Annotated in this window: 52 protein-coding genes (2 of these 52 cut by a window edge); 25 read left to right on the top strand and 27 right to left on the bottom strand. The window is 72.0% G+C overall.

Going from position 1 to position 56025, the window contains the following annotated elements; genetic code table 11:
• Positions 1–300, bottom strand: the beginning of a protein-coding gene (locus ASF49_RS01290; protein ID WP_056467901.1) for a helicase HerA-like domain-containing protein. Its footprint begins 1236 nt before the window's first position; the window shows 300 of its 1536 coding nt (coding positions 1–300); its start codon is at positions 298–300; its stop codon lies off the left edge, out of view.
• A gap of 191 nt (positions 301–491) precedes the next feature.
• Between ASF49_RS01290 and ASF49_RS01285 the strand changes: the two genes are divergently transcribed.
• Together ASF49_RS01285 and ASF49_RS01280 are read left to right on the top strand one after the other, a co-directional pair.
• Entirely contained in the window at positions 492–881 is a 390-nt protein-coding gene (locus ASF49_RS01285) for a DUF2267 domain-containing protein (protein WP_056466476.1), read from the top strand.
• 202 nt (positions 882–1083) lie between these two features.
• A complete protein-coding gene (locus ASF49_RS01280; RefSeq protein WP_056466473.1) occupies positions 1084–2130 on the top strand; it encodes a GNAT family N-acetyltransferase in 1047 nt (348 codons plus the stop codon).
• Positions 2131–2137: 7 nt separating this feature from the next.
• On the opposite strand, the gene ASF49_RS01275 is transcribed toward ASF49_RS01280, so the two are convergent.
• Genes ASF49_RS01275 through ASF49_RS01265 form a run of 3 tightly spaced genes read right to left on the bottom strand, consistent with a single transcriptional unit; the run spans position 2138 to position 4892 of the window.
• On the bottom strand, positions 2138–2998 hold the full coding sequence (locus ASF49_RS01275; RefSeq protein ID WP_056466470.1) for an SDR family oxidoreductase: 861 nt from the start codon (positions 2996–2998) through the stop codon (positions 2138–2140).
• Positions 2995–4140: a tRNA epoxyqueuosine(34) reductase QueG gene (gene queG / locus ASF49_RS01270; RefSeq protein ID WP_056467899.1), complete on the bottom strand. Its 1146-nt coding sequence runs from the start codon at positions 4138–4140 to the stop codon at positions 2995–2997. The genes ASF49_RS01275 and queG overlap by 4 nt, the downstream gene beginning before the upstream one ends.
• A 59-nt stretch (positions 4141–4199) precedes the next feature.
• Positions 4200–4892 (bottom strand): glutathione S-transferase family protein, encoded by a 693-nt coding sequence (locus ASF49_RS01265; protein WP_056466467.1) that lies wholly within the window; start codon positions 4890–4892, stop codon positions 4200–4202.
• Positions 4893–5144: 252 nt separating this feature from the next.
• Here ASF49_RS01265 and ASF49_RS01260 point away from each other — a divergent pair, with 252 nt between their 5' ends.
• The 5 genes from ASF49_RS01260 (at position 5145) to ASF49_RS01240 (ending at position 10215) form a co-directional block, all read left to right on the top strand.
• Positions 5145–5948 (top strand): undecaprenyl-diphosphate phosphatase, encoded by an 804-nt coding sequence (locus tag ASF49_RS01260; RefSeq protein ID WP_056467894.1) that lies wholly within the window; start codon positions 5145–5147, stop codon positions 5946–5948.
• A 168-nt stretch (positions 5949–6116) separates the two neighbouring features.
• Entirely contained in the window at positions 6117–7976 is a 1860-nt protein-coding gene (locus tag ASF49_RS01255) for a methylmalonyl-CoA mutase subunit beta (protein ID WP_056466464.1), read from the top strand.
• A gap of 66 nt (positions 7977–8042) precedes the next feature.
• Positions 8043–8429, top strand: coding sequence for a hypothetical protein (locus tag ASF49_RS01250; RefSeq protein WP_056466461.1), 387 nt, complete (start codon positions 8043–8045; stop codon positions 8427–8429).
• Positions 8430–8572: 143 nt separating this feature from the next.
• Positions 8573–9004, top strand: a complete 432-nt coding sequence (locus ASF49_RS01245) for a hypothetical protein (protein ID WP_056466458.1) — start codon at positions 8573–8575, stop codon at positions 9002–9004.
• Positions 9005–9159: 155 nt separating this feature from the next.
• Positions 9160–10215, top strand: coding sequence for a sensor domain-containing diguanylate cyclase (locus tag ASF49_RS01240; protein ID WP_243214341.1), 1056 nt, complete (start codon positions 9160–9162; stop codon positions 10213–10215).
• A 13-nt stretch (positions 10216–10228) separates the two neighbouring features.
• Here the strand turns inward: ASF49_RS01240 and ASF49_RS01235 are convergent, their stop codons facing one another.
• The 3 genes from ASF49_RS01235 to lepA all read right to left on the bottom strand — a co-directional run bounded on the left by ASF49_RS01235 (position 10229) and on the right by lepA (position 13793).
• A complete protein-coding gene (locus ASF49_RS01235) occupies positions 10229–10939 on the bottom strand; it encodes a L,D-transpeptidase (protein WP_056466454.1) in 711 nt (236 codons plus the stop codon).
• 177 nt (positions 10940–11116) lie between these two features.
• Positions 11117–11971, bottom strand: a complete 855-nt coding sequence (locus tag ASF49_RS01230) for a glycosyltransferase family 2 protein (RefSeq protein WP_082510720.1) — start codon at positions 11969–11971, stop codon at positions 11117–11119.
• A gap of 16 nt (positions 11972–11987) precedes the next feature.
• On the bottom strand, positions 11988–13793 hold the full coding sequence (gene lepA, locus ASF49_RS01225) for a translation elongation factor 4 (protein ID WP_056466452.1): 1806 nt from the start codon (positions 13791–13793) through the stop codon (positions 11988–11990).
• A 326-nt stretch (positions 13794–14119) separates the two neighbouring features.
• On the opposite strand from lepA, the gene ASF49_RS01220 reads away from it, so the two are divergent.
• From ASF49_RS01220 to ASF49_RS01210, 3 genes are all read left to right on the top strand, one after another.
• Positions 14120–14866 (top strand): response regulator transcription factor, encoded by a 747-nt coding sequence (locus ASF49_RS01220; RefSeq protein WP_056466450.1) that lies wholly within the window; start codon positions 14120–14122, stop codon positions 14864–14866.
• Positions 14863–16218, top strand: a complete 1356-nt coding sequence (locus ASF49_RS01215; protein ID WP_056466447.1) for an ATP-binding protein — start codon at positions 14863–14865, stop codon at positions 16216–16218. Before ASF49_RS01220 ends, ASF49_RS01215 begins: the two co-directional genes overlap by 4 nt.
• Positions 16219–16362: 144 nt before the next feature.
• Complete coding sequence (locus ASF49_RS01210) at positions 16363–16617, top strand: hypothetical protein (protein WP_056466445.1); 255 nt, start codon at positions 16363–16365, stop codon at positions 16615–16617.
• A 57-nt stretch (positions 16618–16674) separates the two neighbouring features.
• On the opposite strand, the gene ASF49_RS01205 is transcribed toward ASF49_RS01210, so the two are convergent.
• Positions 16675–17469 carry a HugZ family pyridoxamine 5'-phosphate oxidase gene (locus ASF49_RS01205; RefSeq protein ID WP_056467889.1) on the bottom strand — a complete coding sequence of 265 codons (795 nt, stop codon included), beginning with the start codon at positions 17467–17469 and terminating at the stop codon, positions 16675–16677.
• Between the two features lie 341 nt (positions 17470–17810).
• Here ASF49_RS01205 and ASF49_RS01200 point away from each other — a divergent pair, with 341 nt between their 5' ends.
• From ASF49_RS01200 to ASF49_RS01180, 5 genes are all read left to right on the top strand, one after another.
• Entirely contained in the window at positions 17811–18521 is a 711-nt protein-coding gene (locus tag ASF49_RS01200) for a response regulator transcription factor (protein WP_055947774.1), read from the top strand.
• Positions 18522–18581: 60 nt separating this feature from the next.
• On the top strand, positions 18582–20345 hold the full coding sequence (locus ASF49_RS01195; RefSeq protein WP_056466442.1) for a sensor histidine kinase: 1764 nt from the start codon (positions 18582–18584) through the stop codon (positions 20343–20345).
• A 19-nt stretch (positions 20346–20364) separates the two neighbouring features.
• Complete coding sequence (locus tag ASF49_RS01190) at positions 20365–20901, top strand: HPr kinase/phosphorylase (RefSeq protein ID WP_082510719.1); 537 nt, start codon at positions 20365–20367, stop codon at positions 20899–20901.
• 125 nt (positions 20902–21026) lie between these two features.
• Positions 21027–21428 (top strand): PTS sugar transporter subunit IIA, encoded by a 402-nt coding sequence (locus tag ASF49_RS01185; RefSeq protein ID WP_056466439.1) that lies wholly within the window; start codon positions 21027–21029, stop codon positions 21426–21428.
• 117 nt (positions 21429–21545) lie between these two features.
• On the top strand, positions 21546–21866 hold the full coding sequence (locus ASF49_RS01180) for an HPr family phosphocarrier protein (RefSeq protein WP_056466436.1): 321 nt from the start codon (positions 21546–21548) through the stop codon (positions 21864–21866).
• Positions 21867–21885: 19 nt separating this feature from the next.
• On the opposite strand, the gene ASF49_RS01175 is transcribed toward ASF49_RS01180, so the two are convergent.
• The 3 genes from ASF49_RS01175 to ASF49_RS01165 all read right to left on the bottom strand — a co-directional run bounded on the left by ASF49_RS01175 (position 21886) and on the right by ASF49_RS01165 (position 25887).
• Positions 21886–22782: a hypothetical protein gene (locus ASF49_RS01175; protein WP_056466433.1), complete on the bottom strand. Its 897-nt coding sequence runs from the start codon at positions 22780–22782 to the stop codon at positions 21886–21888.
• Positions 22783–22893: 111 nt separating this feature from the next.
• The gene (locus ASF49_RS01170) at positions 22894–24027 is read right to left on the bottom strand and encodes a CobW family GTP-binding protein (protein WP_056466431.1); all 1134 of its coding nucleotides are present in this window, start codon (positions 24025–24027) and stop codon (positions 22894–22896) included.
• A 333-nt stretch (positions 24028–24360) separates the two neighbouring features.
• Positions 24361–25887 carry a serine hydrolase gene (locus ASF49_RS01165; protein ID WP_056466428.1) on the bottom strand — a complete coding sequence of 509 codons (1527 nt, stop codon included), beginning with the start codon at positions 25885–25887 and terminating at the stop codon, positions 24361–24363.
• Positions 25888–26254: 367 nt separating this feature from the next.
• Between ASF49_RS01165 and queE the strand changes: the two genes are divergently transcribed.
• The 4 genes from queE (at position 26255) to ASF49_RS01145 (ending at position 28920) form a co-directional block, all read left to right on the top strand.
• On the top strand, positions 26255–26887 hold the full coding sequence (gene queE, locus ASF49_RS01160; RefSeq protein ID WP_056466425.1) for a 7-carboxy-7-deazaguanine synthase: 633 nt from the start codon (positions 26255–26257) through the stop codon (positions 26885–26887).
• Between the two features lie 44 nt (positions 26888–26931).
• Complete coding sequence (gene queD, locus ASF49_RS01155) at positions 26932–27297, top strand: 6-carboxytetrahydropterin synthase QueD (protein WP_056466423.1); 366 nt, start codon at positions 26932–26934, stop codon at positions 27295–27297.
• Positions 27294–28025: a 7-cyano-7-deazaguanine synthase QueC gene (gene queC / locus ASF49_RS01150; RefSeq protein WP_056466420.1), complete on the top strand. Its 732-nt coding sequence runs from the start codon at positions 27294–27296 to the stop codon at positions 28023–28025. Before queD ends, queC begins: the two co-directional genes overlap by 4 nt.
• Before the next feature lie 100 nt (positions 28026–28125).
• The gene (locus tag ASF49_RS01145) at positions 28126–28920 is read left to right on the top strand and encodes an SGNH/GDSL hydrolase family protein (protein WP_082510717.1); all 795 of its coding nucleotides are present in this window, start codon (positions 28126–28128) and stop codon (positions 28918–28920) included.
• A gap of 73 nt (positions 28921–28993) precedes the next feature.
• Here ASF49_RS01145 and ASF49_RS01140 read toward each other — a convergent pair whose 3' ends face one another.
• The 3 genes from ASF49_RS01140 to ASF49_RS01130 form a co-directional block, all read right to left on the bottom strand.
• Positions 28994–29593, bottom strand: coding sequence for a hypothetical protein (locus tag ASF49_RS01140; protein WP_056466417.1), 600 nt, complete (start codon positions 29591–29593; stop codon positions 28994–28996).
• Between the two features lie 32 nt (positions 29594–29625).
• Positions 29626–30798: a zinc-dependent alcohol dehydrogenase gene (locus ASF49_RS01135; RefSeq protein ID WP_056466413.1), complete on the bottom strand. Its 1173-nt coding sequence runs from the start codon at positions 30796–30798 to the stop codon at positions 29626–29628.
• A gap of 99 nt (positions 30799–30897) precedes the next feature.
• A complete protein-coding gene (locus ASF49_RS01130) occupies positions 30898–31809 on the bottom strand; it encodes a LysR family transcriptional regulator (RefSeq protein ID WP_056466410.1) in 912 nt (303 codons plus the stop codon).
• Between the two features lie 96 nt (positions 31810–31905).
• On the opposite strand from ASF49_RS01130, the gene ASF49_RS01125 reads away from it, so the two are divergent.
• Positions 31906–32352: a DMT family transporter gene (locus tag ASF49_RS01125; RefSeq protein ID WP_056466407.1), complete on the top strand. Its 447-nt coding sequence runs from the start codon at positions 31906–31908 to the stop codon at positions 32350–32352.
• A 9-nt stretch (positions 32353–32361) separates the two neighbouring features.
• Here the strand turns inward: ASF49_RS01125 and ASF49_RS01120 are convergent, their stop codons facing one another.
• Genes ASF49_RS01120 through ASF49_RS01110 form a run of 3 tightly spaced genes read right to left on the bottom strand, consistent with a single transcriptional unit; the run spans position 32362 to position 35623 of the window.
• A complete protein-coding gene (locus tag ASF49_RS01120; RefSeq protein ID WP_056466404.1) occupies positions 32362–32847 on the bottom strand; it encodes a secondary thiamine-phosphate synthase enzyme YjbQ in 486 nt (161 codons plus the stop codon).
• 11 nt (positions 32848–32858) lie between these two features.
• Entirely contained in the window at positions 32859–34583 is a 1725-nt protein-coding gene (locus tag ASF49_RS01115; RefSeq protein WP_056466402.1) for a cisplatin damage response ATP-dependent DNA ligase, read from the bottom strand.
• Positions 34580–35623 (bottom strand): ligase-associated DNA damage response exonuclease, encoded by a 1044-nt coding sequence (locus ASF49_RS01110; protein WP_056466399.1) that lies wholly within the window; start codon positions 35621–35623, stop codon positions 34580–34582. The genes ASF49_RS01115 and ASF49_RS01110 overlap by 4 nt, the downstream gene beginning before the upstream one ends.
• Positions 35624–35664: 41 nt before the next feature.
• Here ASF49_RS01110 and ASF49_RS01105 point away from each other — a divergent pair, with 41 nt between their 5' ends.
• Together ASF49_RS01105 and ASF49_RS01100 are read left to right on the top strand one after the other, a co-directional pair.
• Positions 35665–36627: a class I SAM-dependent DNA methyltransferase gene (locus tag ASF49_RS01105; RefSeq protein WP_056466396.1), complete on the top strand. Its 963-nt coding sequence runs from the start codon at positions 35665–35667 to the stop codon at positions 36625–36627.
• 167 nt (positions 36628–36794) lie between these two features.
• Positions 36795–37532, top strand: coding sequence for a YoaK family protein (locus tag ASF49_RS01100; protein WP_056466393.1), 738 nt, complete (start codon positions 36795–36797; stop codon positions 37530–37532).
• A 49-nt stretch (positions 37533–37581) separates the two neighbouring features.
• On the opposite strand, the gene arfB is transcribed toward ASF49_RS01100, so the two are convergent.
• Positions 37582–38001 (bottom strand): alternative ribosome rescue aminoacyl-tRNA hydrolase ArfB, encoded by a 420-nt coding sequence (gene arfB, locus ASF49_RS01095; protein WP_056466390.1) that lies wholly within the window; start codon positions 37999–38001, stop codon positions 37582–37584.
• A 28-nt stretch (positions 38002–38029) separates the two neighbouring features.
• Positions 38030–38314: a BolA family protein gene (locus tag ASF49_RS01090; RefSeq protein WP_056466387.1), complete on the bottom strand. Its 285-nt coding sequence runs from the start codon at positions 38312–38314 to the stop codon at positions 38030–38032.
• A 130-nt stretch (positions 38315–38444) separates the two neighbouring features.
• Here ASF49_RS01090 and ASF49_RS01085 point away from each other — a divergent pair, with 130 nt between their 5' ends.
• The 3 genes from ASF49_RS01085 (at position 38445) to cobT (ending at position 42249) form a co-directional block, all read left to right on the top strand.
• Positions 38445–39071: a J domain-containing protein gene (locus tag ASF49_RS01085; protein ID WP_056466384.1), complete on the top strand. Its 627-nt coding sequence runs from the start codon at positions 38445–38447 to the stop codon at positions 39069–39071.
• A 255-nt stretch (positions 39072–39326) separates the two neighbouring features.
• Positions 39327–40310, top strand: coding sequence for a cobaltochelatase subunit CobS (gene cobS, locus ASF49_RS01080; RefSeq protein ID WP_056466381.1), 984 nt, complete (start codon positions 39327–39329; stop codon positions 40308–40310).
• 37 nt (positions 40311–40347) lie between these two features.
• A complete protein-coding gene (gene cobT, locus ASF49_RS01075; RefSeq protein WP_056466378.1) occupies positions 40348–42249 on the top strand; it encodes a cobaltochelatase subunit CobT in 1902 nt (633 codons plus the stop codon).
• A gap of 40 nt (positions 42250–42289) precedes the next feature.
• Here the strand turns inward: cobT and addA are convergent, their stop codons facing one another.
• From addA to ahcY, 8 genes are all read right to left on the bottom strand, one after another.
• A complete protein-coding gene (addA, locus tag ASF49_RS01070) occupies positions 42290–45775 on the bottom strand; it encodes a double-strand break repair helicase AddA (RefSeq protein WP_056466377.1) in 3486 nt (1161 codons plus the stop codon).
• Positions 45772–48900: a double-strand break repair protein AddB gene (gene addB / locus ASF49_RS01065; RefSeq protein ID WP_056466374.1), complete on the bottom strand. Its 3129-nt coding sequence runs from the start codon at positions 48898–48900 to the stop codon at positions 45772–45774. The genes addA and addB overlap by 4 nt, the downstream gene beginning before the upstream one ends.
• A 32-nt stretch (positions 48901–48932) precedes the next feature.
• Positions 48933–49400: a PIN domain-containing protein gene (locus ASF49_RS01060; protein WP_056466371.1), complete on the bottom strand. Its 468-nt coding sequence runs from the start codon at positions 49398–49400 to the stop codon at positions 48933–48935.
• The gene (locus ASF49_RS01055; RefSeq protein ID WP_056466369.1) at positions 49397–49678 is read right to left on the bottom strand and encodes a hypothetical protein; all 282 of its coding nucleotides are present in this window, start codon (positions 49676–49678) and stop codon (positions 49397–49399) included. Before ASF49_RS01055 ends, ASF49_RS01060 begins: the two co-directional genes overlap by 4 nt.
• Positions 49679–49797: 119 nt before the next feature.
• Complete coding sequence (locus ASF49_RS01050; RefSeq protein WP_056466367.1) at positions 49798–50535, bottom strand: nucleotidyltransferase family protein; 738 nt, start codon at positions 50533–50535, stop codon at positions 49798–49800.
• 56 nt (positions 50536–50591) lie between these two features.
• On the bottom strand, positions 50592–52145 hold the full coding sequence (gene tsaE / locus ASF49_RS01045; RefSeq protein WP_082510804.1) for a tRNA (adenosine(37)-N6)-threonylcarbamoyltransferase complex ATPase subunit type 1 TsaE: 1554 nt from the start codon (positions 52143–52145) through the stop codon (positions 50592–50594).
• Between the two features lie 192 nt (positions 52146–52337).
• Positions 52338–54830 (bottom strand): sensor histidine kinase, encoded by a 2493-nt coding sequence (locus tag ASF49_RS01040; RefSeq protein WP_056467885.1) that lies wholly within the window; start codon positions 54828–54830, stop codon positions 52338–52340.
• A gap of 303 nt (positions 54831–55133) precedes the next feature.
• Positions 55134–56025, bottom strand: the 3' portion of a protein-coding gene (gene ahcY, locus ASF49_RS01035) for an adenosylhomocysteinase (RefSeq protein WP_056466360.1). Its footprint extends 509 nt past the window's final position; 892 of the gene's 1401 nt are visible here — the last part of the coding sequence; its start codon lies beyond the right edge, outside the window; it ends in the stop codon at positions 55134–55136.

The following is a 56025-nucleotide window of genomic DNA, read 5'->3' as shown; positions in this document are numbered from 1 at the left end:
CGGGAACCGGTCGGGCTCGTAGGGGATGCCCAGTTCCTCGGCGCGCTTGACGAAGACCGGCTTCGATTCGCCGGCCACCGCGAGGCCCGAGAGGTCGCCCTTGATGTCGGCAGCGAAGACGGGCACCCCGGCATTGGAGAAGCCCTCTGCCATCACCTGAAGGGTCACCGTCTTGCCGGTGCCGGTGGCCCCCGCCACCAGACCGTGGCGATTGGCGAGCCGGAGGGTCAGGCCCTCGGGCTTTAGGCCTCCATCCTTCAGCGGCGCCTTGCCGACCAGGATCGTGCCATCGTCCTGCATGACCGTCCGCTCCCCTTCGCCGGCCGGCAGGGCGGCATCGACCTTGACGGTTATGGGCCGCGACCGCGGCATTTTCCAGCGCTTCGCGGGCCGGCCTTGATTTCGGGGCGGCGAGGCCGGAAGGACAACATCCCGACCGAGCAGCAATCCCGGCCGCGCGGAACACACGGCCACCCAGGAGCCCGTTTGAGATGGAAGAGTTGATCGCCCGCGTCACGACCCGGACCGGCCTCGATGCCGCGACGGCCCAGACCGCCATCGGCCACATCCTGGCCTTCCTCCAGAAGGAGGGACCCGCCACCGAAGTGAGCCAGCTGCTCGGCGCCCTTCCGGGATCCGAGACCGCGATCGCCGAGTCCAATGCCGGCGAGGGCGGCGGCGGCCTGATGGGCATGCTCGGCGGCATGATGGGCGGCGGCGGCGTCATGGCCTTGGGCCAGAAGCTGATGTCGGCCGGCGTGCCGATGGGCCAGATGCAGCCCCTCGGCCAGGAGCTGTTCGCCTATGGCCGCGAGAAGGCCGGCGAGGACGTGATGGGACCGATCGTCGGCGCGATCCCCGGCCTGAACCAGTTCGTCTGAGATCGCGCGGGTCCGATCCTTCGGCGACTACCCATCGGGACGTCGCCGAAGGGCCGGCTTTGATCCATTGCAAGCTCCTCTGGCAAAACAGCAATCCGTGTCATAAAAGCGTGTGGGCTTCGTGATTTTGTGACCTCCCGAAGGCACGAGGCCAGGGGCTCCCGCGGAGCCGCCTCAGTGTCCCGACAGGGCGGATTGGACGATGGTCCCGAACTTCGCGCGCGATGCCTCCACGGCGTGGCTCAATGGTTGGGAGGCGCATGTGAACGCCCCCTTCGCCAGGCTGAAGCAGCGCACCGCCGAGGCGGGCCGTGCCGGCCTACCCGCCTTCCATCCGCGCGGCCTGCTGCTTCCGCCGGGTACAGCGCCGATCCGGTTCAAGCCCCGTCTCCGGAAACCCCTGGCCGCGCCTGGCCTGGCGCCAACGCTCGGCCGCATCGGCACCCTGGAAGTGCGGCTCGCTACCACGGTCTCCGAGATCCGGCGGGCGCAGCGCCTGCGCTACCGGGTGTTCTACGAGGAGATGTCGGCCGTCCCGAGCGGACTCGCGATGCTGTCGCGACGGGACATCGATGATTACGACGCGGTCTGCGACCACCTCCTCGTCATCGATCACGCCGACGTGGATGCCTCGCCCTTCGCGACCAAGCCTTTCCGCCGGACCCGGCCGAAGGTGGTGGGCACCTACCGGCTCCTGCGCCAGGAGGCGGCCGACCGCCATTTCGGCTTCTACACCGCGGGCGAGTACGACATCGCCCCGATGATGGCGGCCAATCCGGGAGCGCGCTTCCTCGAACTCGGCCGCTCCTGCGTGCTCAAGCCCTACCGGACGAAGCGGACGGTGGAACTGCTCTGGGCCGGCATCTGGGCCTATGTCCAGCATCACCGCATCGACGCCATGCTCGGCTGCGCCAGCCTGGAGGGGACCGACCCCGAGCGCCTGGCCCTGCCCTTGAGCTTTCTCCACCACCACGCCCGTGCCGCCGAGGGCTGGTGCGCCCGTGCCCTGCCGGAGCGCTACGTCGCGATGAACCGCCTGGCGCGCGAGGCCGTCGACCCGAAGGCGGCGCTGCAGGCGCTGCCGCCGCTGATCAAGGGCTACCTGCGCGTCGGGGCCACCTTCGGCGATGGGGCGGTGGTGGACCACCAGTTCGGCACCACCGACGTCTTCGTCGTGCTGCCCGTTTCGGCCATCGCGGCGCGCTATCGCGACCATTTCGGCGTGCCGGTCAATCGGCAGGCGGCCTGAGCGAGGCTCAGGTCCGCGCATCCGCCACGAGGGCGGCGAGACCCTCGCGGTAGGTCGGATAGGCGAGGTCGACGCCGAGTTCCTGGCGGATGCGGTGGTTCCGCACTCTCTTGTTCTCGCCGTAGAAGCTGCGTGCCATCGGGCTGAGGTCGGCCGTCTCGAAATCCACCTCCGGCGGCAGCGGCAGGCCGGCGAGCTTGGCGGCGTATTCGGTGACCACCTGCGGCGGCGTCGGCGCGTCGTCGGTGACGTTGTAGACGGCGCCGTTGCGCGGCCGGTCGATCGAGGCCAGCAGCGTCGTGGCGATGTCGTCCACGTGGATGCGGTTAAACACCTGTCCCGGCTTGATGATCCGCTGCGACTTGCCCTCGCGCAGCTTCACGATCGGGTTGCGGCCCGGGCCGTAGATGCCCGAGAGGCGGAACACCTGCACGGGTTTGCCGGTCTCGCGCCCGAGGGACAGCCAGGCCGCCTCGACGGCGAGTCGGCCTTGCGAGCGGCCGCTGACCGGGCTCGGGGCCGTGTCCTCGTCGATCCAGTTGCCGTGGTGGTCGCCGTAGACGCCGATGGTGGAGAGGTAGCCGATCCAGCCGATGCGGCTGCCCGCGATGGCGTCGCGGTATACCGCGAGGGTCGTGTCGAGGTCGCGGACCGGAGGGGCCGAGACGAGGAGCACATCCGTGTCGGCGAGGTCGGCCGCGATGTGGGGGTCGTCGGAATCGGGCCCGAAGGCCCGAAGCTCGGCGATGTCGCCGGGCCCGGTCCGCGCCGGATCGGTGACCGTGGCGCGGACCCTGTCGAAGCGGTCGCGAGCGCGCTCCACGAAGCGGCGGGCGGTGAAGCCGAGGCCGAAGACGAAGAGGTTCATGAGGCGGCGTGTCCTGTCGACTCGGGGCCGGCGGGGTCGAGGGCGAGGCGCCACTCGGCCCGGACGGCGTCGTCGGTTTCGCCGAAACCCCGGGCGTTGAAAAGGTCCCGCAGCCGCGGCCGGGCCACGAGGCGGCCGAGCGCCCACACCGCCATGCCGCGCACCAGGGGCGAGGGATCGGACAGGTTCGCCTCCGCGGCGGCGGCGAGCGCGGGCTGGCCGGAGTTGCCGATCGCGATGAGCACGTTGCGCAGGAAGCGGTCGCGCCCGGTGCGCTTGACCGGCGTGCCGGCGAAATGCGCCCGGAAGGCCGCCTCGTCGAGCCCCGCGAGCGCGGCCAGGGGCGGCGCGGCGAGGTCTGCGCGCGCGGCCATGCGGCCCTCGGCGGCCGTAGCGGCGAACTTGTTCCAGGGGCAGACGGCGAGGCAGTCGTCGCAGCCGAAGACCCGGTTGCCGATGGCGGCGCGGAACTCCGTCGGGATCGGCCCGGCGTGCTCGATGGTGAGGTAGGCGATGCAGCGGCGGGCATCGAGCCGGTAGGGCGCCGGGAAGGCGTCGGTCGGGCAGATGTCGAGGCAGCGCCGGCACGAGCCGCAATGGTCGGCCTCGGGCGCGTCCGGCTCCAGCTCGGCCGAGGTGTAGATCGCGCCCAGCAGCAGCCAGTTGCCGAGCGCGCGCGAGACCAGCACCGTGTGCTTGCCCTGCCAGCCGAGGCCGGCGGCGGCGGCCAGGGGCTTCTCCATCACGGGCGCCGTGTCGACGAAGACCTTCACCCGGACGTCGCCCTTGGCCGACAGGTAGCCGCCGAGTTCCTTCAGCTTGCCCTTGACCACCTCGTGGTAGTCCCGCCGCTGGGCGTAGGCCGCGATGGCAGCCCGGTCCGTCCGTGCCAGGACCGCGAGGGGGTCGTCCGCGGGGCCGTAATTCATGCCGAGCATGACCACGCTGCGGACGCCGGGCCACAGGGTGGCGGGGTCGGCGCGCTGGTCGGCGCGCTCCGCCATCCAGTCCATCCCGCCGTGGTGCTCGGCGGCGAGCCAGGCGGGCAGCCGGGCCTTGAGTTCGGGAACGGCGTCCGGCCGGGTGACCCGGACGGCCTCGAAGCCGAGGAGGCGGGCGCGCGCCTCGACCGCCCGGCGCAGGTCGGCGCCCGCGAGGATCCTTCGCGGCGGCTTGTTCGCGGCGCGCGCCTGCGGTGCGTTCAAAAATCCAGGTTCGCGTAATGGTCCGCCGGGGCCATGCCCGGCACCCGGTCGGCCAGCAGGGTGCGGAAGCACGGGCGCGACTTCACCCGCGCGTACCAGTCCCTCGCCGTCTCGTCCTCGTCCCATGGCACGTCGCCAAGATAATCCACGCAGGAGAGGTGGGCCGCCGCCGCGAGATCCGCATAGGTCAGATGGTCGCCCGCCAGCCATTTCCGGCGGGACATCAGGTAGCCGATATACTTCATGTGGTAGCGCACGTTGGTGCGCGCGGCGCGAATGGCGTTCATGTCCGGCGGACCGCCGCCGTTGGCGCTGTTCATGAAGCGCTTCGAGATCTTCTCGGTGACGAGGTACTCGGTCACCTCGGCGTTGAACTTGACCAGGAACCAGTCGAGCAGGCGGCGCACCTCGACCCGGGCCGCCGTGGTCTCGGGCAGGAGGCGCCGGCCGCTCAGGCCGAGCCCCCGGGTCTCGTCGAGATATTCCGCGATGATGCCGGCCCCCGGCACGGCGAGGCCGGTCTGCTCCACCAGCACCGGCGTCGTCCCGGCCGGGTTGATCAGCAGGAAGGCCTCGCGCCGGTCCCAGGCACGCTCCTCCATCAGCGTCGGCTCCATGCCCATCTCGGACAGGACCAGGCGGATGAAGCGGGAATGCGGGCAGAAGGGAGAGTGGTAAAGCGTCGCCATCGAGGCCGTTTCGCACGGGGAGGGTTTGCCGGGGGACGGGCCACGTCGAGACCCCGCGGGGATGGTCGGCAGTGATGACACTTATGGCCCGATGGTTGCCGCCTCATTAACACGCTCGTCGCGAAGGCGATAACCATCCGTCAACCTTGACGGATCGGCCCCGATCCGCGAAGGCCGCGCGAGGTGGATGCACCACCCGCTTCGGGCCGGCCCGGTCCCACGAAACACCCCAACCGTCGAGGCGCTGAGATGATGGATGCGATGGGCATCGCGAAGGCGGTCGTGCTCGCCGTGGTGGAGGGGGCGACCGAGTTCATCCCCGTCTCGTCGACCGGGCACCAACTCCTCGTCGGCCACTTCATCGGCTTCGAATCGCCCAACAACACCTTCGAGGTGTTGATCCAGCTCGGCGCCATCCTGGCGATCCTGGCGGTCTATTTCCGCCGGCTCCTCGGCATCACCCTGTCGCTGCCCAACGACCCCAAGGCGCGCCGCTTCGTCCTCGGCATCCTGCTCGCCTTCCTGCCGGCGGCGATCATCGGCGGCCTCTTCTCGAAATACATCAAGTACTACCTCTTCAACCCCTGGATCGTCTGCGCGACCCTGGTGGCCGGCGGCATCGTCCTGCTCGTCCTCGACGAGACCGAACTCGAGGTGAAGAAGCGCGACGTCTTCGATTTCACCCTGCCGATGGACTTCAAGATCGGTCTGTTTCAGTGCATCGCCATGATCCCGGGCGTGTCGCGCTCGGGCGCCACCATAGTGGGCGCGATGCTGATGGGCGCCGACAAGCGCTCGGCCACCGAGTTCTCGTTCTACCTCGCGATCCCCACCATGGCGGGGGCCTTCGCCAAGGACCTGCTCGACAACTACAAGAACCTCTCGCGGGACGACACCGGCCTGATCATCATCGGCTTCATCGTCGCCTTCATCTCGGCCTTCATCGTGGTGCGGACGGTGCTCGACTACGTCGCCTCCCACGGGTTCCGGCTGTTCGCCTGGTGGCGCATCATCGTCGGCTCCCTCGGCTTCGCCGGCCTGATCCTCTTCGGCTGAGGCGCGGGCGCCGATCCGTGGACCGGCCGAGATAAAGAATACAGGCGGGCGAGGCGATTGCGTCCGCGCTCCGCCGCGTGCAAGGGCTGTCCGGAAAGACGGCCCGGCCGCGCTTGGCCGGAGCCGAGCCGCTTGGCCGGAGCCAAGCACATGCGGAGGCCAGCCCCGATGGAAGACCGTCCCCTCGCCGACCTGTTTCCGCCCGCGACCCGCGAGCGCTGGCTCGGCCTCGTCGACGGTGTCCTGAAGGGCGGGGATTTCGAGAAGCGCCTCGTCTCGAAGACCGCCGACGGAATCCGCATCGAGCCCCTCTACGACGCGGCCGCGCCGGTGGCGCAGCCCATGCGGGCGCCCGGCCCGTGGCGCGTCTCCCAGCGGGTCGACCACCCGGAGGGAGCCCAGGCGAGCGCCCTCGCCCTCGCCGACCTCGAGGGCGGCGCCGACGCCCTCGCCCTGGTCTTCGCCGGCGCCCCCGCCGCCCGCGGCTACGGCCTCACCGCCACGAACGCCGCCGACCTCGACGCGGCTCTCGGCAACGTGATGCTGCCGCTGATCGCCACCCGCCTCGACGCGGGCGCGCGCGGGATCGAGGCCGCCTTCCTGATCAAGGACGTGGTCAAGGCCCGCGGCGAGACTCTGAAGGGCCTCGACCTCGACCTCGGCCTCGACCCCGTCGGCACCCTCGCCGCCGGCGGGTCCCTGGCGGAGCGGTACGGCGCCGAGATCGGCCGCACCCTCGCGGCCTTCGACGCCGAGGGCTTCACGGGACGCGCCTGCCTCGCCGACGGCCGGCCCTACCACGAGGCCGGGGCCAGCGAGGCCGCCGAGCTCGCGGCCGTGCTCGCCACCGCCGTGGACTACCTGCGCGTCCTGGAGACCGACGGGCACCCGCTGGAGCGCGCCCGCGATGCCGTCGCGGTCCTGCTCACGGCCGATGCCGACGAGTTCCTGACCATCGCCAAGTTCCGGGCCATGCGCCGGCTCTGGGCGCGGGTGGAATCGGCCTGCGGCCTCGCGCCCCGGCCCCTGCGCCTCCATGCCGAGACCGCCTGGCGGATGATGACCCGGCGCGATCCCTTCGTGAACATCCTGCGCACGGCCATGGCCGCCTGCTCGGCCGGCCTCGGCGGGGCCGACGCGATCACCGCCCTGCCCTACACGGCGGCCCTGGGCCTGAGCGACGCCTTCGCGCGGCGCGTGGTGCGCAACAGCCAGATCGTCCTCATCGAGGAATCGAACCTCGCCCGCGTCGCCGACCCGGCCGCCGGGGCCGGCAGCTTCGAGACGCTGACGGGCGAGCTGACCACGGCCGCCTGGGCCGCCTTCCAGGAGATCGAGAACGAGGGCGGCATCGTCGCGAGCCTGCGGAGCGGCATGATCCAGAAGCGGATCGCCGCGACGCGGGCGACCCGGTCCCGGAACGTCGCCACCCGCCGCGAGGCCCTGACCGGCGCCAGCGAGTTCCCCTACCTCGCCGAGAAGCCCGTCACGGTGCTGGAGGTCGCCCCCGTGGCGGCGCCTCCGGCCGCCGGCTTCGGCCGCGGGCCGGCCATGACCGGCGCGCCCCTGCCCTCCCAGCGCCTCGCCGAGCCCTACGAGGCCCTGCGCGACGCCTCCGACGCGGCGCTCGCGGCGAGCGGCCGCCGCCCCTCGGTGTTCCTGGCCAATCTCGGCCCGGTGGCGGTCTTCAACGCCCGCTCGACCTTCGCCGCCAACGCCTTCGCGGCCGGCGGCATCGAGGCGGTGAACCAGGAGGGCTTCACCGAGCCGGCGGCCCTGGCGGAGGCCTTCCGCGCCTCGGGTGCCCGTATCGCCTGCCTGTGCTCCTCCGACGCCCTCTACGCCACCCACGCGGTCGAGGCCGCCCGGGCGCTCAAGGCCGCGGGCGCCGCCGCCCTGTACCTCGCCGGCAAGGCGGGCGACCTCGCCGGGCCCCTGAAGGCGGCCGGCGTCGACGGCGAGCTCCAGGCCGGCGGCGACGTTCTGGCGCTGCTGACGGGAGCGCTGGCGCACGCGACGAACGCGTAGGGGCGCAACCGTCGGGCGGCCACGCTCGTTCTCGGCCCAGTCGAGTCGAAACACGAACGGAATGCCATGCGACGCGCAGCCCTCGCGGCGACTACCCTCGCCCTCCTGACCGCCTCCGCCGGGGTCGCCGACGCCGCCAAGAAGAAGGTCCAGGTGCCGAATCGCTACGACGGCACCTGGAGCATCGAGGTGGTGACCCTCGACGGCCCCTGCGACCGGGCCTACCGCTACGGCGTGCAGATCCGGCGGGGCGAGGCGAGCTATGCCGGCGGCGAGTTCAACATCAACGGCCGGGTCTCGCAGAGCGGCGCCGTTCGGGCCGTGATCTCCCGCGGCAACGACGCCGCCGACGTGGTCGGGCGGCTCGGCCGCTCGGGCACCGGCAACGGCACCTGGACCACCACCGGCCTGATCGCCTGCAGCGGGCGCTGGAACGCCGAGCGCCGGGGCTGAAGGCCCCCCTGTGATGGGCGCGCCACAACCGCGCGCCGATCGTCGTCCGACGCCGGAGTGCCGGACTTCCGCCCTTCTCCGGACCCAATCGCTGGTGAATACTCGCGTCGGATCGAGAACGATTACGCACGGGGCTTCCCACGATGAAGGCTTTGCTGTTCGGCGCGTTGGTGACGACCTTGGGATGGGGCGCCGCGGCGGAGGCGGCAGGCCGTAATCCGGCCCAACCCCACGCGGTGATGTCGCCCCTCGAGCGGGCGGCGACGGAGTGCTTCGCCGAGACCGTGCTGTCCAACCCGGCCGCCACCCGGCACGCCCGGGCGGGCCGCTGGTACGAGGCCGCCGGAATCACCGGCTTCCTGTGCCGCCCGGAAGTCGACGCGATGATCCAGGCCCATGACCGCCTCTACGGGCGCGGCACCGGCACCCGCTACTTCCAGAACGCCTATACCCGCCACCTGGGGCAGCAGCTGGCCGAGCGCCTGCAACCGATGCTCGAGCGCAAATCCGTGGCGAGTGCCGAGCCGCCGGCCGACAAGGCCGAGGTCCAGGACGGGGACAAGGCCGCCGAATAGGCGAAGCGTGACAGGACGTGCCGCGGCGGTTAACCTCCGTTAACCTGGCCGCCCCTATCGTGGGGACCTGAGGACGTCTCGGAACCGGGGAGATCGCTGGCGGCGATCTTCGCGCGATTCGGGTCTCGTGCCTCGGCTCGAACGGGGCACGACCCTTGACGTCTTCCGGTGATCCCACCGACCCGCTGCGGGTTCCGCCTCGTGGACGCCTGGCCTCCGCCGCCCTCCGCGTGGCCACCCATGCCGTCGACGCCGCGGCGGCGCAGCGGTGGCGCGACACCGCGACGATCCTCGCGCTCCGCGGCGAACTCGCCGCCCAGGCGGCCCTGATCCAGCGCCAGGCCGATGCCCTCGCCGACCGGACGCGCGTCTTCGAGCGGGCCTCGGCCGAGGCCGGGATCGGTCTCTGGCACTGCGACCTGCCGGGCGAGACCCTGCGCTGGAGCGGGGGCGTCTACGACCTCTTCGAGTTCCCGCGCGGAGCGGCGCCGAACCGCCGGGACACCCTCGCCTGCTACACCGCGGAGGCGCGCCGCCAGCTCGTGGCCGTGCGGGCGGAGGCGATCGGCCGCCGGTCCTCGTTCACCCTGGAATCCGAGATCGTCGGGCGGCGCGGCAGCCGGCGCTGGATCCGGATCACCGCGACGGTGGAGGCCCGGGACGGCGTTCCGGCCCGCCTGTTCGGGTTCAAGCAGGACATCACCGAGCAGAAGCTGCTGGCGGACCGCACGCGCCGGATGGCGGAGTTCGACGGCATGACGGGCCTCGCCAACCGGACGGTCTTCGACGGCCGGCTGGCGGAGCTCTCCGAGACCGGCGCGCTGGTGCTGGTCGACCTCGACGGCTTCAAGGCGATCAACGACACCCATGGGCACGCCGTGGGCGATGCCTGCCTGCGGGAAGCGGCCCGGCGGCTGCGCGAGGTCTGCCACGCGGCCGACCTCGTCGCCCGGATCGGCGGGGACGAGTTCGCGGTCCTGCTCCGGCGGGAGGCCGACGCGCCCCTCTGCGAGGCGCTCGGCCGGCGGATCGTCGCGGCCCTGCGCGAGCCCGTCCTCCACCGCGGCGTGCGCCTCCGCCTCGGCGCCTCCGTGGGCATCGCGCGGGCGGCGTGGTCGGCGCCCGCGGACCTGTTCAGCGACGCCGACGCGGCCCTCTACGCGGCCAAGGCCGCCGGTCGCGGGACCCTCAGGATGGCCGCGCCGCGCTGAGCGCGTCGGTCGCTCAGGCCGGCAGGACGACGACCTTGGTCTTCACCGGGGTGCGGGCGTAGAGATCGATCATGTCCTGGCTCAGCAGGCCGACGCAGCCGCTGGTGATGCCCGAGCCGATCGTGTCGGGCTCGCTCGAGGCGTAGATCGTGTAGAGCGTGTAGGCGCCGTTCTGGTAGAGGTGCAGGGTGCGGGCGCCGAGCGGGTTGTCGAGGCCGCCGGGCATGCCGCGGGCATACTTGGCCGCCTCGGGCTGGCGCTTGATCATCTCCCTGGGCGGGGTCCAGGTCGCCCATTCGGACTTGCGCCCGACATAGGCGTCGCCGCTCCACCGGAAGCCGTCGCGGCCGACATTGGCGCCGTAGCGGGTCGCGCTGCCGTCGCGCTCGACGCGGTAGACGTAGTAGTTGGCCGGATCGACGATGATCGTGCCGGCGGCCTCCCTGGTCTCGTACGGGACCGTGCGGCGGAAGTATTTCGGATCGAGCTTGCTGATGTCGGTCGCCGGGATCGGGAACTTCTCGCCCGGCATCGGGCCGTAGGTCCTGGCCGCCTCGGCGCGCAGGGCGCCGTCGGAGGAGACGCAGCCGGCGAGCCCGAGGGCGCCGAGGCCGGCGCCGGTGCCGACCAGGAAGGCGCGGCGGCTCAGACTTCCCGTCCGCCCCCCGGACGCGCCACCCGTGTCCGTCGTGCCGTCGGCGGCGTTCCCCGTGTCCCTGATCATTCCGGACGTCCCGTCGTTCCGTCGCGCGATGGGCCGATCCTTCGGCGGAACCGCGACGCGTATGGCCAAGCTGACAGTGCCGCGCCCCCGGCCGCCTGGCAAGCGGCGCGCCGGGCACGGACGCCGACCGCGATCAGGAGCAGGCGGAATGCGTCGCGGATGTGGCCGGGGCGCTCCTCAGCCGGGTCCGGCCTGGGCATCCGGCGCGGGGCGCTTGGCCCGGCGCAGGAAGGGCAGCCCCGTCGAGGGCTGGCCGCGGGTCGCCTCGTGCATCTTGGCGATCCGGATGAAGCGGCCATAGGCGAGCACGCTCGCCATCACGAAGCCGTCGAGCCCGGCGAGGAAGAAGCGCCGCAGGATGTAGAACTTCAGGAAGTTCAGGGGATACTCGAACACCAGCCGCAGGCCGGTCTCGAACCGCGAGCCGATCGGCTGCGTGTCGGCGGCGAGCTGCCCGACATAGTTCGACTTGGCGATGGCGTGGTTCCAATCGCGGAAGGTGTGGTGCCAGACCACGGAGCGGATCGTCACCGGCTTCGCGTCCGTGGTGATCGCGAGCTTGTCCCAGTTCGGGTTGTCGGTCGTGCGGGCGACGCGCCGGTCGTAGAGGTAGACGTTCTCGGTGCAGAAGGCCCAGGGCGAGGGGCGCGCGTGGTGGGGCAGCACCATCGCCTTGCGGACGATCATCAGCGACGGGATCTTGGGCGAGCGGAAGATCGCCCGGATCTCGCGGACGATCTCCGGCGTCAGGATCTCGTCGGCATCGACGCTGAAGATGTGGTCGTGCCGGCAGAGTTCCTCGCCGAAGCGCCGCTGCGGCCCGAACCCCTTCCAGGGGTTCACCACCACCCGCGCGCCGAGGGATTCGGCGATGGACACGGTCGCGTCCGTCGAGCCCGCATCGATGACGAGGATCTCGCAGTTCAGCGGCAGCGCCGAGCGGATCGCCGCCTCGATGCGGTCCGCCTCGTTCAGCGTCCGGATCAGGACGGTCAGCGGGATCGGCGCGTTCGGGTCCGGATGGGGGTCCACGGTCGGGCGGCCCGGCTCAATCGTCCATCTTCAGGGCGGCGATGAACGCCTCCTGCGGGATCTCGACCTTGCCGAACTGGCGCATCTTCTTCTTGCCCTCCTTCTGCTTGTCGAGGAGCTTGCGCTTGCGCGAGATGTCGCCGCCGTAGCACTTGGCGGTCACGTCCTTGGACAGCGCCTTGATGGTCTCGCGGGCGATGATCTTGCCGCCCAAAGCCGCCTGGACCGGGATCTGGAACAGGTGGCGCGGGATCAGGTCCTTCAGCTTCTCGCACATGGCCCGGCCGCGATGCTCGGCGCGGGTGCGGTGGACCAGCATCGAGAGGGCGTCGACCGGCTCGGCATTGACCAGGATCGACATCTTCACGAGGTCGCCCTCGCGGTAATCCGAGATGTGGTAGTCGAAGGAGGCGTAGCCCTTCGAGATCGACTTCAGGCGGTCGTAGAAGTCGAACACCACCTCGTTCAGCGGCAGGTCGTAGACCACCATGGCGCGCTTGCCGACGTAGTTGAGGTCGACCTGGGTGCCGCGCCGGTCCTGGCAGAGCTTGAGCACGCCGCCGAGATACTCGTCGGGGGTGAGGATGGTGGCGCGGATCCACGGCTCCTCGATGGCGGTGATCTTCATCACGTCCGGCATGTCGGCCGGGTTGTGCAGCTCCTTGATCGACCCGTCCGTCATCTGCAGGCGGTAGACCACGGAGGGCGCCGTGGAGATCAGGTCGAGGTTGAACTCGCGCTCCAGGCGCTCCTGGATGATCTCGAGGTGGAGCAGCCCGAGGAAGCCGCAGCGGAAGCCGAAGCCGAGCGCCGCGGAGGTCTCCATCTCGTACGAGAACGAGGCGTCGTTGAGCCGGAGCTTGCTCATGGCGCTGCGCAGGGTCTCGAACTCGGCGGCATCGACCGGGAACAGCCCGCAGAACACCACCGACTGCACGTCCTTGAAGCCCGGCAGCATCTCCTTGCAGGGACGCTTGTCCTCGGTGAGCGTGTCGCCGACGCGGGTGTCGGCCACCTCCTTGATCGAGCCGGTGAAGAAGCCGACCTCGCCGGGGCCGAGTTCGCCGATATCGGCCATCTTCGGCCGGAACACGCCGATCTTGTCGACGCCGTGGACGGCATCGGCCCGCATCATGCGGATGTTCATGCCCTTCTTGAGGACGCCGTCGACGATGCGCACCAGCACGACGACGCCGAGATAGACGTCGTACCAGCTGTCTACGAGGAGCGCCTTCAGGGGCGCGTCGCGGTCGCCCTTGGGCGGCGGCAGGCGGGTGACGATGGCCTCCAGCACCGCCTCGATGTTGAGGCCGCTCTTGGCCGAGATCGCCACCGCCTCGGAGGCGTCGATGCCGATCACCTCCTCGATCTGGGCGCGGATGCGCTCGGGCTCCGCCGCCGGCAGGTCGATCTTGTTGAGGACGGGGACGATCTCGTGGTTGGCGTCGAGGGCCTGGTAGACGTTGGCGAGCGTCTGCGCCTCGACGCCCTGCGAGGCGTCGACCACCAGCAGCGAGCCCTCGCAGGCCGCGAGCGAGCGCGACACCTCGTAGGCGAAGTCGACGTGGCCGGGCGTGTCCATCAGGTTGAGGACGTAGTCCTTGCCGTCCTCGGCCTTGTACTCGAGGCGCACCGTCTGCGCCTTGATGGTGATGCCGCGCTCCTTCTCGATGTCCATCGAGTCGAGCATCTGCTCGCTCATGTCGCGCAGGGCCACCGTGCCGGTGGTCTGGATCAGCCGGTCGGCAAGCGTCGACTTGCCGTGGTCGATATGCGCGACGATGGAGAAGTTGCGGATGTTGTCGATGGGGGTCGTTGTCATCGAGGATGCGATCTCCGGCGCGCGCGGCCCGCCGTCATCGGACGGACCCGGCGCACGGTCGTAAGGGGGTGAAGAATTTGAACGCCGCAGATAGCAGCGCCCGCCCCCCGCGCCAAGCGCAGGGCGAGTTCGGCGCCGTCTCGGGGACCAGACCGAACGACGCGGCGCCCGGACCCGGAACGGAACGGACTTGCGGAACGGACTTGCGGAACGCGCTGGCAGAACGGACTTGGAGAACGGGCTTGGAGAACAGGCTTGCAGCCGCGCCCGATCACCGACCGATCCCGCGGTGACGCCCATCCCCGCAAGCGGAGCGAGATCGAACCATGATCCCGAGTGAGGGCGCCGGAGCCACGCCGGACGCGGGCCACGTCCTCCTCGTCGAGGACGACGACGGCATGCGCATGCTGGTGACCCGCGCCCTGCGGGAGAGCGGCTACCGGGTCACCGGATGCCGGAGCGGCGCCGAGCTGTGGCGGCTGCTGCCGGAGGGCGGCGTCGACCTGATTCTCCTCGACGTCATGCTGCCCGGCGCCTCGGGCCTCGACCTGCTGCGCACGCTGCGGTCCCGGTCCCGGGTGCCCGTGATCATCGTCAGCGCGCGGGGCGAGGAGGCGGACCGGGTCCTCGGCCTGGAACTCGGCGCCGACGACTACATCGCCAAGCCGTTCGGGCGCCCCGAGCTGCTCGCCCGGATCCGCGCCGTCCTGCGCCGATCCGTCGTCGCGCCGGCCCCCCTCGCCGCGCGCGGCCACGCGACCCTCACCTTCGCCGGCTGGCGGCTCGACCTGCGCAGCCGCGCCCTCGTCGATCCGGAAGGGGCCGGCGTCGATCTCTCGGGCGCGGAGTACGACCTCCTCCTCGTGTTCCTCGACCATCCGGGACGGGTCCTCGGCCGCGAGCAGATCCTCGAACTGTCGCGCGCCCGTCTTGGCTCGCCCTCCGACCGCAGCGTCGACACGCTGGTCAGCCGGCTGCGCCGAAAGCTCGATCCCCCCGAGGGCGCCCAGCCGGTGATCAAGACGGTGCGGGGCTCGGGCTACATGCTGGCGACCAAGGTCGAGCGCGCATGAGTGTCCGGTCCGTCGGCGGTGCGTTCCTCGGCCGGCTGCGCCCCCTGGCCCGGAGCCTCGAGGCCCGCACGGTCGCCGTCCTGCTCGTCGCCATCCTGGCGGTCCATGGAGGCGCCCTGCTGCTCTATCGCCAATCGGCCGCCGCGGCGGCCGACGAGGCCTTCGCGAGCCAGGTCGCGACGCAGCTCGCCCTGGCCCGGGAGGCCGTGATGCGGCGACCGCCGGCGGAGCGGGATGCGGAGGCGAAGGCCCTGTCCAATCCGCATTTCGAGATCGGATGGTCCGAGGCCATCGCGCCGGAGCGGTCGCGGACGGATCCGCCCCTCGCGCCCCTGCGCGCGCGCCTGACCGCCCTCGACCCGAGTCTCGGGAACGCCCTCGCCCTGACGCTGGAGGGGGGCGACGATCCCCTCCACCGGAACGACCTCGCCGGGACGCTGGCGCTCCCGGACGGGACCGCCCTGACCTTCCGCTCCGCCCATGCGCCGAGCCTCGCCCTGCAGAATCCCTGGGCCTACCTGGCCACCGCCATGGCCGTCCTCGTCGGCCTCGCGGCGGTGCTGCTGATGCACCGGATCGCCGGCCCCCTGCGCAGCCTGACGCGCCTCACCGGCCTGATCGGTCACGGCCGGCCGGTGCCGGTGCCGGAGGCCGGCCCGGACGAGACCCGCGAGATCGCCCGCGCCCTCAACGGGATGCAGGCGCGGATCGCGGATCTCCTGACCGAGCGCACCCAGGCGCTCGCCGCCGTCTCCCACGACCTGCGCACCCCGATCGCGCGCCTGCGCCTGCGGCTCGACGGGCTCGGCGACGCACCCGAGCGACGGGGCATGGAATCCGACCTCGACGACATGCTGGCCATGATCGACTCGACGCTGGCCTATCTGCGCGGCGATTCCGACCCGGAGGCGCGCCGGGTCACCAACGTCGCCAGCCTCCTGATCAGCATCACCGATGCGGGACAGGATGCCGGCCACGCGATCCACTACGACGGACCCGGCCGGGCCCTCGCGGCGATCCGCCCGGTCGCGCTGCGGCGGGCGCTGGACAACGTGGTCGACAACGCCGTCCGCTACGGCGGCCGCGCCCGTGTGCACCTCGCGGTCGAGACGTCGACGCTCGTGGTCTGCGTCGAGGACGACGGCCCCGGCATTCCGCCGGACGCGGTGGAGCGGGCCTTCGCGCCCTTCACCCGCCTCGAAGGCTCGCGGAACCGGAACAACGGCGGAACCGGTCTCGGGCTGACGATCGCCCGGCGCGTCGTGGAGGCGGAGGGCGGGCGCATCGGCCTCGAGAACCGGACCGGCGGCGGCCTGCGGGTGCGCATCGTCCTGCCCCGTCCGCCCGGCTGAGCCGGACACCGCGCCCTTGGCGCGGATCGTCGTCGGGACTCCGATCGACACACTTCGTCACGAACCCGGCACACGGCGGTCGAACGGCCTGGCCATCTCCAGCCTCACCGCAGCCGACGGGGCTGCGCCAACACGAGGATCACGATGACCCGCACCATGCTCACCCTGCTCTCGGTCGCCCTCATGACCGCGCTGGCAGGCCCGGCCTCCGCCATCGACGGCCACGGCAATGCCGCCAATCCGTCCGTGTCCGTGCCCAATACCGGCGGCGTCTCGGGCGGTCCGGCCCACCGCGACGACCCGCGCGTCAGCGAGAGCCGCGAGCTGACCAGGGACGGCAAGCCCGTGCACTCCGCCAATGACGGGCACGCCCACGGTCACAGCCACGACAAGAAGTAGGCCCGCGACCGGGCGCACCGGCGCCCGACCGCCGACCGGGCCGGAAGCCGGAGGGAATCAATCCGCCCTCGGCGCATCCCCCGCCCGGGCCTGCGCGGCCATCGTCACCAGCACCTTGCGCAGGGCGCCCATCTCCCGGACCGGCTCCGGGTAGAGCACCCGCGCGGTCCGGTCTCCGGTGAGGAGGTCCATGCCCTCCGGGTCGAGGCCGGTGAGGCGCCAGGGACCCGGCTCGGCCCCGGCCGCCACGGCGTAGAGCGCCAGCGCGTCGGCATGGTCGGCGTTCATGTGCTCGACGGCGCCGGCCTCGCCGGCCACCAGCCCCTCGGCGCCGGCGAGATCGAGGCGCAGCTCGTCGGCGGTGAGCACCGCGGCCTTGGCGAAGCCGCCGTTGAGGTGCCCGGCCGTGGGCTCCAGGGCGAAGAACCCGAAATCGGGAAAGTCGGCGTAGAGCTTCGATTTCGGGTGGCGGGCGACGAAGCGAGCGCGGGCGCGCGGCTCCGGGGTCTGGGTCACCCGCCCCGTCACGGTCAGGCGCGGATGGGCGAGCGGATCGCCCTTGCCGCCGGCGCTGAACAGCAGCGAGGCGCGCGGGTCCTTCAGCAGGTTGCGGGTATGGGCCGAGAGCCGCGAGAGCAGCATCAAGGGCGTGCCGTCCACGTCCGTGGCGATGGTCACCAGGGAGGCGAAGGGCGTGCCGTCCTCCGGGTCCAGGGTGGCGAGGGCGCCCGAGCGGATGCTGCGCAGGAGGTGGCGGGCCAGCCCGATCGCATCGAACGGCGCCTCGGCCGCCGGCAGCGGCACCGCCGGCCCGCGCCGTTCCCCCCCGGTCCTGGACTCGCCCTCGGCCATGAACATCCCCTCGATTCGGCGCCCGCGGACCGGTGCTCAGGCCGCGTTCAGCCGGGGGATCATAGCCAGGGTGCGGACCCTCGCACGAGGGCGCCGGACTGCGGCCCGTTGGCATCAGTCAAGCCGCAAACGAACAAACGACCGAGGTCGCTCGCTTTTTCAGCACATTGCCATTACACAGCCTGACTCTCCGCGCGAACGCGGCCCGCCTCCCCGGCACGGTCGCCACCGCGTTTTTGCCGATCTCTGCCCGCCGTCCACGACGGGGGACGGGGTGGGATGCGGAGGGGCTGGCGCCATCAGACGTCCGCCGAGCCGCATCCGAGCAACAGGACACGCGCATGCCGACCATCGCCCTCGTGGACGACGACCGAAACATCCTCACTTCCGTCTCGATCGCGCTCGAGACGGAAGGCTACCGCATCCAGACCTACACCGACGGCGCCTCGGCGCTGGACGGCCTGAAGCATTCCCCGCCGGACCTCGCGATCTTCGACATCAAGATGCCGCGCATGGACGGGATGGAGCTTCTCAGGCGTCTGCGGCAGAAATCCGACCTTCCGGTGATCTTCCTGACCTCGAAGGACGAGGAGATCGACGAGTTGTTCGGCCTCAAGATGGGCGCCGACGACTTCATCCATAAGCCGTTCTCGCAACGCCTCCTCGTCGAGCGGGTCAAGGCCGTGCTCCGGCGCTTCGCCCCCAAGGACGGCCCGGGCGCCGCCGCCCGCGAGGCCGATGCCGCCGCCCGCTCCCTGGAGCGCGGGCTCCTGATGATGGATCCCGAGCGCCACACCTGCACCTGGAAGGGCGAGCCCGTGACCCTGACGGTGACGGAGTTCCTGATCCTCCAGGCGCTGGCGCACCGCCCCGGCGTCGTGAAGAGCCGCAACGCCCTGATGGATGCGGCCTACGACGACCAGGTCTACGTCGACGACCGGACCATCGACAGCCACATCAAGCGCCTGCGCAAGAAGTTCAAGGTGACCGACACGAGCTTCGACATGATCGAGACGCTCTACGGCGTCGGCTACCGCTTCAAGGAGAGCTGAGCGCCCGCCCGGGCCTCAGGCGCCCCCGCCCGCACCGCTTTCCCTCACCACCGGACGCTCGTGGCCACCACAGACCAAGCCGAAATCCCGTCGCGCGGCGTGCTGGGCTGGCCCCGCCAGATCTGGAACGGGATCGGCCAACGGGCCTCGTCGAGCCTGACGCGACGCATCGTCGTGCTCAACCTCGTCGGGCTCATCGCCCTCCTGTTCGGCTTCCTCTACCTGAACCAGTTCCGCCAGGGGCTGATCCAGGCCCGGGTGCAGAGCCTGCTGATCCAGGGCGAGATCATCGCCGGCGCCATCGCCTCCTCGGCCTCGGTCGAGACCGACGCCATCCGGATCGACCCGGACAAGCTGCTCCAGCTCCAGGCCGGCGAGGGCGAGGAGCCCTCCTCCCCCCTCACCTTCTCGCTGAACCCGGAGCGCGTGGCCCCGCTCCTGCGCCGGCTGATCACGCCCACGGGCAACCGCGCCCGGGTCTACGACCAGGAGGGCGGCCTCCTGTTCGACACCCGCACCCTCTCGGCGCGGGGCGAGATGAACCGCAGCGACCCGGACGTCCGCCCGCGCAAGCGCACCTGGCTGGAGAAGGCCTGGGAGACCGTGCAGGCCAAGTTCGGGGCCAGGCTCGACGGCGACGGCGCCGCCCCCGGCGTGACCGAGGATGTCGGCCCGGCCAGCGGCCATGGCCTGAAGGAGGTGCAGGTGGCGCTCGCCGGCGCCCGCGGCACCATCGTGCGCCGCAACCCGGCCGGCGAGACCATCGTCTCCGTGGCGGTGCCGATCCAGCGGGCCAACTCGGTGCGCGGCGCCCTGATGCTGTCGACGCAAGGGGGCGACATCGACCGCGTCATCGCCTCGGAGCGCTTCGGCCTGCTCCAGGTCTTCCTCATCGCCGCGGCGGTGATGCTCGTGCTGTCGATCCTGCTCGCGGGCGCCATCGCCGGGCCGGTGCGGCGCCTCGCGGACGCGGCCGAGAAGGTGCGCCTGGGCATCAAGTCCCGCGAGGAGATCCCCGACTTCACCGGGCGCACCGACGAGATCGGCCACCTCTCGGGGGCGCTGCGCGACATGACCCAGGCGCTCTACCGCCGGATCGACGCCATCGAGAGCTTCGCGGCCGATGTCAGCCACGAGCTGAAGAACCCGCTGACCTCGCTCCGCAGCGCCGTCGAAACCCTGCCGCTGGCGAAGTCAGATGATTCGCGCGGGCGCCTGCTCGCCATCATCCAGCACGACGTGAAGCGCCTCGACCGGCTGATCTCGGACATCTCCGACGCCTCGCGCCTCGATGCCGAGCTCGCCCGCGCTGAGGCCCGCCGGGTCGACATGCGCAAGCTGATGACCACCGTGGTCTCGGTGGCCAACGAGCGCCGGCGCCCGAAGGACGCCCCGATCCAGTTCGACGTCGACACGGCCGCCGGCGAGATGGACTCGCCGTTCACGATCTTCGGGCACGACAGCCGCCTCGGCCAGGTGGTCAACAACCTCCTGGACAACGCGCGCTCGTTCTCGCCCCCCGACGCCAAGGTCCGGGTGGCCCTGCGCCGCGTGCGCAGCGACGTCGAGCTCATCGTCGAGGACGAGGGCCCGGGCATTCCCGAGCACGCCCTGGAGCGGATCTTCGAGCGCTTCTACACCGACCGCCCGGAGCAGGGCTTCGGCCAGAATTCCGGCCTCGGCCTCTCGATCTCGCGCCAGATCGTCCAGGCCCATCGCGGCACGATCCGGGCCGAGAACCGCCCCGGCCCGGCGGACGAGGACGGCGAGCCGACGGTGCGCGGCGCCCGCTTCATCGTGCGCCTGCCGGCGGCGGCCCGCTGAGACCGGGTCCGGCCGCGCCATGCCCGACCCCGCGAGCCGGACCGACTCCGTCCACGCCACCTGCATCGCCCTGGGCGAGGCGGGCCTTCTGATTCGCGGCCCCTCGGGCGCGGGCAAGTCGACCCTGGCGCTCCTCCTTCTCGACCGGGCCTCGGTGATGGACTGGCCGGCGAGCCTCGTCGCCGACGACCGGGTCCGCCTCAGCCGCGACGGCGCGACCCTGGTCGCCCATGCCAATCCCGATCTCGCCGATCCGGAGCTCGGCGACCGGATCGAGGTGCGCGGTCTCGGCCTGCTGCGGGCGACCGAGATCCTGTCCGCGGTGCCGGTCCGCCTCGTGGTCGATCTCGTCGCCGACGCGCCGCGCCTGCCGGAGGGTCCCCTGAGCCGCACGGCCCTGCTCGGGCTCGACCTGCCGGCCCTGCGCCTCGACGCGCCCCTGCTGCGCGCGGGCCTCGGGCCGCGCCTCGTCCTCGATGCCCTCGCGGAGTGCCACGGCGTGGCGTCCGGGACGCACCGCCCGGTCTTGCGCCTGCCGCCGCTCCCGAGACCGTAGCGCCGGGGCCACCACCGTGGCATGATCATGACGTTCGAGCACACAAAATGCCGCATTCACCTTGCGCTCGACCTTGCGCTGCACAAGATGGCGGCTCCGCTCACAGGGCGTTGGAACCCGCGTCGATGATTGGAATGGTGCTCGTCACCCACGGGCTATTGGCGACCGAGTTCAAGGCTGCCCTTGAACACGTCGTCGGGCCTCAGAAACAGATCGAGACCATCACCATCGGTCCCGAGGACGATATGGAGCTGCGCCGGCTCGACATCATGAATGCGGTCAGCCGCGTCAACACCGGCAATGGGGTCGTCGTGCTCACGGACATGTTCGGCGGCACGCCCTCGAACCTCGCCCTCTCCTGCATGAACGGCGGCGAGGTCGAGGTCGTGGCCGGCATCAACCTGCCGATGCTGATCAAGCTCGCCAGCGTGCGTGATGCCGAGCCCCTCGGCGACGCCGTCCTGCACGCGCAGGAAGCGGGCCGGAAGTACATCAATGTCGCGTCGCGCGTGCTGGCCGGCAAATAGGCTTTCTTCCCCTGCAACCACGGCTTACAGGCAATCTCGGGTCCCGCGCGTGAACGGCGGGCCTGCCGATGCCGCGCAGCGCGGCGCGGAACGCCAGCGAGGGGACGGCCGACGCCCATGAGCTACGACGACGATGCCGACGACAGCCTGCCGCCGGTGCCCGAGGGCGGGCTGATCCAGGTGCTCCCGATCATCAACCGGCGCGGCCTGCACGCCCGGGCATCGGCGAAGTTCGTCCAGACCGTCGAGCGCTACGATGCCGCCGTCACCGTGACCCGCTCCGGCGAGACCGTGGGCGGCCGCTCGATCATGGGCCTGCTCACCCTCGGCGCGGCACAGGGCACCTCGATCGCCGTGGTCGCCTCCGGCGACGACGCCGAGGCCTGCATGACGGCGATCACCGACCTCCTCGCCAACAAGTTCGGCGAGGACGAGTAGCGGCGGCCCGGGCACCGCCTCAGGCGGAGCGCCCGATCCGCTCCGGCACGACCGCGCCCGCGACCTGACGCCAGGCGACGGCCTGCGCCCCGTGCCCGAGGGTGATGGCGGCGGCGACAACCGCCCCCTCCTGCCGCGTCAGGGTCACGGTGACCTGCCGGCGCTGCGCGAAGAGCCGCGTCACCACCCGCACCAGCGCGGCCTCCGACGGATCACCGATGATCGGGGCGAGCGAGACCTCGGCATCGAGGAGCAGGAACTCCTCCACCGCGTCGCGGACCCGGTCCGGCTCGCCGATCCGCTCCACCTGCGACGGCGCCCGGCCGGGACGCACGCCGACGAGGCTCTGGGTGGGAATGCCGGCGCGCCGGGGCACCGCCCGGAGCTGCGCCGCGGGCGCCCGCGCGGCCGGCCCGGCCACGCCATCGAGCAACAGGACGGCGCGGGGGCGGAGGAGACGCAGGCGCTCGGACACCGCCATGCGCGCCGCCTCGACGCGGTCGGGCGCGATCGTGGGCGCCAGGGCGGTGCCGTGCGGCTGCCACAGGCCGATCCGCTCCTGGCCCCAGAGGGTGTGCGGCAGCGCCAGCGGCAGCACGGCGGCGAGCTGGTCGGGGCCGTTGCCGGTCGTCCAGGCCAGGGCGAAGAGAAGGTCGCGCCCACCCGACTGGTGCTGGGCCGCCGAGAGCAGGTAATCGGGGTCGGCCAGCACCGGATCCGCCACCCGGGCACGGACGAGGAGCGCGCGCCAGGCCGCGATCTCGCCCTCGCTCACCGCCGCCGCCCGGCGCAGGTCGACCCGCCAGGCGAGCGGCGCGGCGATCGGGGAAACCTGCACGTCCGCGGTGGGGGCCGCATCGGCCGCCGGAGCCCGTGCCGCCGCGCCGCCCTCGATCACCGTGAATCGCTGTCTCATGTCTCGATCCGATCCCGCCGACGTCCCATCCTGGGACAAGGGGACGCCCGCGGGCGCCAGTCGGTCTCGAGGTTTCAAGATCGGGGCCGCCCGTTTCCGGACGGGGCTGGCTCAGCCGCCGGGGATCGCCAGCGGATTGTCGGTGAGGGCCGCCGCATCGGGGCCGTCGATGCGCGGCCGGCCCAGGAAGGCGTCCCACAGGCGGGCGACGAAGGCCGGATCGAGGTCGCGCAGGATCAGAACGAGGCGCGAGCGATGGTCGCCATCGGGCCAGGCGTCGAGATGCACCGGCGCGTGGATGACGTGCTGCACGCCGTGCACCACCAGCGGCCGGTCGGGGGCGTCGGCCAGGGCCACGAGTCCCTTCAGGCGCAGCAGGTTCGGACCGTGGGCCGAGCGCAGGAGATCGAGGAACATCTCGAAGGCGGCGCGGGGCACGGGCGCGTCGCTGGTCAGGCTGAAGGCCCGGATCGAGGCGTCGTGCCGGTTCACGTCGTGATGGTGGTGGCCGTGATGGTGGTGGCCGTGATGGTGATGCCCATGGTCGTGACCGGCCTCCCGCTCGGCCTCGGCGCCGAGCCAGGCGCGCACGTCGGCGCTCTTCCCGTCGAGGCCGAACAGGCCGCCGAGGAGATCGACGGGCGCCACCGCGGCGTCGCGCAGGGGCGCCGCCGGGTTCAGCGCCCGCAGGCGGGCCTCGAGGGCGCGGCCGTCACCATCCGCCAGATCCCGCTTCGTCATCACGATCTGGTCGGCCACCGCCACCTGCCGCACCGCCTCGACATGGGCGTCCAGGGTCGAGGCGCCGTTGACCGCATCGACCACCGTGACGACGCCCTGGAGGCGATATCGGATGACGAGGTAGGGATGGTAGATCAGCGCGTGCAGGATCGGCGCAGGGTCGGCGAGGCCCGTCGTCTCGATCACCACCCGGCGGAAGGGCTGGATGCGGCCGTTGTCGCGCTTGCGCAGCAGGTCTTCGAGGGTGGCGATCAGGTCGCCCCGCACGGTGCAGCACAGGCACCCCGCCCCGAGCAGGACCATGTCCTCGTCGATCCGCTCGATCAGCAGGTGGTCGAGGCCGATCTCGCCGAACTCGTTGACGATGACCACGGTGTCGGCCAGCGCCGGATCGCGCAGCATCCGGTTGAGCAGGGTCGTCTTGCCGGCGCCGAGGAAGCCGGTGAGGACGGTGAGCGGGATCGGCTCGGGCGCGCGGGGATCGGGCTTGGACAGATCGGTCATGACCCTGACCTAGCCCTCCGGGCGCGCCTGCTCAATCCTCGGCGATGTAACAATGTTACGAAACGCACCCCGGCACGGCCCCGGATGCGTGAGGCCTCGTTCCGGAGACTTCGCGTGGCCGGCCGCCCGGAAGTTCCGATGCCGGCACCGCCTCATTCCGGGGCGCGGCAGGCGAGCCCGGACCCGAAGGGGCGCGCCGGCGGCGTGCAATCCAGAACCGCCGACGATGGACCGTTCCGCCCCACCCGTGCGTCTGGAGTCCGGGATCCGCACCGCGGCCCTGGAATGAGGCAGTGTCGAGACAAGCTTCCGGGCGAACTCGTCGGAGACGTCCTACTCGTCGGCCTGCGCCTTGCTGGCGGACTTGGTGCCCTTCGCGGTGGGCTTGGCCGGCTTGTGCTCGGCCTTCGCGTCGGCCTTGACCCCGGCCTTGGGGACGGCCTTCGCCGCCGGCTTCTTGACGGCGCCGACCTTCAGCTTCGGCGCGCCCTCCATCACGGGCGTCGACTCGGCGGGGGCATAGGCGCTGGCCGTGGCCGGAACGCCGGCCTTGCCGCGGGCGAGCGCCTTCCTCGGCTCGGGCTTGGCGGCGGCCTTCGTGGCAGGGGCGGCGGCCTTGGCCTGGCGGGCGGCCTCGCGCTTGGCCGCGACCGCCTCGAGCTTGGCCTTGCGGGCCTCCGCGACCTTGGCGGCCCTCTCCGCCTTCTCGGCCTCCTCCTGCTCGTTGAGGGCGATGGCGCCCTCGGCCGGGTCGCGCCCGATCCAGACCAGGACCGGCTGCAGCGGCGCGCGGGGCGGCAGGGCGCGGGTGCGCAGGGCGGCGCTGTTCATGGTGGCGAAGGCCAGCGCGGCCGAAGGCGGGGCGGCGGCGGCCATCAGCTGCGCGTTGGCGTTGTCGGCGCTGGCGCCGGCGGCCCCGGCGCTCGCCGTGATGGCGCCCTGGCCCTCGTCCACCGGCATCGGCTTCTTCCGGTCGCAGATATAGGGCCGCATGTCCGGCGGCTCCGAGATGCCGGAGGCCGGCAGGGCGTCAAGGGTCTGCGCGCCCCAGCCCGGCGACTGGCTGAAGCCGTAATCGAACAGGTCCGACGCCTTGAGATCGCGCTCGCGGGCGCTCGGCTGGCCCATCACCACGGTGAGGATGCGGCGCCCGTTGCGGGTGGCGGTGGCCACGACGTTGAAGCCGCCCGAGCAGATGAAGCCGGTCTTCATGCCGTCGGCGCCGGCGTAGCGGCCGAGCAGGCCGTTGTGGTTGGCCATCACAGAGCGGCCGAACTGGATCGCGCTGATCGAGAACAGGGCGCGGTTCTCGGGGAAGTCGCGGATCAGGGCGCGGCCGAGGACGGCCATGTCGCGGGCCGAGGTCCATTGCCGGGCATCGGGCAGGCCGTTCGGGTTGGTCCAGCGGCTCTCGCGCATGCCGATGCGCTGGGCGGTCTCGTTCATCATCTGGGCGAAGCCCTCGACGGAGCCGCCGAGGTTCTCGCCGATCGCCCAGGCCACGTCGTTGGCCGACTTGACCATGATGATCTTCAGGGCGTTGTCGAGGGTGAGCTTGGTGCCCGGGCGGAAGCCCATCTTCGAGGGCGGCTCGGCAGCGGCGGCCGGCGAGATGGTGATCAGCGAATCGAGGGAGAGCTTGCCCTGCCGCACCAGGTCCAGGGCGACGTAGGTGGTCATCAGCTTGGTGATCGAGGCCGGGAACCAGGGGTCGGTGGCCGCCTGCCCGTAGATCACCTTGCCGGAATCGACGTCCACCACGAGGATCGGCGCCGTGGCCGCGCTCGCGGAACCTGCGCCGAGCAGGCCTGCCGCCACCGCGAGACCAACGACGAGGCGCCTCAACAATCCGTTCGACATCAGGCCTGTCTCAAGAAGGAACGCCCCGGCCCGATCGATGATCGGCCCTGGCGGGAAGCCGGTCAACGGCCAAGCTGGCATGCCACCCCTCCGGGAGCGACGGCAAGCGCGTCTCGCCGGATCGTGACACGGTCTCCACAAAGCCGCGTTCCGTGGCAGGAGCATGGCAGACGGTCTCGCAGATGCGAGAAGCCGGCGGATTCATGGTATACCGGCAGTCTCCGCATGGGTGGGGGCCGCCCGCGCCCCGTGGTGCCGGTGGCGGGGACCGCTTATCTGCGCGGCAGCCGTCTCCGGCGGCCGAAGGATTTCAGAGGATCAGCTGCGCGCGCCCGGACGGTCCGCCGGGGCGGGCGCCGAGGACGTGATGGCTTACGCAGTCAAGGAACTGTTCCACACCCTGCAGGGCGAGGGCGCGCAGGCGGGCCGCGCGGCGGTGTTCTGCCGCTTTGCCGGCTGCAATCTCTGGTCCGGCCGCGAGGAGGACCGCGCGGGCGCCGCCTGCCGCTTCTGCGACACCGACTTCGTCGGGATGGATGGCGAGGGCGGCGGGCGCTTTTCCACGGCGCAGGAGCTGGCGGCGGCGATCGCCGCGACCTGGGCCGGCGGCCCCCGCAGCCGCTACGTCGTCTTCACCGGCGGCGAGCCGCTGCTCCAGCTCGACGCGGCCCTGATCGCCGCCGTCCACGCGGCCGGCTTCGAGATCGCGGTGGAGACCAACGGCACCCTGGCGGCCCCGGCCGGCATCGACTGGATCTGCGTCAGCCCGAAGGCCGGCAATCCCCTCGTCCAGCGCAGCGGCCACGAGTTGAAGCTCGTCTTCCCGCAGGCCAAGGCCGCGCCGGAGGCCTTCGCGGAGCTCGATTTCCGCCACCACTGGCTCCAGCCGATGGACGGGCCGGACCGGCTCGCCAACACGGCCGAGGCGGTGGCCTATTGCCGGCGCGACGCGCGCTGGCGGCTTTCGTTGCAGACGCACAAGATCATCGGGATTCCGTGAGGAACCCGGAGGAACCCGCCCGCTCGCACCATGAAGATTGCTCGATGAAGATCACCCAAGCCTTCACCTTCGAGGCGGCCCACCGCCTGCCGAACGTGCCCGAGACCCATCGCTGCCACCGCATGCACGGGCATTCCTACCGGGTCGAGCTCACTCTCTCGGGGGCCGTCGACCCGGCCACCGGCTGGGTGGTGGATTTCTTCGACGTCGAGCACGCCTTCGCGCCGGTGCTGGCCCGCCTCGACCATTACTGCCTCAACGAGATCGAGGGGCTGGAGAACCCCACCGCCGAGCACATCGCGGCCTGGATCTGGGAACGCACCAAGGCGGCGCTGCCGGCCCTCTCCTCCGTGAAGGTCTACGAGACGCCGATGTCCTGGGCCGAGTACGAGGGCGAGGCGCTGCGATGAAGGACCCGGCGACGAGCGGCGGCGCCCTGGTCCTGTTCTCGGGCGGGCAGGATTCCGCCACCTGCCTCGCCTGGGCGCTCGCGCGCTTCGAGCGGGTCGAGACGCTGGGCTTCGACTACGGCCAGCGCCACCGGATCGAGCTCGACTGCCGGGACGGGCTGCGCCGGGGCCTCGCGGCCCTGAAACCCGCATGGGCGGCGCGGCTCGGCGACGACCACACCCTGGCCCTCGACGCGCTGGGCCAGGTCTCCGACACGGCGCTGACCCGCGACACCGCCATCGCCTTCGAGGACGGCGGCCTGCCCAACACCTTCGTGCCGGGCCGCAACCTCCTGTTCCTGACCTTCGCGGCGGCGCTGGCCTATCGCCGCTCCTTGACCCACATCGTCGGCGGCATGTGCGAGACCGATTATTCCGGCTACCCGGATTGCCGGGACGACACCATCAAGGCGCTGCAGGTGGCGCTGAACCTCGGGATGGACCGGCGCTTCGTGCTGCACACGCCGCTGATGTGGATCGACAAGGCCGAGACCTGGCGCCTGGCCGAGGCTCTCGGCGGCCGGGCGCTGGTCGACCTCATCGTCGAGGACAGCCACACCTGCTACCTCGGCACCCGCGGCGACCGCCACGCCTGGGGCCATGGCTGCGGCACGTGCCCGGCCTGCGATCTGCGGGCCAAGGGCTACGCCCGATTCACCGCCGAGGCCGTCGCGGCCCCGGGCGCCTGACCCCGCCATCCGGGAGCGCGGCACTCCGGCCGCGACGGCCCGCGTCCCCGATCTCGAGTGAACCCAATCTCGAGCGAAACCTGCCACTCCGAGGGTGCGGATGAACGGTCCCGATCTCGGTCGCCGCCGATCGCCCGGCGCGCGAGGGCTGCGCCGGACCGTGCTGGCCATCGGCGTCGCCCTGAGCGCCTCGCTGGCCGCCACCCCGATGGTGGGCCTCCCGATGGCCGGTGCTTCCGAGGACGCGCAGCGGAACCGGCAACTGGCCGGCGAGCACCTGATGCGGCGTCTGCCGGCGATCCGCGCGGCGCTCTCGGCGGCCCAGCCGGGCTTCGTCTTCCTGGCGGGCAATTCCCACGCGGAGCTCCTCGGCACCCTGCTCGCCCGGCGGCTCCCGCGGGTCGTCAATGGCGGGATCGGCGGGACCTCGGCACGCCGTTACGCCGCGGAACTCGACGGGCTGACCTTCCCGGTCCGGGCCGGCGTCGCGGTGCTGTTCCTCGGCACGAACGACATCCTGCGTCACGCCGCCCCCCTGTCGCAGAGCACGCTGGGCGGGTTCGAGGCGGCCGCTGCGCGCAGTCTCGAACGGCTGCGGGCCAACGCCGATCTCGTGCTGGTCGCCGCCGTCCCGCCGATCGGCCCGGAGGCGCGGGCGGACCGCGATCCCGCGGCGGTGGCGGCCTACTCGGCGGCCCTGCGCGGCCTGTGCGCCCGGCACGGGTGCCGGTTCTTCGATCCGTTCGCGGCCCTGCGCGACGGCGAGGCGGGCCTGACCACGCAAACCGCCCCGCCGGACGGGGTCCACCTGCGCGACTACGAGGCGCTGGCCGCCGACCTGGAGACGCGCCTGCGCGCGCTCGGCCCCACCGGGTCCCGGCGGTCTGCGGACTGATCCCCCCTGCTGCGAGCGCACCGGCCGGGGGCCGGGACCGGGCGTTCGTTCCCGACGCTGCGGGTGCCCCGCCTCAGGTCCAGGCGCGAAGCCCCTCCGGCGTGGTGAAGTCCCGGGGCCGGACGTCGCGGGCGGCGCCGCGGGCCGCTGCGAGTCCCTTCGGGAACCCGCTCCGGTTCCGGTAATCCGCCCGGACCCGCTCCGAGGGGGCCAGCGGGGCGTCCGAGAGGGCCTGTGCGCAGAGGATGTCGGCCAGGCCGACCCCCGCGAGGGCCGTCAGGGCGACGACGGTGTTGGTCCGGTGGCGCGGGTCGCCGCCGAGCCCAGGCAGCACGGTGGCGACGTCGAGGCCGTCCCCGGCGACCCGGGCCCAGATCCAGGGCGTCGGATCGCGGGAGCCGAGGATGCCGGCCCCCTGGACGAGCTCGCGCACCCCGTAGGCCCGCACCAGCGGGCCGGCGCGCGGCATGCCGAGCCAGCGTGCGATCGCGTCGCCGCAGGTCAGCTCGGTCACTCCGAGGGCGAGGGAGAACCAGCCGAGGCCCTGCGCCAGTTGGCGCGTCGCCGGATCGGGCCGGCGGCGCCGGTCCGCGGCGAGGCGGGCGGGGGTTGCCTCGGATCCCGGGCTCCCCTGGCGGGCCGTCCGGTCCTGGCGGGACGCGGATGCGGGCATGCGAACCTCCTCGAAGCGGGATCGGGGGACGATCAGGGCCGGAGCACGACCTTGATGCAATTGTCCTTCTTGTCGCGGAACGTCTTGTAGAGCTCGGGCCCGTCCTCGAGACGCCCCCGATGGGTGATGACGAAGGAGGGATCGATCTGCCCCTCGGCGATGCGCTGGACCAGGTCGTCGGTCCAGCGGTTGACGTGGGTCTGCCCGGTGCGGAGCGTGAGGCCCTTGTTCATCAGGGCGCCCATCGGGATCTTGTCGACGAGCCCGCCATAGACGCCCGGAACCGAGAGGATGCCGGCCGGGCGGCAGACATAGATCATCTCGCGCAGCACCGTGGCGCGGTCGCTCTCCAGCATCATCGCCTGCTTCACGCGGTCGTAGACCTGTTCCAGGGCGCGGGGGGCGTGCGCCTCCATGCCGACGGCATCGATGCACTTCTCCGGCCCCTTGCCGGCGGTGAGCTGGTTCAGGCGCTCGACGGTGCTCTCCGTCGCGTTGTCGATGGTGATGGCGCCGCCGGCGCGGGCCATCTCCAGACGCTCGGGCACCCGGTCGATGCACACCACCTGCTTGGCGCCCAGCAGGATCGCCGAGCGGACCGCCATCTGGCCGACCGGGCCAGCCCCCCAGATCGCCACCGTGTCGGTGGGCTGAATGTCGGCCTGCACCGCCGCCTGCCATCCGGTCGGGAAGATGTCGCCGAGGAACAGCACCTGCTCGTCGGTGAGTTCGTCCGGCACCTTGATGTGGGTCTTGTCGGCGAAGGGCACGCGGACGTACTCGGCCTGTCCGCCCTGGTAGCCGCCGGTGAGGTGGGTGTAGCCGAACAGGCCCGCGGTGGTGTGCCCGAAGGCCTTGGCGGCGAGGTGCCTGTTGCGGTTCGATCGCTCGCAGACCGAGAAGAAGCCGCGTCTGCACTGGTCGCACTCGCCGCAGATGATCGTGAACGGGATCACCACCCGCTCGCCCTTGCGCAGAGCGCCGTTGATGCCCCTTCCGGTCTCGACCACCTCGCCCATGAACTCGTGGCCCATGACGTCGCCCTTCTCCATGCCGGGCATGAAGTGGTCGTAGAGGTGCAGGTCAGAGCCGCAGATCGCGCAGGACGTGACCTTGATGATCGCGTCCCGGTCGTCCTCGATGCGGGGATCGGGGACGGATTCGCAGCGGATGTCCTGAGCGCCGTGCCAGACGAGGGCTTTCATCGCATCTCTCCCGCGTACGGTTTCGTGTCGTCGATATGCGGAGAACCGGGCGGCGGGGCACGGGTTCGGTCCCGATGGAGCGGTCCCGCGCGGCGCGCCTCACGCGGGCGCGATGCTCCGGCCCGAGACCAGCGCGTCGCGCTCCAGGCGGAGAAGCTCGACCAGGCGCTCCGCGAGGCGCCCCGGCGGACGGCCCGCCGGGCGGACCAGCAGGGTCTCGATGGACAGGGCCGGCCGGAACGGGCGCAGCACGATCGGCAGGCCGGTGAGCTCGCCGGCCGGGACCGGGTCGACGATGGCGAGGCCCAGCCCTTCCGCGACGAGCCCGCAGCGCGCCGCCGTGTACTGGGCCATCAGGGGAAAGCGCGGCACGCAGCCGGCTTCCGCGAACCGCGCCTCGACCGCCTCCTGGAACAGGCCCGGGCCGCCGGCGATCAGGGTCTCGCCGGCGAGGTCTTCCGCCGCGATGGCGGGCCGGCGGGCCAGGCGATGCCGGCGCGGCACGGCGCAGACCGCATCGACGGTCAGGAAGCGCTCCGCCGTCACGCCCGCATGGCCGGAGCGCGGGCGGGCGAGGCCGAGGTCGCACTGGCCCGAGGCGGCCCAGGCCCAGATCGTGTCCGGGCTCGGCACGTGGACGGCGACGCGGGCGCCCGGATGTTCGGCGGCGAGGCGACGGATCGCCCGCGGCAGCAGGCGCGAGGCCAGGGAGGGCTGGCAGGCGATGCGCAGGGGTCCGGTGCCGAGTTCGCGGATCTGCCGGGCGGCGTGGCGCAGATGGTCGAGGCCGGCATAGCTGCGCTCGACCTCCCGGGCGAAGGCCTCCCCCTCCGGCGTCGGCCGGGCGCTGCCGTGGCCGCGCACGAACAGCGACAGGCCGGTCTCGGCCTCGAGCTGCGCCATGGCCCGGCTCACATGCGGCTGGCCGACCCCGAGGGCCGCGGCGGCCCGGGTCATCCCGCCATGGCGCATCACGGCGCGGAAGAGATCGAGATGGGCCGGGTTGATCATGCCTCGCCCGCATGGAAACGCGCCGATCCGTCATTTGACGGCATGGCCGCGGGATGGTTGTCAAGGAACCCGTCCTCCGAACCGGTCCCGAGGCCCATGCTCAACCTCCTGCTTCCCCTGGCCCTCTCCGTGCTGGCGGGCGCCAGCATCGTGGTGCAGCAGGCGCTGATCGCGAACCTGCGGATCGGCCTGAACTCCGCGGCCTGGGCGGGCTTCGCGAGCTACTTCGTCGGCCTCCTGTCCATGGTGGTGCTGGCCCTGGTCCTGCGCGATCCGCTGCCCTCGGCGAGCCTCGCCGCGCGCATCCCCTGGTGGGCCTGGAGCGGGGGGTTCTTCGGCGCGGTCTTCATCGCGCTGGCCACGATCCTGGTGCCGCAGCTCGGCGCGGCCACCTTCCTGGCGCTCCTCGTCACGGGCCAGATGCTGGCCTCGGTGGCCTTCGACCATTTCGGCTGGCTCGGCCTCGCCCAGCGCGCCCTGGACGGGCCGCGCCTCCTCGGCGTCGGGCTCCTGATCGGCGGGGTGATCCTGATCCGGCGCTAGGGGCGAGGCTCAGGCCCCGACGACCTGGAGCAGGATCTCGCGTCGATGGGGCCGGTCGCGATGCTCGATCAGGTAGAGGCCCTGCCAGGTGCCGAGGCCGAGGCGCCCGCCCAGCACCGGCACGCCGAGGGCCGAATCCGTGACCATCGTGCGGATATGGGCCGGCATGTCGTCCGGCCCCTCGGCCCCGTGGACGTAGCCGGCATGCCGCGGGGCGAGGCCGTCGAGGGCGGTGAGGAGGTCGGTCTGCACGTCGGGATCGGCATTCTCCTGGATGGTCAGGGAGGCCGAGGTGTGCCGGCAGAACACGGTGACGAGGCCCGTGACGACCCCGCTGCGCTGCAGGAAATCCGCGACCGCGCGGGTGATGTCGGTGAAGCCCTGGCCGGGCGTCGACACCGTGAGCCTCGCGCTCGCCTGCCGCTCCACGGGTCCGCTGGAGAACCCCTCCAGCGCGCCGATCCTGCCTGCCGTCCTCATCCCTCCCGTCCTCATGCCTCCCGTCCTCATGCCTCCGCCTCCTTCAAGGTCTCGCCCGGCGCGATCTCGCGCTCGCCCCGGGCCAGGATGGTCTCCAGGGCCTCGATCCGGTCGGCCTCCGCCGCCGGCTTGTCCCAGCGGATGCGGGCCACCCGGGGAAACCGCATGGCGACCCCCGACTTGTGCCGGGTCGAGCGCTGCACGCCCTCGAAGGCGATCTCGAGCACGAGGCCGTGGTCGAGCCCGTAGGCGACCTCGCGCACCGGGCCGAAGCGCTTGGTGGTGTTGTTGCGGACGTAGCGGTCGAGCTTGGCCAGCTCGGCATCGGTGAAGCCGTGATAGGCCTTGCCCACCGGCACGAGCTCCGGCGTGCCGTCCTCGCGGTCGCGCCAGACCCCGAACGTGTAGTCGGAGTAGAACGACGAGCGCTTCCCGTGCCCGCGCTGGGCGTACATCATCACGGTGTCGACCCGGAACGGCTCGCGCTTCCACTTCCACCACGGGCCCTTGGGCCGCCCGGGCAGGTAGGCGCTGTCGCGGCTCTTGAGCATGATGCCCTCGATGGCGTCGGCATCCGCGCCCGCCCCCACCGCGGCCGGGTCGGCGCGGGCGGCGGCCAGATCCTCCCAGCTCGCGAAGGGCACCAGGGGCGAGAGGTCGATCCGGGCGTGGTCGAGGGCCGCCACGAAGGCCTCCAGGCGGGCACGGCGCTCGGTGAAGGGCAGCGGGCGCAGGTCCTCGCCCTCGGCCTGCATCAGGTCGTAGGCGCGGACATGGGCGGGGAATTCCTCGAGGAGCTTCGGGGTCACGGCCTTCCGGTTGAGGCGCTGCTGGAGCACGTTGAAGCTCTGCACGCGGCCCTCGCGCAGGATCAGCAATTCGCCGTCGACGGCGCCCGAGAAGGTGATGGCCTCGGCGAGATCCGGGAAGGCGCCGGAGATGTCCTCGCCGGTGCGCGAGTAGATGCGGGCGACCTGGGCGCCGGCCTCGTCCCGGCCCCCGACGAGCTGGACGCGGATGCCGTCCCACTTCCACTCGCCGGAGAAGGCGGCCGGATCGAGCTTCTCGAAGTCGCCCTCCTCGTCGATGGGGTGCGAGAGCATCGGCGGCCGGAACGGCGCCGGGTTCAGGGTGGCGGGCCGCTCGGCCCGGCCCTCGACCCAGGCGAACAGGGTGGCGTAGGGCGGCTCCAGCCCGTGCCAGACCTCCTCGACGGCGTCAGCCTCGTGGCCGCCGAGCGCCCCGATGGCGGTCTTGGCGAGCCGGGCCGAGACGCCGACCCGCAGCGCCCCGGTGATGAGCTTGAGGAGCGCCCAGCGCCCGGTCTCGTCCAGCGCGTCGAGCCATTCGGCGATGCGGGCGGGCAGGTCGGCCTTCTTCACGGTGCCGAGGGTCTCGACGACCTCGGCCAGGGTCGGTACGTGCGGCGGCGGGTTGTTGTGGCCGGGGCCGACGACCGGTTCACCGGCCGAGGCCGCGGGCGCCGGCCAGATCAGGGCCGTGGTCTCGGCCAGATCGCCCACGTAGTTGTGCGAGAGCCCGAACAGCACCGGGTCGACGCGCGCCTCCACCAGCCCGCGGATCATCGCGGGCTTGGCCTCGCGGAAGGTCAGGCCGCCCGTCATCGCGGCCAGCGCGTAGCCGCGCTCCGGGTCGGGGGCATGGGCGAAGTAATCCTGCAGCAGGCGCAGCTTGGCGTTGCGGCGCGGCTCGTAGGCGAGGCGGTCGAGGAGGTGGGCGAAGTCGTTCACGCGGCCTCCTCCGGAGCGGCGACGGGCTCGGCCTCGCCGTCGTCGCCGTAGCCCAGCAGGTGCAGGGGCTTGGCCGCGATGCCCTGCGTCCCGCACCAGTGGACCAGGGCGTCCTCCTGCCCGTGGGTGACCCAGACCTCACCGGCCCCGGTCTCCAGGATGGTGCGGCAGAGATCGGGCCAGTCGGAATGGTCGGAGATGCAGAGGGGCAGCTCGACGCCCTTCTGGCGGGCGCGGGCGCGCACCCGCATCCAGCCCGAGGCGAAGGAGGTCACCGGGTCGGGGAACTTGCGCGACCAGACGTCCTGGATCGAGGAGGGCGGGCAGAGCACGATGGCGCCGTGCAGCCTGGCGCGCTCGGCCGCCACCACCTTCGGGGTCTCGCCGAGCGGGATGCCCTCCCGTTTGTAGAGCTCGGTCAGCTTCTCCATCGCGCCGTGGAGGTAGATCGGCCGGTCGTAGCCGGCCTCCCGCAGGAGCGCCATCACGCGCTGGGCCTTGCCGAGCGCGTAGGCGCCAACGATGTGGGCGCGCTCGGGGAACAGGGCCACGGAATCGAGGAGCTTCCGCACCTCGTCGCGGGTGTCGGGCATCCGGAACACCGGCAGGCCGAAGGTCGCCTCGGTGATGAAGACGTCGCAGGGCACCACCTCGAAGGGCAGGCAGGTCGGGTCGTAGGCGCGCTTGTAGTCGCCCGACACGACGACCCGGACGCCCTGCGCCTCGATCGCGATCTGGGCCGAGCCGAGCACGTGCCCGGCGGGCGCGAAGCGCACGCTCACGTCGCCGATGCGGATCTCCTGCCCGAGGGGTGCCTCCTGCCGGCTCTCGCAGAAATCCGCCCCGTAGCGCACCGCCATGATGCGCAGGGTCTCGCCCGTGGCGAGCACCCGGCCGTGGCCCGCCCGGGCGTGGTCGGCGTGCCCGTGGGTGATCAGGGCGCGCGGCACCGGCCAGGTCGGATCGACGTGGAAGCCCCCGAGGGGGCAGTACAGGCCCTCGCGGGTCAGGGTGAGAAGATCGCTGGCGCTGAGACTCATCGGCGCGGCATATAGGGCGCCCGAGACCCGTTCGCAGTCACATGTCCCGCACGATCACCTCCGGCGACCTTCGCGCCGACCGGCGCTACGCCTACGCCCAGGGCTGCCTCGACGACGGCGACCCGGACGGCGCCGCCGAGATGGCGGAGCAGACCCTGGAGATCGCCCCCCGCTTCGCCCCGGCCTGGTTCCTCCTCGGCCGCGCCCGCGAGGCCCGCTACGCCCGGAGCGGGCGGGCGGGCGACCATCACGCGGCCCTGCGCGCCTACGCCAACGCCCTCGACATCGACCCCGAGGACGCGCAGGGCGCCCGCCTGGCCCTGGTGCGGATCGGCGCCGGGGACGCGGTCACGGCGATCTCGCCGGGCTACGTCCGGGCGCTGTTCGACGCCTACGCGCCGCGCTTCGACCGCCACCTCGTCGAGGGCCTGTCCTATCGCGGGCACGCGCTCGTCGCCGACGCCCTCGATGCCACCGCGGGTCCGGCCGCGCCGCTGGGGCGCGTCGTCGACCTCGGCTGCGGCACGGGCCTCGTCGGGGCCGCCCTCGGCGGCCGGCCGGAGCACCTGACCGGCATCGACCTCTCGCCCGGCATGCTGGCCGAGGCCGGGCGGCGCGGCCTCTATCACCGGCTGGTGGAGGGCGAACTGGTGGCGGCGCTCGGCGCCGAGCCCCCCGCCTCGGCCGATTGCGTCACGGCCGCCGACGTCATGATCTACGTGGGCGATTTCTCCGGCATGGTCTCCGGCAGCGCCCGCGTCCTGCGGGCCGGCGGACGCTTCGCCTTCACCGTGCAGTCCCACCCGGGCGACGGGCTCGTCCTGGGGGCGGATGCCCGTTACGCCCACGGCGACGCGCTGGTGCGGGAGACCCTGGCCGGAGCGGGCTTCGATCTCGAACTCTGCCGGCCAGCGGTCGCGCGGCGGGAAAACGGGGTCGACGTCCCGGGTCGGGTGATCGTGGCCCGGCGGCCGGACCCTTCACGTTTCCGTTGCGGCCCTTGAGCGCCAGCGCACGACGCGGTTGAACCAAATTGGAGCATGACTGTTGCTCCGGACGCATCGGTGCACCCCGTCCCCGGCCTGACGCCGGGGTCCGATCCCGCACCGGACGCACCGGCCTGACAGCACCGCAATTCGAGCCCCCGCACGGGACGGAGGATAGCAGACCTATGGCAGAGACGCAGAACAAGTCGTTTCCCGCGAGCGCCGCGACGCGCATCCCATTCGCGCTGGCGCTCTCGGCCGTGGCCGGCTGCGCCGATTCCATCGGGTTCCTCGAATTCTCGCAGCTGTTCATGTCGTTCATGAGCGGGAACACGACGCGCTTCGGCGTCTCGGTCAGCCGGTTCGACTGGGAGAGCACCTCGCGCGTCGCCTCGGTCATCGTCCTGTTCTGCTTCGGTGCCTTCGCGGGGACGCTGATCGCGGCCTGGGTCGGGCGCTGGCGTCTCTCGGTGCTGCTCCTGCTGCAATCGGTGCTCCTGACGATCGGGCTCATCGTTCCGCACGGCAGCTTCGCCTTCCCGCTCCACGCCTACCCGATCGTCATCGCGCTCGGGCTGCAGAACGCGACGCTGCAGGACGAGGGCGGGCGCAGCCTCGCGCTCACCTACGTCACCGGCGCCGTGGTGCGCTTCGGGACCGGGCTCGCCAACCTGATGCTCGGCACCGTGGCGCCCTCGTTCTGGATCCAGGCCCCCCTCTGGGCGGCGCTGAGCACCGGCGCGGTGATCGGCGGCTTCCTGCAGATGCGCTACGGCGAGGACGCCTTCCTGTTCCCGGCCGCGGTCTCGGCGCTGCTGGCCGTCATCGCCCTGGTGCTGACGATCATGAAGCCGGGCAGCAGCTACGTCAGCGGCGAGGTCGAGACGCATCCGCCGGACGGCACGGCGGCGGCCAGGATCTGAGCCCGGGATCCGAGCGCAGGATTCGAGCTCAGGATCCGGGGCCCGGCCCCTAATCCGCGCGGCTGCCGCGCAGGCGCTTGGTGGCGCTCCGCTTCGACTTGTCGTCGAGGCGGCGCTTCTTCGAGGCGAGCGTCGGGCGCGTGGCGCGCCGGGGCGTCGGCGGCACGGCGGCCTCGGCCACGAGTTCGGCCAGCCGCTCACGGGCATCCGCCCGGTTCCGGTCCTGGGTCCGGAAGCGCTGGGCGCTGATCACGATGACGCCGTCGACGGTGAGGCGCCGGCCCGCCAGGCGCATCAGGCGGACCGCCACCGCATCCGGCAGCGCGGCCGAGCGCCGGGCGTCGAAGCGCAGCTGCACCGCCGTCGAGAGCTTGTTGACGTTCTGCCCGCCGGGGCCGGAGGCGCGCACGAAGGTCTCCTCCAGTTCCGCCTCGTCGATGGCGATGTGGGGCGTGCACTGAAGGGCCACGGCGGGGTCTCTCGCGGGAAGTGTCGGGTCAGGACGCCTCGGCGGGCGTGCGGGCGCGCACCGCCAGGGCGTGGAGCCCGCGCTTGAACGCCGGCTCGAGGGCGGCGTTGACGATGCGGTGGCGCTCCACGCGGCTCTTGCCCTCGAAGGCGGCCGCGACCACGTCAAGGCGGAAATGCGTCTCGCCTTCGGGGCGTGCCCCCGAATGGCCCGCATGCAGGTGCGATTCGTCGATCACCGCCAGGTCCTGCGGCGCCAGTTGCGCCCGCAGCGTGTCGGTGATCCACTCCCTCAGGGTCACGGTCTCGGTCATCGCGGGCGTCTCCTCGTGTTTCCCGTCGTCGGGCGTCGGCGTCCAGCCTGCGTCAACCCCCCAACACCGCATGCGGCATCAGGCCCGCCGCTCTTGTGTCTCCGACCCGCCCCCTCATAATCGCCCTATCATGGATCTCAACTCGCCCCTGTTCGACAGCATCCGCATCAAGCCGTCCTGCGACGAGCCGAAGACGGCCGCCGCCCAGACCTGCGAGACCCCCGGGTGCAAGAACCCCGGGCTCTACCGCGCGCCCAAGGGCCGCAAGGCGGAGGGGCAGTACTGGCGCTTCTGCATGGACCACGTGCGGGCCTACAACGCCACGTACAACTACTTCGACGGCATGAACGACGCCGCCGTGCAGGCCTTCCAGAAGGACGCGATCATCGGGCACCGCCCGACCTGGGCGATGGGCGTGAACCCCGCCACGGCCGGCGACCGCGGCAAGGCGGCGCCCAAGCGCGACTGGGCCTATGTCGACCCGCTGGACATCCTGCGCGCCGAGGGCGTCGGCGAGCCCGCCCGCCGCAAGGCCGCGCCCGAGCCGCGCCGGCCCCGGCACTCGGCCGCGACCCTGAGGGCCCTCGACGTGCTCGGCCTCGACGAGAATGCGGACTCGGCCGCCATCAAGGCGCAGTACAAGGTCCTGGTGAAGCGCTTCCATCCCGACGCCAATGGCGGCGACCGCTCGTTCGAGGAGCGCCTGCGCGACATCATCCGCGCCCACGACGCCCTGCGCGCCGCCGGCCTCTGCTGAGGGGCCGGGCACCGGCGTTTCCGGAGTTCCGGCACGATCGATGCACGTTTTCCGGGGCTCCCCTGTTCTGGGTGGGCGGCAATCGCCGGGCGAGGCCCTATATGCAGCGCAGACACCCCTTGGCGCCGCCCGGCGTCGACCTTTAGATGGCGGTCGCGCGCGGTTCATCGTCCCCGAACCGCGAGACCCCGAAGTCCGACACAGCCCGCGCGTTCCGTGACACGCCCACGGCGCCCGCGCCCCGACGAGGTCCTTATGCTTTCTGACGTCTCGCCCGCCTCGCTCCCCGACCGGGAAGTCTCCGTCCGAGAGGCCTTCGGCATCGACCTCGATCTCCGGGTCCCGGCCTTCTCGCGGAGCGAGGAGCACGTGCCGGATCTCGATCCGGACTACATCTTCGACCGGGAGACCACCCTGGCGATCCTGGCGGGCTTCGCCCGCAACCGCCGCGTGATGGTCACCGGCTACCACGGCACCGGCAAGTCGACGCATATCGAGCAGGTCGCCGCGCGCCTGAACTGGCCCTGCATCCGGATCAACCTCGACAGCCACGTCTCGCGCATCGATCTCGTCGGCAAGGACGCGATCGTGCTGCAGGACGGCAAGCAGGTCACGGCCTTCCAGGACGGCATCCTGCCCTGGGCGCTCCAGAACAACGTCGCCCTGGTCTTCGACGAGTACGATGCCGGCCGTCCCGACGTGATGTTCGTGATCCAGCGCGTGCTGGAGCTGTCGGGCCGCCTGACGCTCCTCGACCAGAAGCGCGTGATCCGCCCGCACCCGGCCTTCCGCCTGTTCGCCACCGCCAACACGGTGGGCCTCGGCGACACCTCGGGCCTCTATCACGGCACTCAGCAGATCAACCAGGGCCAGATGGACCGCTGGTCGATCGTCACCACCCTGAACTACCTCGCCCATGACCGCGAGGTGGACATCGTCCTGTCGAAGGCGGTGCACTACCAGCGCGACGGCGGCCGGGACATCGTCAACCGCATGGTGCGCGTGGCGGACCTCACCCGCAACGCGTTCATGAACGGCGACCTCTCCACCGTCATGAGCCCGCGCACGGTGATCACCTGGGCCGAGAACGCCGACATCTTCCAGGATATCGGCTTCGCCTTCCGGGTGACCTTCCTGAACAAGTGCGACGAGCTGGAGCGCACCCTGGTGGCGGAGTTCTACCAGCGCGCCTTCGGCAAGGACCTGCCCGAGAGCGCCTCGAACGTCGCCCTGAGCTGACCCCCTCCCGTCCGTTTCGAGGAAGCCGTCGACCCGCATGTCGATCTCCAACCGCAAGCCCGGCGACCGGCGCGAGCCCGTCGCCGAACCGCTCAAGCGCTCGGTGGCGGGCTGCCTGCGCGCCATCGCCAAGCGTTCCGAGATCGAGGTGGTCTATGCCAGCGACCGCCCGGCGCTGACCGGCGACAAGGCGCGCCTGCCCGAGCCGCCGCGCAAGCTGACGCCCGAGGACGTGGCGATCCTGCGTGGCAACGCCGACTCGATGGCGCTGCGGCTCGGCTGCCACGACGTCGCCGTGCACCGTCGCCTCGCGCCCGAGAATGCCGGCGCTCGGGCGGTGTTCGACGCGGTCGAGCAGGCCCGCGTCGAGGCCATCGGCTCGCGGCGCATGGCCGGCGTCGCCTCGAACCTCTCGGCCATGCTGGAGGACCGCTACCATCGCGGCGGCAAGTACGAGGACATCACCGACCGGGCCGACGCCCCGATGGAGGATGCCGTCGCCCTGATGGTGCGCGAGCGCCTCACCGGCGCCGCGCCCCCCGAGGCGGCTCGCAAGATCGTCGACCTCTGGCGCTCCCATATCGAGGAGAAGGCCGGCGCGAACCTCGACGGGCTGATCGGCTCCATCGAGAACCAGCGCGGCTTCGCCAGGTCGGTGCGCGAGCTCCTCACCTCCCTCGACATGGCCGACGAGACGCCGTTCGACCCCGAGGACGACGAGAACGAGGACGAGAACGAGTCGCAGGACGACGAGCAGACCCCGAGCGAGGGCGAGGCCGAGGAGCAGTCGCAGGGCGACCGCTCCGAGATGGAGACCTCGCAGGAGGCCACGGACGAGTTGCAGGAAGGCGCCACCGAGGCCGCCGACGCCCCCTCGGGCGAGCTGCCGGACGAGGCCGAGAACGCCGAATCCGAGGAGGCCTCGGAAGCCTGGCGTCCGCCGTCGCAGCGGACGAACGAGCCGCGCGGGCCGGAATACAAGGTCTTCAACCCGCGCTTCGACGAGATCATCCACGCCGAGGACCTCTGCGACGCGGAGGAGCTCGCGCGCCTGCGGACCTACCTCGACAAGCAGCTCGCCCATCTCCAGGGCGTGGTCGGGCGCCTCGCCAACCGGCTGCAGCGCCGGCTCCTGGCCCAGCAGAACCGCGCCTGGGACTTCGATCTCGAAGAGGGTCAGCTCGACCCCGCCCGCCTCGTGCGCGTGGTCACCGACCCGTATCAGCCGCTCTCCTTCAAGCGGGAGAAGGACACGAATTTCCGCGATACGGTGGTCACGCTCCTGCTGGACAATTCCGGCTCGATGCGCGGGCGCCCGATCACCGTGGCGGCGACCTGCGCCGACATCCTGGCGCGCACATTGGAGCGCTGCGGCGTCAAGGTCGAGATCCTCGGCTTCACCACGCGGGCCTGGAAGGGCGGCCAGTCGCGCGAGGCGTGGCTCGCCGGCGGCAAGCCCAACACGCCGGGGCGCCTCAACGACCTGCGCCACATCGTCTACAAGAGCGCCGACGCGCCCTGGCGCCGGGCGCGCAAGAACCTCGGGCTGATGATGCGCGAGGGCCTGCTCAAGGAGAACATCGACGGCGAGGCGCTCGACTGGGCGCACAAGCGTCTGCTGGCCCGGCCCGAGCAGCGCAAGATCCTGATGGTGATCTCGGACGGCGCGCCGGTCGACGATTCCACGCTGTCTGTCAATCCCGGCAACTACCTCGAGCGTCACCTGCGCTGGATGATCGAGGACATCGAGACCCGCTCGCCGGTGGAATTGCTGGCCATCGGCATCGGCCACGACGTGACGCGCTACTATCGCCGCGCCGTGACGATCATCGACGCGGAGGAGCTCGGCGGCGCGATGACCGAGAAGCTCGCCGAACTCTTCGAGGAGGATGCCGGCACGCCGGCGCCCCAGAAGCGGGCCGCCGGGGGGCGTCGCTAGAATCCGTCCGGTTCGGGATGAACTCGACGGATTCCAGCGCTCACGCCGCCCTCTGCGCCAGCGCCGCGAGGGCGGCGGCGACCGCCTCGGCATCGAGCCGGCGGATGACCGGCCCCGAGGTCCAGACCAGCATCGGCACCACCCGGTGGCGCGGGTAGATCTCCGCCAGGAGCGCGGCGTAGAGGGCGATCTGCCCGGCTTCCGCTCGCGGCAGCGGCGCGCCCTCCCGCGGGGGCCGGCCGGTCTTGAAGTCGGCGACCCAGACCGTGTCCCCGGCGATCGCCAGGCGGTCGACGCGGCCGAAGACCGGGCGCGAGACCCCGCCGACCACGACCCGCCCCGACAGCGTCACCTCGGCCCGGGCCTCCCGCGCGAAGAGGGGCGCCAGGTCCGGCTCCTCGAAGAGGTGAAGGGTCGCGGCGACGATGCCGTCCTGCTTGGCCCGATCGAATCCGGGCGCGCGGGCGCGCACGAAGGCGCGCGCCGCGGCCGCCCGCTGGGCCGGCTCGATCCGCGGCAGGTGCTCCACCAGGGAATGGATCAGGGTCCCGCGCCGGCGCGCCTCGCTGTCGGCCTGGCGCTGGCCCGGCTCGCGGCGGATGTCGGCGGCCCCGAGAGCGCCGGACGGCGTCACCGGCGGGGCGGCCTCGATTTCGGCCGGGACGGGGGCCTCCAGCCAGGCCGGCAGGTCCGGCGCCCCGGGGACGGCGGAGGGGGCCGGAGCCGCCGATTCCGCCGCGCCGCCGTCGCGCCACAGGGTGGCGGGGCCGTGGGGCGTCTCCAGCCCCTCCCCGGGGCCGAAGGCGTGCTCCAGACCGGTGCGGATCATCTCGCACCAGGCCGCCTCGCTCGGGGCCTCGTGTCCCCGATAGGGCGCGATCACGAGGCGGTCGGCGGCGCGGGTCATCGCCACGTAGAGGAGGCGATTGTGCTCCTCGCGGGCCCGGGATTGCAGGGTGGCGCGGGCCTGGGTGACGGCCTCGCAGTCACCGGCCTTGGCCCCGGCCCAGATCGGCGGCAGCGGCGCGGCGCCCTGGCCGAACCGCTGCGCCCCCGGCAGGAGCGGCAGCAGCGGCGGGTCGTTGCGCCCGAGGGCCTCGCAGCCGTCGATGACGACCACCACCGGCGCCTCGAGCCCCTTCGCCCCGTGGACGGTCATCACCCGGACCTCGTCGCGACCGGAATCGAGGTCGCGCTTGACCGTGTGGCCGCCCTCCCCGCGCCCCGGCACCGTGTCGTAGCGGGCGAGGAAGCCGCCGAGGGAGGGGGCGTCCGGCGCCTGCTCGGCCTGGGCCGCCGTCATCAGGAAGACGTCGATGGCGTCGCCGGCCTCGCCGCCGAGGCGCGAGACCAGGGCGCGCCGGCCGCCCCGCGCGCCGAGCAGCGCGGCGTAGAACCCGAACGGTCCCTCGCAGGCGGCGAGGTCGATCCAGGATCTTAGGGCCGCGTGACCCCGGATCGCGGCCGGGTCGCCGGCGGCGGCGTGCCGGGCCAGCGCGTCCTCCAGGGTCTCGTGCAGGTCGCGGCGGGCGGCGATGCGCACGAGGTCGTCGTCGTCGAAGCCGACGAGGGGCGTCTTCAGGGCGCCGGCCAGGGTCAGGTCGTCGGCCGGCAGGAGCCCGGCGCGGCCCACCGCCACGAGGTCGTTGACGGCGATGTGGGCGGCGATGTCGAGGCGGTCCTGGCCGGCGACGGGCACGCCGAGCGCCTTCATGGCGCGGATGACCTCCTCGAAGGCCGCCGAGCGCTTTCGGACCAGGATCAGGATGTCGCCCGGGCGCCAGACCCGGCCGGTCTCGTCGCCGGTGGTGATCCAGGCGAGCGCCGCGCGGGCGACCCGGCGGGCGGTGACGATGGCCGGCGCGTTGGTCTCGGGCGCGTCGACGGGGGCCGCCCAGGCGTCGGGCTCGGGCTCGTCGGCCGGCTCCTCGATGGGCCAGAGCTCCACGGTGCCGGGCGCGGCTTTGCGCGCCGTGCTGTGGGTGGTGCCGACCGCCGCGTCCTCGAAGGACAGGCCCTCGTAATGCTCGGGAACCGCGAAGGTGGCGTCCACCGCGCGCAGGACCCCGCCGGCCGAGCGGAACGACAGGTTCAGGTGGACGTCCTCGAAGGCGAGGTCGGCTCCCTCGGCCGCCCGCTGCCAGGCGCGCCGCGTGGTCTCGAACTCGCGGGGCTCGGCGCCCTGGAAGCTGTAGATCGACTGCTTCGGATCCCCGACGGCGAAGCGCGTGCGGGCGACCTCGCGGGCGCCCTCGCCGGAGGCGAACTCGGCGGTGATGCGGCGCAGGATCTCCCACTGGTGCGGGTTGGTGTCCTGCGCCTCGTCGATGAGCACGTGGTCGACGCCGCGGTCGAGCTTGTACAGGACCCAGGTGGAATCGACCCGGCCGAGGAGGTCGAGGGTCTTGTGGATCAGGTCGTCGAAGTCGAGGGCGCCGAGGCGGGCCTTCTGGGCCTCGACCCGGCGGTGGATCTCGCCCGCGAGGGTGAAGAGCGCGTGGGTGCGTTCCAGGGCGCGCACGCCGCGGAGCGTGTCCTGCAGCGGCTCCAGCCGGTCGCGCTCGTCGCGCAGGGCCTGCTTGACATCCTCCGGCACCGCCTTCGTGCCGAGGCTCCTGTCGGCCTTCGGCGCCCCCTCCTTGGTGAAGAAGAGGGACAGATAGGTCTCCAGGGCCTCGCCGGGCGAGGCCGCCGCCTCCACCGCCAGGAGCTTGTCGGCGATGCCGTCGTCGGTGGCCTTGCCGGTGCGCAGCCGCCCGGCGAACGCGGTGAGATCGCCTAAGCCCCCGTTCAGCATGCGCGCCTCGATCGCCGCGGCGCTGTCCCCGGGCCGGACGCCGAGGGCGTCGGCCAGCGCGGCGAAGGGGCCGTCGAGGCCGAAGCGGCTGTCGAGCACGTCCCGCGCCCGCATGGCGCTGCGGATCGCCTTGCGCAGGGCATCCCCCGTCGCCTCGGGCCCGACGACGGCCAGCGCCTCGCCGAGCCGCGGATGCCGGCCGCCGATGGCGTCGGCCAGCACGTTCCCGGTCTCGATCCGGAACGCCTCCGCGGCCTGCGTCTCGTCCAGCACCACGAAGCGCGCCGGCACGTTCGCCTCGAAGGGGAACATGTGCAGCAGGCGTTCGCAGAGGGCGTGCAGGGTCTCGATCTTCAGGCCGCCCGGGGTCTCCACCGCGCGGGCGAACAGCCGCCGGGCCACCTGCAGGGTCTTCCGCGCAGGGCGCTCCCCCGTGAGTTCGGTGAGTTCGGCCGTGAGGGCGGCGTCGTCCAGGGTGACCCAGCGGCCGAGCACCCGGAAGACCCGGATCGACATGTTCGCCGCCGCCGCCTTCGTGAAGGTGAGGCAGAGGATGCGGGCCGGCGGCGCCCCGTCGAGGAGCAGGCGCACCACCCGGTCGGTCAGCACCTTGGTCTTGCCGGCGCCGGCATTGGCCGAGACCCAGGCCGAGGCACGCGGATCGGCGGCCCGGCGCTGGGCCGCCTTGGTGAGGTCGTCGACGACGAAGGCTTCGCGGACGGTCATCATGCATCCCCCTCCCCGCCGAGCGACCATTCGAGCACCCGGGCGAGGTGATCGTAGTCGCCGTAGGACTTGGCGTATTTCGGGTAGGGCCGCGAGGTGTAGGCCGCCTCGCCGGTGAGGAAGCGGGCGACGAGGCCGCGGAAGCGCGCGACGTGCTCGGCCACGATGGCGGCGACCTCGCGCTCGTCCCCGCGCGGCGGCTTCACCGCCAGGGGCTCGAAGGGTTTGCGGCCGCCCGAGGCGTGGACGTAGAGGAGATCGGGCGTCAGCGTGGTGGCGGGGAAGCCGTCGAAGGCGCCGGCCATCAGCATCGCCGCCTCCAGGGTGAGCTGGGGCGAGAAGCCGGCGAAGACCTCCTTGTTGCTCGGCGGCAGGCCGGTCTTGAAGTCGACGATGCAGGCCCCGCCGTCGCGGCGCCGCTCGATCCGGTCGGCCCGCGCCCGCAGGGTGAAGCTCTCGGCGCCCATCGGGATCACCCACTTGCCGGAGATCTCCGGGTGGACCCGCGCCAGCTGCGCCCGGCGCTCGACCTCCCAGGCCAGGAAGTGCGCAGCCAGCCGCTCGTAGCGTGGCCACCACTCGGCGTAGAGCTCAGGGTAGGTGTCGGAGATCGGCTGGAAGGCGTTGAGGGCGAGGCTGAACAGGCGCTCCACCGCCGTCTCGGGCAGCGCCTCGGGATGGTCCTGGGCGAACTGCCCCAGGATCTCGTGGATCAGCGTGCCGCGGTCGGCCGCGCCCGGCTCGGCCGCCACCGGGTCGAGCGGATCGAGGCCGAGGACGTGCCGGGCGAAGATCACGTAGGGGTCCCGCACCAGGGTCTCCACCTCGGTGACGCTCAGGGAGCGCGGGAACAGGGCCGGATCGGGCTTCGGCCGCGGCTGCTTCAGGCGGGCCTGCGCCGGGCCGGTGCCCTGGTCGAGGGCGGCGGCATAGGCCGAGAAGCGGCGCCCGGCATCGAGGGCCCGGTTCCAGCAGGCGTCGCCCGTGAAGGCGCGCAGGCGCTGCAGGAAGCGCGAGGGCACGGTCGGCGCGCCTTCGCGCTTGGCCGCCCGGGTGATCAGCGCGTCGTGGTGGCCGAGGGCCTGGACGAAGTCGTGGGCGCTCTGGCCGATGCGGCGCTCGGGCGGGTTGAGGCCGATGCGCTCGCGCATGGGCCGGTTCAGGAAGGCGTCGGTGGTCGTCTGCATCGGCCAGACGCCCTCGTCGAGGCCGCCGAGCACGACCCGGTCGACGCTCATCAGCCGCGCCTCCAGCAGGCCGAGGATGCGCAGGCGCGGATGCGGGCGCCCGTCGCTGCAGGCCACCATGCGCTCGCGGGCGAGCGCGGTGAAGAAGGCGGGGTAGTCGCCGAAGCGGCCGGGCAGCAGGCCGGGCTCGGCCATCTCCAGGTCGTCGAACAGGGTGTCGAGCACGCCCAGGGAGGCGTCGTCGACCGCCTCGCCCTCGGCCGCGTCGATCAGCATGTCGAAGGCGGCGCGATGAGCGGCGGCGTAGGCCACGAGGTTGCCGACGCCGCGGTGATCGGCGTCGAGGAAGCCGCCGAAGGCCAGTTCCAGCCGGTCGAGGAGGCCGGCGGCGAGGTCCCAGTCGCGCTCGGTCAGGCGGCGCTTGGCCCGGGGCCGGCGCCCGGTGGCGGCGCGCTGGTCGGCGAGCGCCTGCTGGAGCCCGGCAAAGCCCGGCGCCGGGGCCGGTCCGCGCAGGGCGCCGATCTCCAGGGCGGCGGCGGCCCGGACCACGTCGCTGCGCGGCAGGCCGAGCCGGACATAGGGATGGGACAGGAGCGTGATCAGCCGGGCCGGCTGGAGGTCGGCCGCGACCTCGGCGGCGAGGCGCGCCAGGCGCCCGGCCCGGCTGCGCGACAGGGCCTCGCCCCCCGAATCCTCCGCGACGATGCCCCAGCGGGCGAGTTCGGCCGCGACGCGCAGCGCCAGGGCGCGGTCGGGCGTCACCAGGGCGGCCGTGGCGCCGGGAGTCTCCAGGGTCTCGCGCAGGGCGATGGCGATGATCAGCGCCTCTTCGCGCTCGTCGCTGGCCTCGACCACGGCGAGGCCCTGCATCCCCTCCTGTGCCAGCCGGGCGCGCTCGGCCGGGTCGAGGGCGGCCCAGGCCTCGGTGGTCTCGGCCGGACGCAGGGCCTGCGAGAGCAGGCCGAAGCGGGCGCGAGCCGGGGCGGAGGGGTCTCCGAGGGTCGCCACCTGCGCCCGGTCGCGGCCGAGGCAGGCAGGGCCGAGAAGGCGGTGCAGGATCGCCTGCGGATGACCGTGGGCGATCTCGCGCGAGACGCCCTCTCCGGTCTCGATGGCGTCCCAGCCGGCGGCGTCGAGGTCACCGTCGAGGCCCGGCAGTACCACGGCGCCGCGCGGAAGCCCCGCCACCGCGGCGATCAGCCGGGCGGTGGCCGGCACCGAGCCGGTGGAGCCGGCCACGATCACCGGATCGGTCGGGCGGTCGCGCGTCAGCCGGTCCGCCTCGGCTAGGACGAGGCGGCGCGAGCGCGAGACCGGGTCGCTCATCCCGCGCTCGGCGAGGATCCCGGGCCAAGCCTCGGCGGCGATCCTCACGAAATCCAGGGTCAGGCCGAAGTAGCGCGAGTACTCGGCCTCGACGGCGCCCCCGATCTCCGCCCAGGGCAGGCCCTCGACGGTGAGCGCGTCCATCAGCCGTTCGAGGTCGGCGGCGAGCCCGATGGCGTCGGCGGGGGAGGACGGGACCAGGAAGGGCACGTCGTCGTCGATCGGGAGCAGCGTGCGATCCACCGCCTCGGCCCAGCCCTGGACGAGGCGGGCGAGGATGAGCCGGCGCTCCAGGGGCGGCATCGCCGGGGCGAGCAGGTCCGGGCCGTTCTCGAGGAGCGGGTTGGCGGCCAGATCCAGTTCCGCCTCGTCGGCCTCGCCGAGCGGCACCATCCGGGGCAGCAGGGCCGCCTGGCCGAGGCGCGCGGCGAGGATCGCGGCCAGCGCCCGCACCGCCCGCTGCGTCGGCAGGTAGAGGGTGACGGAGGCGAGGGCGAAGGGGTCGTCGCCGATCTCGCCGACGAGGCGCCCCGAGATCAGGGCGTCGGCGAGGGTCGGCAGGAAGGGCGCGCCGGGCGGGATCGAGAAGACGTGCGGCGAGAAGACTTGGGGCAAGGAACTGTCACCTGGATCCAGATCCGCGGCTTTCAAACGTGCAACCAGCTTTCTCGCTCATGAGAGAAATTGATCGCCCGCCTGCCGGCCGAGACACTGGCTATGTAGAGATCGAGATCGTCGGTCAGCAGGACGATCTCTTCGGACTGAAGGGCCAGCAGAGCAGCGTCCGTCAATCCGAGCTTGTGAAATGCCGGCTCCGCGATGGCCTCGCGACTGGAGATGAACGTCTCGACCGTTCCGTCGACGAGATGGCGAAACACCTCGATGACCGCGTCCAGCCCCTTGTGACCGAACTGCCTCATCAGGTTCGACGTCTCGGTGAGGACGTTGGGCGTCACAACGACGTGGTCGGAATAAGCAAGGATTCGGACGAGCAACCTGAAGTCGTCGGCGGTATAAGAATTCGTTCTCTTGTGCAATCGTATGAAATTCTCTGACGCCGTTCCGACCACGAGCAGCAGCAGAAGATTCGTATCGATCGCGTAGATCTGCTTCACTGATCGTTCACGGGCCGGTTCGTAATGGACACCAAGCTGCCATCCGAGTCCTTGATCCTGACCGTCTTGTAAAACCTCGGAACGTTCCCAGGCCGTCCCGCCAAGACGGGGATCGATGATTTCGCATCCCAGATCCAAGAAAATCCAAGGGTGATCAGCCAGTTGTCATCCTGATTCTCACGCCGCACTTCCTCGAGACCGATATTGGTGATTCCTTCCTCGGCGAACATATCGGAAAAATAACTCTTCGCCCTGACGATCGCTTCCTTCGCATCCATGACGAGACTCCATCGGACCTGCCGGCCGATCTGCCATCGCATCGTCCTGCCGACGCAACGACGAGCGACAGCGCCCAGCGGCAATGGTTCGCACCTAAGATAAGCTGAAGCGCAGGACTTTACATCACCGGCGCCGTGGACTTCACCCGGGCCTCGGCCGCCGTGATCGCCTCCGGCGTGCCGACGTGGAGCCATTGCCCGTCGAGGCGCAGTCCGTGCAGGCGGCCGGCCGCGATGGCGCGGTCGAACAGGAGGTTGAGGGAGAAGGCGCCCTCGGGGGTCCCGGCGAAGAGGCCGGGCTTCAGGATGGCGACGCCGGCATAGATGAAGGGTGCCACCTCGCGCTCCCCGCGGCGCTCCAGGGCGCCGGAGGAATCCATCACGAAGTCGCCGTTGCCCTCGTAGCCGAGGCTGGTCGCGGTCGGGGCGACGAGGAGGAGGATGTCCATCGTCTCCGGGTTCCAGGCGGCGATCAGGCGGCCGAGATTCGAATCCGGCCCCTCCAGCCAGAACGAGTCGGCATTGAAGACCACGAACGGGTCGTCACCGAGGAGCGGCAGGGCCTTCTTCACGCCGCCGCCGGTCTCGAGCAGGGCGTCGCGCTCGTCCGAGAGCACGATCTTCGGAGCCGTCCGGCGCTTGCCGACATGGCCCTCGATCAGGTCCGCGAGGTAGTGGACGTTGACCACCGCCTCGGTGATGCCGCCCTCGGCCGCCCGGTCGAGGGCATGGTCGAGGAGCGCCCGTCCGGCCACCTCCACCAGAGGCTTGGGCACCGTCGCGGTGATCGGGCGCATGCGCTTGCCGAGACCCGCCGCGAGGACGAAGGCGCGGGTGATGGGAGCTGTGTCGGACATGGCGGCTTCGTTTCGTGGGAAGGTCTCGGGCGGGCGCTGACTGCCGTCCGGCAGCCTCACGCGGGCATCGCGGGTCCTTGAGCGCCCTCGCCCGGCTCCGACGCGCCCGCGGCCTTGGGCACGAGGTGCGGCAGGTGCGCCTCGTGCCAGAGGCGCAGGTGGGTCAGGGCCGGGTGGTTGAGGTTGCGCGCGAGGTAGCCCTCGATGCGCGGCAGGTGCGCGAGGTAGGCCGGCTTGCCGTCGCGCCGGTCGAGGCGGGCGAAGATGCCGAGGATCTTGGTGGCGCGCTGGGCCGCCAGCACCGCGTAGGCGCGGGCGAAGGCCTGCATGTCGAAATCGGGCTCGCGGGCGCGGCGCTCGCGCACGTAGAGGCCGAGGAGGCGCAGCTCGAACTCGGCGCTCGCGTCCACCCGCGCATCCTGGAGGAGCGAGGCGACGTCGTAGGCCGGATGGCCGAGGACCGCGTCCTGGAAGTCGATGACGCCGATGCGCTCCAGCCCCTCGCGCTCGGGCAGCCAGATCAGGTTCGGCGAATGGTAGTCCCGCAGGGTCCAGGTCGGGCGGTCGGGCTTGACGCCGTCGAGCACCTCCGCCCACAGGGCCACGAATTCCGAGCGGGCCGGGTGGGGCAGCTCGGCGCCCCGGATCGCCGGGCAGTACCAGTCCGGCAGCAGCTCGGTCTCGAACACCAGGGCTTCGAGGTCGTAGGGCGGCAGCACGTGGTCGATGCCGTCGGCGACCGGCAGGACGCCCGGCAGCTCGGTGGCGTGGAGCTTGGCCAGCAGGCGGACCGCCTCGGCGTAGCGCTCCGGGCGCGGACCGTTGGCGTCGACCACCGGCTCGGAGCCGAGGTCCTCCAGGATCAGCAGGCCCTCGGCGAGATCCTCGCCGTAGATGCGCGGTGCCGAGAAGCCCAGCGCCCGCAGGCCGCGATCCATGCCGACGAAGGCGTGCACACTCTCGGCGAGCTTGACGATGGCGCTGTAGGGGCGTCCGTTGCGCACCGGCGGACCGTCGGCGCGGGGCGGCGAGATCATCAGCACGGCGCTCTTGCCGTCCGGCTTCACCAGGCGCTCGTAGGCGCGCGAGGAGGCGTCGCCCTGCATGGTGATGCGCGTGGCCTCGTCCCAGCCGCTGCGCACGAGCAGGATGCGCAGGGCGCGGGCCCGCTTCAGCCGGGCGGCCATGCCGCCGCTGCCGTCGATGCGGGCGAAGCGCGCGCCGTCCCCGAACTCGGCCCGCAGGGAGAGGTCGACGGTCAGCATCGGCGCGTCGCGGGGTCCGAGGCGCTCGGGCCATTCCACCAGGGTGATGGCGGTCTCGGCCATCTCGTCGAAGCCGAGCTCGACGAGTTCGTCGGGGCTGCGCAGGCGATAGAGGTCGGCATGCACGATGGGGCGCCCGTCGGCCGCCTCGTAGGGCTGGATCAGCGTGAAGGTCGGGCTCGGCACGTCGAGGTCCGGGTCGCCCACGAGTTCGCGGATCAGCGCGCGCGCCAGGGTGGTCTTCCCGCCGCCGAGGCCGCCGGACAGGGCGACGATGTCTCCCGGCACGAGGAGGCCCGCGAGGAAGCGGCCGAGATCCTCGGTGGCGCCCTCCTCCGGAAGCATGATCTCCCAGGCCGATTTCACCTCACGCTGGGGGCTGTCGGCACCATCCTCGTTCAACGCCCAATTCCTCCCTGGCCGTGCGCCGCCGCGACCGGACCCGGATCGCGCGGAGCCTCGCTGTCATACCGGAGCATCCTTAACCAAATCGCGGGCGGGGCGAAGGCTCCATGGGGATTAGCCCCGGGACGCCCCCTACTCGGCGGCGTCCCGGTGCGCGGTCGGCTCGGTGATCGGGAAGGTGCAGGTGACGCGGGTGCCGGCCCCGGGGGCCGAAACCAGGCTGACCCGCCCGCCGTGCAGCTCCACGAAGGAGCGCACGATCGACAGGCCGAGGCCGACGCCGCGGTGGCGGGTGCCCAGCGTGTGGCTCTCGAACCGGTCGAAGACCCGGGCGGCGACGTCGGGCGGCATGCCCTGGCCCTGGTCGGCCACCGCCAGGGTGAGCTCGGCGGCGTCGCGGCGGACCTCCACGCGGACCTGCTGGCCCGGCGCCGAGAAGCCGACGGCGTTGGACAGGAGGTTGAACAGGATCTGGCGCACGCGCTTGCCGTCGGCGACGAAGGTGCCGACGTCGTCGGGCACGTCGAGGGCGAGGGTGATGGCGGAATCGGCGAGCCGGTCCTCCAGGCCGCGCACGGCGGCGTCGACGGTGGCGCGGACATCGACCACCTCGCGGGTGAGTTCGAGGGAGCCGGCGTCGATGGAGGCGAGGTCGAGGATGTCGTTGATCATCACGAGCAGCGCTCCCGAGGAGCGCATGATGTGCCCGGAATACTCGCGCTGGCGCTCGTTCAGGGCGCCGACCGTCTCGTCGCCGAGGAGCTGGGTGAAGCCGATGATGTTGGTGAGCGGCGAGCGCAGCTCGTAGGAGACGTGGTTCACGAAGGTGTCGCGCAGCTGCGAGGTGCGCTCCAGGGCGTCGTTCTTGTCCGTGAGCGCGCGCTCCACGTTCACGCTGGCGGTGACGTCGATGAGCGTGAGCAGCGTCGCGCCCTCGGGCAGCGGCTGGGCGGCGCAGTCGAGCACGGTGCCGTCGACGATCTCCAGGCGGCAGGTCAGCCCGGCCCGGCTCTCCAGGCCGGTGATGGCGCCGCGGATGTCGATCCACGGGTCCTCGTCGGGCGAGAGGGTCTGGCAGGCGGCGATGACGGCATCGACCCGGGGGCGCTCGCGCAGGGTCTCGGGGTCGAGGCGCCACAGGGTGGCGAAGGCGCGGTTGGCGAAGGTCAGGCGGCCGTCGGCGCCGAACACCGCCACCGGCTCCTTGAGGGTGTCGAGGGTCTCGGCCTGCACCCGCATCAGGGCGTTGTAGCGGGATTCGAGCTTCATGTTCTCCGAGACGTCGTCGAACAGGTAGGTCAGGCCGCCCTGCGGGTTGGGATCGGCGACGACCCGCAGCGAGCGCCCGTCGGGCAGGTACCACCAGGCCTCGTTGGCCTCCACGGCGCGGTAGGCGGCGAGCACGTCGGCCTTCCAGGACTTGAAGTCGGCCTGCTCGGGCAGCTTGCGGGCGGCCCGCAGCCGGTCGAGGATCTCGCCGTCCAAGGGACGGCCGTCGAGGAAGGCCGGGTCGAGGTCCCAGAGCTGCCGGTAGGCGGCGTTGTGGAAGATCAGGCGCTGACGGGCGTCGAACATCGCCACGGCGGTGGGCAGCTGGTCCAGGGTGCGGACGTTGGCGTCCATCTGGCGCTGGAGGTCGGCCCGCACGCTCTCGAGCTCCGAGACGTCGACGGCGATGCCGACGCGGCCGGTCTCGATGGCGCTCTCGGTGACGTCGAGGGTCCGGCGTCCGCCCGCCACGACGGCGGACAGGCGGTGGGCCGCACGTCCCCCGGCCGTCGGGCGCGCGGCCTCGTCCCGGGCGATGAGTTCCCGGGCCTGCCGGTCGAGGAGCTCGACGCCGCCCTCCAGGGCGCGCTCGCGGGTGCCCGCCTCCACCGCCGCCACGTAGGCGAGGTTGACCCAGGCGAGGACGCCGTCGCGGTTGCGGCGCCAGACCGGCTGCGGGATCGCGTCGAGGAGGCTGCCGAGCGCCGAGAGTCCGCGCTTGGCCTCGTGCAGGGTAAGGCGCAGGTCGATCAGTTCGCGCTTCTCGTCCGTGGTCTCCCGCAGCCGCAGGATCGCGCGGCCGGACAGGGCCTGCCCGTGCGCGTCGATGAAGCGGCCCGACTGGGTGCGCAGGCTCAGGCGGAAGCCGGCGCCTCGGGCGCGGAGCGCCTCGACCGCCGTGTTCAGGGCATCGGCGTCCACCGCATGCAGCCAGGTCTCGAAGGCGGGCACGCCGAGGTCGGCGTCGCCGGGCGAGCGCCGGCCGTCGATGAGGCCGACATCGCCCTCGATGGCCGGCGCCCCGCGGCCCGACCAGGTGACGAGGACCTGACGCTCGGCGTTCAGGAGCATCTCGGCACGGTCGTGGGACTCCCGCAGGGCCGACAGCTCCGTGACGAGGTCGCGCTCGCGCCGGGTCCAGCGGCTGCGCTCGCGCATGTGCAGCAGGGCGACGATGGTGGAGAACACCGTCAGCCCGATCAGGATCGCGAGACCGGCGGCGTTGTGCGTGTGTTGCCCGAATCCCGAGGCGGCGGCGCTGGCATCCATCCCCGTCCCGGCCGCCCAGGCCGGTCGCACGGCGACGACGAGAGAGCCGGCGCACAGCAGGGCGCGCGCCGTTGGTTCGACCCTCATGATCCGTCCCGCCTCCACGAATCTTCGATGAGACGCCGAAGGGCGCCCATCCCGCAACCGCCCGGAGGCCGGCTGCGAGCCACTCCATCTGAGGAATCAGCCCACACTAGCGCGAGGCGGAATCGTCCCGGAAGAGGGTTAAGCTTAACTTTGGAGGCTTCGGGGGCGATGGCCGCGCAGGGGCGCAGAAAAGCCACACTGCGCAGGCGCGGCGGGCGGGGCCCGGACGCGCGGAAGCCCGGCACGGGGCCGGGCTTCGCTGTCGTTCGTCGCGGCGCCCCGAGAGGGGCGCCGGAGCGGGTTTCAGTAGCGGTAGTGGTCGGGCTTGAACGGGCCGTTCTCGGAGACGCCGATATAGGCGGCCTGGTCGGGGCGCAGCTTGGAGAGCTTCACGCCGATCTTCTCGAGGTGGAGGAGCGCCACCTTCTCGTCGAGGGCCTTGGGCAGGGTGTAGACCTGCTTCTCGTACTTGCCCGGGTTGGTCCAGAGCTCGATCTGGGCCAGCGTCTGGTTGGTGAACGAGGCCGACATCACGAAAGAGGGGTGGCCGGTGGCGTTGCCGAGATTCACCAGGCGACCCTCCGACAGGAGGATGATGCGGTGGCCGTCGGGGAAGGTGATCTCGTCCACCTGCGGCTTGATGTTGGACCACTGAAGGTTCTTCAGGCCGGCGACCTGGATCTCGTTGTCGAAGTGGCCGATGTTGCACACGATGGCGCGGTCCTTCATCGCCCGCATGTGCTCGATGGTGATGATGTCCTTGTTGCCCGTCGCGGTGACGAAGATGTCGGCGCGCGGGGCGGCGTCCTCCATCGTCACGACCTCGTAGCCTTCCATCGCGGCCTGGAGCGCGCAGATCGGATCGACCTCGGAGACGAGGACGCGGCAGCCGGCATGGCGCAAGCTGGAGGCCGAGCCCTTGCCGACATCGCCGAAGCCCGCGACCATGGCGACCTTGCCGGCCATCATGACGTCGGTGCCGCGGCGGATGCCGTCGACCAGCGACTCGCGGCAGCCGTAGAGGTTGTCGAACTTCGACTTGGTGACGGCGTCGTTCACGTTGATGGCCGGGAAGAGCAGCTTGCCCTCCTTGGCGAGGTTGTAGAGGCGGTGCACGCCCGTGGTGGTCTCTTCCGAGACGCCCTTGATCGAGTCGGCGAGACCCGCGAACCAGCCCTTCGGCTTCTCGGCGAGC

Origin of the sequence: Methylobacterium sp. Leaf104, assembly GCF_001422885.1 — a bacterium.
GTDB lineage: Bacteria > Pseudomonadota > Alphaproteobacteria > Rhizobiales > Beijerinckiaceae > Methylobacterium.
Note: the sequence above shows the minus strand (reverse complement) of the source record. Positions and strands in the feature narration are given on the sequence as shown.

Coding starts and splice junctions, on each gene's coding strand:
- ASF49_RS01285 (WP_056466476.1), top strand. CDS start 492: ATGGAAGAGTTGATCGCCCGCGTCACGACCCGGACCGGCCTCGATGCC.
- ASF49_RS01280 (WP_056466473.1), top strand. CDS start 1,084: ATGGTCCCGAACTTCGCGCGCGATGCCTCCACGGCGTGGCTCAATGGT.
- ASF49_RS01275 (WP_056466470.1), bottom strand. CDS start 2,998: ATGAACCTCTTCGTCTTCGGCCTCGGCTTCACCGCCCGCCGCTTCGTG.
- ASF49_RS01265 (WP_056466467.1), bottom strand. CDS start 4,892: ATGGCGACGCTTTACCACTCTCCCTTCTGCCCGCATTCCCGCTTCATC.
- ASF49_RS01260 (WP_056467894.1), top strand. CDS start 5,145: ATGGATGCGATGGGCATCGCGAAGGCGGTCGTGCTCGCCGTGGTGGAG.
- ASF49_RS01255 (WP_056466464.1), top strand. CDS start 6,117: ATGGAAGACCGTCCCCTCGCCGACCTGTTTCCGCCCGCGACCCGCGAG.
- ASF49_RS01250 (WP_056466461.1), top strand. CDS start 8,043: ATGCGACGCGCAGCCCTCGCGGCGACTACCCTCGCCCTCCTGACCGCC.
- ASF49_RS01245 (WP_056466458.1), top strand. CDS start 8,573: ATGAAGGCTTTGCTGTTCGGCGCGTTGGTGACGACCTTGGGATGGGGC.
- ASF49_RS01235 (WP_056466454.1), bottom strand. CDS start 10,939: ATGATCAGGGACACGGGGAACGCCGCCGACGGCACGACGGACACGGGT.
- lepA (WP_056466452.1), bottom strand. CDS start 13,793: ATGACAACGACCCCCATCGACAACATCCGCAACTTCTCCATCGTCGCG.
- ASF49_RS01220 (WP_056466450.1), top strand. CDS start 14,120: ATGATCCCGAGTGAGGGCGCCGGAGCCACGCCGGACGCGGGCCACGTC.
- ASF49_RS01215 (WP_056466447.1), top strand. CDS start 14,863: ATGAGTGTCCGGTCCGTCGGCGGTGCGTTCCTCGGCCGGCTGCGCCCC.
- ASF49_RS01210 (WP_056466445.1), top strand. CDS start 16,363: ATGACCCGCACCATGCTCACCCTGCTCTCGGTCGCCCTCATGACCGCG.
- ASF49_RS01205 (WP_056467889.1), bottom strand. CDS start 17,469: ATGGCCGAGGGCGAGTCCAGGACCGGGGGGGAACGGCGCGGGCCGGCG.
- ASF49_RS01200 (WP_055947774.1), top strand. CDS start 17,811: ATGCCGACCATCGCCCTCGTGGACGACGACCGAAACATCCTCACTTCC.
- ASF49_RS01190 (WP_082510719.1), top strand. CDS start 20,365: ATGCCCGACCCCGCGAGCCGGACCGACTCCGTCCACGCCACCTGCATC.
- ASF49_RS01185 (WP_056466439.1), top strand. CDS start 21,027: ATGATTGGAATGGTGCTCGTCACCCACGGGCTATTGGCGACCGAGTTC.
- ASF49_RS01180 (WP_056466436.1), top strand. CDS start 21,546: ATGAGCTACGACGACGATGCCGACGACAGCCTGCCGCCGGTGCCCGAG.
- ASF49_RS01175 (WP_056466433.1), bottom strand. CDS start 22,782: ATGAGACAGCGATTCACGGTGATCGAGGGCGGCGCGGCGGCACGGGCT.
- ASF49_RS01170 (WP_056466431.1), bottom strand. CDS start 24,027: ATGACCGATCTGTCCAAGCCCGATCCCCGCGCGCCCGAGCCGATCCCG.
- ASF49_RS01165 (WP_056466428.1), bottom strand. CDS start 25,887: ATGTCGAACGGATTGTTGAGGCGCCTCGTCGTTGGTCTCGCGGTGGCG.
- queE (WP_056466425.1), top strand. CDS start 26,255: ATGGCTTACGCAGTCAAGGAACTGTTCCACACCCTGCAGGGCGAGGGC.
- queD (WP_056466423.1), top strand. CDS start 26,932: ATGAAGATCACCCAAGCCTTCACCTTCGAGGCGGCCCACCGCCTGCCG.
- queC (WP_056466420.1), top strand. CDS start 27,294: ATGAAGGACCCGGCGACGAGCGGCGGCGCCCTGGTCCTGTTCTCGGGC.
- ASF49_RS01145 (WP_082510717.1), top strand. CDS start 28,126: ATGAACGGTCCCGATCTCGGTCGCCGCCGATCGCCCGGCGCGCGAGGG.
- ASF49_RS01140 (WP_056466417.1), bottom strand. CDS start 29,593: ATGCCCGCATCCGCGTCCCGCCAGGACCGGACGGCCCGCCAGGGGAGC.
- ASF49_RS01135 (WP_056466413.1), bottom strand. CDS start 30,798: ATGAAAGCCCTCGTCTGGCACGGCGCTCAGGACATCCGCTGCGAATCC.
- ASF49_RS01130 (WP_056466410.1), bottom strand. CDS start 31,809: ATGATCAACCCGGCCCATCTCGATCTCTTCCGCGCCGTGATGCGCCAT.
- ASF49_RS01125 (WP_056466407.1), top strand. CDS start 31,906: ATGCTCAACCTCCTGCTTCCCCTGGCCCTCTCCGTGCTGGCGGGCGCC.
- ASF49_RS01120 (WP_056466404.1), bottom strand. CDS start 32,847: ATGAGGACGGGAGGGATGAGGACGGCAGGCAGGATCGGCGCGCTGGAG.
- ASF49_RS01110 (WP_056466399.1), bottom strand. CDS start 35,623: ATGAGTCTCAGCGCCAGCGATCTTCTCACCCTGACCCGCGAGGGCCTG.
- ASF49_RS01105 (WP_056466396.1), top strand. CDS start 35,665: ATGTCCCGCACGATCACCTCCGGCGACCTTCGCGCCGACCGGCGCTAC.
- ASF49_RS01100 (WP_056466393.1), top strand. CDS start 36,795: ATGGCAGAGACGCAGAACAAGTCGTTTCCCGCGAGCGCCGCGACGCGC.
- ASF49_RS01090 (WP_056466387.1), bottom strand. CDS start 38,314: ATGACCGAGACCGTGACCCTGAGGGAGTGGATCACCGACACGCTGCGG.
- ASF49_RS01085 (WP_056466384.1), top strand. CDS start 38,445: ATGGATCTCAACTCGCCCCTGTTCGACAGCATCCGCATCAAGCCGTCC.
- cobS (WP_056466381.1), top strand. CDS start 39,327: ATGCTTTCTGACGTCTCGCCCGCCTCGCTCCCCGACCGGGAAGTCTCC.
- cobT (WP_056466378.1), top strand. CDS start 40,348: ATGTCGATCTCCAACCGCAAGCCCGGCGACCGGCGCGAGCCCGTCGCC.
- addA (WP_056466377.1), bottom strand. CDS start 45,775: ATGATGACCGTCCGCGAAGCCTTCGTCGTCGACGACCTCACCAAGGCG.
- ASF49_RS01055 (WP_056466369.1), bottom strand. CDS start 49,678: ATGGATGCGAAGGAAGCGATCGTCAGGGCGAAGAGTTATTTTTCCGAT.
- ASF49_RS01050 (WP_056466367.1), bottom strand. CDS start 50,535: ATGTCCGACACAGCTCCCATCACCCGCGCCTTCGTCCTCGCGGCGGGT.
- tsaE (WP_082510804.1), bottom strand. CDS start 52,145: ATGCTTCCGGAGGAGGGCGCCACCGAGGATCTCGGCCGCTTCCTCGCG.
- ASF49_RS01040 (WP_056467885.1), bottom strand. CDS start 54,830: ATGAGGGTCGAACCAACGGCGCGCGCCCTGCTGTGCGCCGGCTCTCTC.